The sequence below is a fragment of the Marinobacter sp. L-46 genome, assembly GCF_056859535.1.
Genome location: NZ_JBSXOP010000046.1, coordinates 1 through 56,514 on the forward strand (window position 1 = coordinate 1; position 56,514 = coordinate 56,514).

At 58.4% G+C, this 56,514-nt stretch carries 48 protein-coding genes and 2 pseudogenes (1 of these 50 only partly in view); 31 read left to right on the forward strand and 19 right to left on the reverse strand.

Annotation, left to right across the window (positions count from 1 at the left end; all coding sequences use genetic code 11):
• Positions 1–130: 130 nt before the first annotated feature.
• From AC13DJ_RS05310 to AC13DJ_RS05345, 8 genes and pseudogenes are all read left to right on the forward strand, one after another.
• Positions 131–265: pseudogene (locus AC13DJ_RS05310) on the forward strand (efflux RND transporter permease subunit); the annotation flags it as partial.
• 17 nt (positions 266–282) lie between these two features.
• Positions 283–639: a P-II family nitrogen regulator gene (locus AC13DJ_RS05315; RefSeq protein WP_035561679.1), complete on the forward strand. Its 357-nt coding sequence runs from the start codon at positions 283–285 to the stop codon at positions 637–639.
• Positions 640–843: 204 nt separating this feature from the next.
• Positions 844–2,064, forward strand: a complete 1,221-nt coding sequence (locus tag AC13DJ_RS05320; RefSeq protein ID WP_482933298.1) for a TolC family protein — start codon at positions 844–846, stop codon at positions 2,062–2,064.
• Between the two features lie 21 nt (positions 2,065–2,085).
• Positions 2,086–3,351 (forward strand): efflux RND transporter periplasmic adaptor subunit, encoded by a 1,266-nt coding sequence (locus tag AC13DJ_RS05325; RefSeq protein ID WP_482933297.1) that lies wholly within the window; start codon positions 2,086–2,088, stop codon positions 3,349–3,351.
• A 14-nt stretch (positions 3,352–3,365) separates the two neighbouring features.
• Positions 3,366–6,563, forward strand: coding sequence for an efflux RND transporter permease subunit (locus AC13DJ_RS05330; RefSeq protein WP_482936974.1), 3,198 nt, complete (start codon positions 3,366–3,368; stop codon positions 6,561–6,563).
• Positions 6,564–6,781: 218 nt separating this feature from the next.
• Positions 6,782–7,171, forward strand: coding sequence for a GtrA family protein (locus AC13DJ_RS05335; protein ID WP_039881780.1), 390 nt, complete (start codon positions 6,782–6,784; stop codon positions 7,169–7,171).
• On the forward strand, positions 7,155–8,183 hold the full coding sequence (locus AC13DJ_RS05340; protein WP_288356445.1) for a glycosyltransferase family 2 protein: 1,029 nt from the start codon (positions 7,155–7,157) through the stop codon (positions 8,181–8,183). The genes AC13DJ_RS05335 and AC13DJ_RS05340 overlap by 17 nt, the downstream gene beginning before the upstream one ends.
• Complete coding sequence (locus AC13DJ_RS05345; RefSeq protein ID WP_482933362.1) at positions 8,167–9,663, forward strand: ArnT family glycosyltransferase; 1,497 nt, start codon at positions 8,167–8,169, stop codon at positions 9,661–9,663. The genes AC13DJ_RS05340 and AC13DJ_RS05345 overlap by 17 nt, the downstream gene beginning before the upstream one ends.
• Positions 9,664–9,738: 75 nt before the next feature.
• Here the strand turns inward: AC13DJ_RS05345 and AC13DJ_RS05350 are convergent, their stop codons facing one another.
• From AC13DJ_RS05350 to AC13DJ_RS05360, 3 genes and pseudogenes are all read right to left on the reverse strand, one after another.
• On the reverse strand, positions 9,739–11,061 hold the full coding sequence (locus AC13DJ_RS05350; RefSeq protein WP_482933361.1) for an ATP-binding protein: 1,323 nt from the start codon (positions 11,059–11,061) through the stop codon (positions 9,739–9,741).
• 29 nt (positions 11,062–11,090) lie between these two features.
• Positions 11,091–11,762 (reverse strand): response regulator transcription factor, encoded by a 672-nt coding sequence (locus AC13DJ_RS05355; RefSeq protein ID WP_482933360.1) that lies wholly within the window; start codon positions 11,760–11,762, stop codon positions 11,091–11,093.
• A gap of 287 nt (positions 11,763–12,049) precedes the next feature.
• Positions 12,050–12,184, reverse strand: a pseudogene (locus AC13DJ_RS05360) (DUF2256 domain-containing protein); the annotation flags it as partial.
• Between the two features lie 73 nt (positions 12,185–12,257).
• Here AC13DJ_RS05360 and AC13DJ_RS05365 point away from each other — a divergent pair.
• Positions 12,258–13,946, forward strand: coding sequence for an HAD family hydrolase (locus tag AC13DJ_RS05365; protein WP_482933359.1), 1,689 nt, complete (start codon positions 12,258–12,260; stop codon positions 13,944–13,946).
• Here AC13DJ_RS05365 and AC13DJ_RS05370 read toward each other — a convergent pair.
• Both AC13DJ_RS05370 and AC13DJ_RS05375 read right to left on the reverse strand, forming a co-directional pair.
• Positions 13,943–15,187, reverse strand: coding sequence for a substrate-binding periplasmic protein (locus tag AC13DJ_RS05370; RefSeq protein WP_482933358.1), 1,245 nt, complete (start codon positions 15,185–15,187; stop codon positions 13,943–13,945). The genes AC13DJ_RS05365 and AC13DJ_RS05370 overlap by 4 nt on opposite strands.
• A gap of 189 nt (positions 15,188–15,376) precedes the next feature.
• Positions 15,377–15,577, reverse strand: coding sequence for a cryptochrome/photolyase family protein (locus AC13DJ_RS05375; protein WP_288372231.1), 201 nt, complete (start codon positions 15,575–15,577; stop codon positions 15,377–15,379).
• 177 nt (positions 15,578–15,754) lie between these two features.
• On the opposite strand from AC13DJ_RS05375, the gene hemN reads away from it, so the two are divergent.
• From hemN to AC13DJ_RS05400, 5 genes are all read left to right on the forward strand, one after another.
• Entirely contained in the window at positions 15,755–17,164 is a 1,410-nt protein-coding gene (gene hemN / locus AC13DJ_RS05380; RefSeq protein WP_058341702.1) for an oxygen-independent coproporphyrinogen III oxidase, read from the forward strand.
• 331 nt (positions 17,165–17,495) lie between these two features.
• Positions 17,496–19,175 carry a sodium:solute symporter family protein gene (locus AC13DJ_RS05385; protein ID WP_474540305.1) on the forward strand — a complete coding sequence of 560 codons (1,680 nt, stop codon included), beginning with the start codon at positions 17,496–17,498 and terminating at the stop codon, positions 19,173–19,175.
• Positions 19,172–19,306: a putative transporter small subunit gene (locus tag AC13DJ_RS05390; protein WP_213016947.1), complete on the forward strand. Its 135-nt coding sequence runs from the start codon at positions 19,172–19,174 to the stop codon at positions 19,304–19,306. Before AC13DJ_RS05385 ends, AC13DJ_RS05390 begins: the two co-directional genes overlap by 4 nt.
• Positions 19,307–19,382: 76 nt before the next feature.
• Complete coding sequence (ubiU, locus tag AC13DJ_RS05395; protein ID WP_058341700.1) at positions 19,383–20,378, forward strand: ubiquinone anaerobic biosynthesis protein UbiU; 996 nt, start codon at positions 19,383–19,385, stop codon at positions 20,376–20,378.
• A 13-nt stretch (positions 20,379–20,391) separates the two neighbouring features.
• Positions 20,392–21,285, forward strand: coding sequence for a U32 family peptidase (locus tag AC13DJ_RS05400; RefSeq protein WP_482933357.1), 894 nt, complete (start codon positions 20,392–20,394; stop codon positions 21,283–21,285).
• Between the two features lie 41 nt (positions 21,286–21,326).
• Here the strand turns inward: AC13DJ_RS05400 and AC13DJ_RS05405 are convergent, their stop codons facing one another.
• Genes AC13DJ_RS05405 through AC13DJ_RS05415 form a run of 3 tightly spaced genes read right to left on the reverse strand, consistent with a single transcriptional unit; the run spans position 21,327 to position 26,360 of the window.
• Entirely contained in the window at positions 21,327–24,419 is a 3,093-nt protein-coding gene (locus AC13DJ_RS05405) for an efflux RND transporter permease subunit (protein ID WP_482933356.1), read from the reverse strand.
• Positions 24,416–25,738 carry an efflux RND transporter periplasmic adaptor subunit gene (locus AC13DJ_RS05410; protein ID WP_482933355.1) on the reverse strand — a complete coding sequence of 441 codons (1,323 nt, stop codon included), beginning with the start codon at positions 25,736–25,738 and terminating at the stop codon, positions 24,416–24,418. Before AC13DJ_RS05410 ends, AC13DJ_RS05405 begins: the two co-directional genes overlap by 4 nt.
• Positions 25,722–26,360, reverse strand: a complete 639-nt coding sequence (locus AC13DJ_RS05415) for a TetR/AcrR family transcriptional regulator (RefSeq protein WP_474540300.1) — start codon at positions 26,358–26,360, stop codon at positions 25,722–25,724. Before AC13DJ_RS05415 ends, AC13DJ_RS05410 begins: the two co-directional genes overlap by 17 nt.
• 202 nt (positions 26,361–26,562) lie before the next feature.
• Between AC13DJ_RS05415 and AC13DJ_RS05420 the strand changes: the two genes are divergently transcribed.
• The 3 genes from AC13DJ_RS05420 (at position 26,563) to AC13DJ_RS05430 (ending at position 29,408) form a co-directional block, all read left to right on the forward strand.
• Entirely contained in the window at positions 26,563–27,894 is a 1,332-nt protein-coding gene (locus AC13DJ_RS05420; RefSeq protein WP_474540299.1) for a ferredoxin reductase family protein, read from the forward strand.
• Positions 27,895–27,944: 50 nt separating this feature from the next.
• A complete protein-coding gene (locus tag AC13DJ_RS05425) occupies positions 27,945–28,148 on the forward strand; it encodes a YgaP family membrane protein (RefSeq protein ID WP_474540298.1) in 204 nt (67 codons plus the stop codon).
• A gap of 81 nt (positions 28,149–28,229) precedes the next feature.
• The gene (locus AC13DJ_RS05430) at positions 28,230–29,408 is read left to right on the forward strand and encodes an alpha-hydroxy acid oxidase (RefSeq protein ID WP_474540297.1); all 1,179 of its coding nucleotides are present in this window, start codon (positions 28,230–28,232) and stop codon (positions 29,406–29,408) included.
• A 6-nt stretch (positions 29,409–29,414) separates the two neighbouring features.
• On the opposite strand, the gene ubiT is transcribed toward AC13DJ_RS05430, so the two are convergent.
• The 3 genes from ubiT to AC13DJ_RS05445 all read right to left on the reverse strand — a co-directional run bounded on the left by ubiT (position 29,415) and on the right by AC13DJ_RS05445 (position 32,526).
• Complete coding sequence (gene ubiT / locus AC13DJ_RS05435) at positions 29,415–29,912, reverse strand: ubiquinone anaerobic biosynthesis accessory factor UbiT (RefSeq protein WP_289101882.1); 498 nt, start codon at positions 29,910–29,912, stop codon at positions 29,415–29,417.
• A gap of 68 nt (positions 29,913–29,980) precedes the next feature.
• Positions 29,981–30,640 (reverse strand): two-component system response regulator NarL, encoded by a 660-nt coding sequence (gene narL / locus AC13DJ_RS05440; RefSeq protein WP_199456597.1) that lies wholly within the window; start codon positions 30,638–30,640, stop codon positions 29,981–29,983.
• A gap of 29 nt (positions 30,641–30,669) precedes the next feature.
• Entirely contained in the window at positions 30,670–32,526 is a 1,857-nt protein-coding gene (locus tag AC13DJ_RS05445; RefSeq protein WP_199456599.1) for a histidine kinase, read from the reverse strand.
• Between the two features lie 188 nt (positions 32,527–32,714).
• Here AC13DJ_RS05445 and AC13DJ_RS05450 point away from each other — a divergent pair, with 188 nt between their 5' ends.
• The 8 genes from AC13DJ_RS05450 to AC13DJ_RS05485 all read left to right on the forward strand — a co-directional run bounded on the left by AC13DJ_RS05450 (position 32,715) and on the right by AC13DJ_RS05485 (position 42,968).
• A complete protein-coding gene (locus tag AC13DJ_RS05450) occupies positions 32,715–33,968 on the forward strand; it encodes an MFS transporter (protein ID WP_199456600.1) in 1,254 nt (417 codons plus the stop codon).
• A 119-nt stretch (positions 33,969–34,087) separates the two neighbouring features.
• A complete protein-coding gene (locus AC13DJ_RS05455; RefSeq protein ID WP_199456601.1) occupies positions 34,088–34,837 on the forward strand; it encodes a Crp/Fnr family transcriptional regulator in 750 nt (249 codons plus the stop codon).
• 84 nt (positions 34,838–34,921) lie between these two features.
• Positions 34,922–37,087 carry a transcriptional regulator NosR gene (nosR, locus tag AC13DJ_RS05460; protein WP_414673925.1) on the forward strand — a complete coding sequence of 722 codons (2,166 nt, stop codon included), beginning with the start codon at positions 34,922–34,924 and terminating at the stop codon, positions 37,085–37,087.
• Between the two features lie 82 nt (positions 37,088–37,169).
• Positions 37,170–39,065 (forward strand): TAT-dependent nitrous-oxide reductase, encoded by a 1,896-nt coding sequence (gene nosZ / locus AC13DJ_RS05465; protein ID WP_288373573.1) that lies wholly within the window; start codon positions 37,170–37,172, stop codon positions 39,063–39,065.
• 222 nt (positions 39,066–39,287) lie between these two features.
• Entirely contained in the window at positions 39,288–40,556 is a 1,269-nt protein-coding gene (locus tag AC13DJ_RS05470; RefSeq protein ID WP_286815706.1) for a nitrous oxide reductase family maturation protein NosD, read from the forward strand.
• Positions 40,553–41,485 (forward strand): ABC transporter ATP-binding protein, encoded by a 933-nt coding sequence (locus tag AC13DJ_RS05475; protein ID WP_288370277.1) that lies wholly within the window; start codon positions 40,553–40,555, stop codon positions 41,483–41,485. The genes AC13DJ_RS05470 and AC13DJ_RS05475 overlap by 4 nt, the downstream gene beginning before the upstream one ends.
• Positions 41,482–42,312 (forward strand): ABC transporter permease, encoded by an 831-nt coding sequence (locus tag AC13DJ_RS05480; protein WP_474540294.1) that lies wholly within the window; start codon positions 41,482–41,484, stop codon positions 42,310–42,312. Before AC13DJ_RS05475 ends, AC13DJ_RS05480 begins: the two co-directional genes overlap by 4 nt.
• Positions 42,313–42,335: 23 nt before the next feature.
• Entirely contained in the window at positions 42,336–42,968 is a 633-nt protein-coding gene (locus tag AC13DJ_RS05485) for a nitrous oxide reductase accessory protein NosL (protein ID WP_474540293.1), read from the forward strand.
• A gap of 90 nt (positions 42,969–43,058) precedes the next feature.
• Here the strand turns inward: AC13DJ_RS05485 and moaA are convergent, their stop codons facing one another.
• A complete protein-coding gene (moaA, locus tag AC13DJ_RS05490) occupies positions 43,059–44,051 on the reverse strand; it encodes a GTP 3',8-cyclase MoaA (RefSeq protein WP_058341664.1) in 993 nt (330 codons plus the stop codon).
• A gap of 196 nt (positions 44,052–44,247) precedes the next feature.
• Between moaA and AC13DJ_RS05495 the strand changes: the two genes are divergently transcribed.
• Positions 44,248–44,640 (forward strand): YbaN family protein, encoded by a 393-nt coding sequence (locus AC13DJ_RS05495; RefSeq protein ID WP_094623724.1) that lies wholly within the window; start codon positions 44,248–44,250, stop codon positions 44,638–44,640.
• Between the two features lie 25 nt (positions 44,641–44,665).
• The gene (locus AC13DJ_RS05500; RefSeq protein ID WP_022987876.1) at positions 44,666–45,103 is read left to right on the forward strand and encodes an RrF2 family transcriptional regulator; all 438 of its coding nucleotides are present in this window, start codon (positions 44,666–44,668) and stop codon (positions 45,101–45,103) included.
• Here AC13DJ_RS05500 and AC13DJ_RS05505 read toward each other — a convergent pair.
• Both AC13DJ_RS05505 and AC13DJ_RS05510 read right to left on the reverse strand, forming a co-directional pair.
• Complete coding sequence (locus tag AC13DJ_RS05505) at positions 45,091–46,188, reverse strand: fatty acid desaturase family protein (RefSeq protein ID WP_482933354.1); 1,098 nt, start codon at positions 46,186–46,188, stop codon at positions 45,091–45,093. The two genes, AC13DJ_RS05500 and AC13DJ_RS05505, sit on opposite strands and share 13 nt — an antisense overlap.
• A gap of 47 nt (positions 46,189–46,235) precedes the next feature.
• Complete coding sequence (locus AC13DJ_RS05510) at positions 46,236–47,342, reverse strand: ferredoxin reductase (RefSeq protein WP_474540292.1); 1,107 nt, start codon at positions 47,340–47,342, stop codon at positions 46,236–46,238.
• Positions 47,343–47,540: 198 nt separating this feature from the next.
• Between AC13DJ_RS05510 and AC13DJ_RS05515 the strand changes: the two genes are divergently transcribed.
• Positions 47,541–48,179 carry a TetR family transcriptional regulator gene (locus tag AC13DJ_RS05515; RefSeq protein WP_058341661.1) on the forward strand — a complete coding sequence of 213 codons (639 nt, stop codon included), beginning with the start codon at positions 47,541–47,543 and terminating at the stop codon, positions 48,177–48,179.
• Between the two features lie 18 nt (positions 48,180–48,197).
• Here AC13DJ_RS05515 and AC13DJ_RS05520 read toward each other — a convergent pair whose 3' ends face one another.
• Both AC13DJ_RS05520 and AC13DJ_RS05525 read right to left on the reverse strand, forming a co-directional pair.
• Positions 48,198–49,643: a WS/DGAT/MGAT family O-acyltransferase gene (locus AC13DJ_RS05520; RefSeq protein WP_199456620.1), complete on the reverse strand. Its 1,446-nt coding sequence runs from the start codon at positions 49,641–49,643 to the stop codon at positions 48,198–48,200.
• Positions 49,644–49,807: 164 nt separating this feature from the next.
• Positions 49,808–50,272 carry a hypothetical protein gene (locus AC13DJ_RS05525; RefSeq protein ID WP_474544218.1) on the reverse strand — a complete coding sequence of 155 codons (465 nt, stop codon included), beginning with the start codon at positions 50,270–50,272 and terminating at the stop codon, positions 49,808–49,810.
• A 143-nt stretch (positions 50,273–50,415) separates the two neighbouring features.
• Between AC13DJ_RS05525 and AC13DJ_RS05530 the strand changes: the two genes are divergently transcribed.
• Genes AC13DJ_RS05530 through AC13DJ_RS05540 form a run of 3 tightly spaced genes read left to right on the forward strand, consistent with a single transcriptional unit; the run spans position 50,416 to position 52,810 of the window.
• Entirely contained in the window at positions 50,416–50,811 is a 396-nt protein-coding gene (locus AC13DJ_RS05530) for a PepSY domain-containing protein (protein ID WP_474544220.1), read from the forward strand.
• Entirely contained in the window at positions 50,808–51,479 is a 672-nt protein-coding gene (locus tag AC13DJ_RS05535; protein WP_286815712.1) for a winged helix-turn-helix domain-containing protein, read from the forward strand. The genes AC13DJ_RS05530 and AC13DJ_RS05535 overlap by 4 nt, the downstream gene beginning before the upstream one ends.
• Complete coding sequence (locus tag AC13DJ_RS05540; RefSeq protein WP_482933353.1) at positions 51,479–52,810, forward strand: sensor histidine kinase; 1,332 nt, start codon at positions 51,479–51,481, stop codon at positions 52,808–52,810. The genes AC13DJ_RS05535 and AC13DJ_RS05540 overlap by 1 nt, the downstream gene beginning before the upstream one ends.
• Here the strand turns inward: AC13DJ_RS05540 and AC13DJ_RS05545 are convergent.
• The 3 genes in view from AC13DJ_RS05545 to AC13DJ_RS05555 are tightly spaced (at most 26 nt apart) and all read right to left on the reverse strand, a layout consistent with a single transcriptional unit that may run on beyond the window.
• Positions 52,807–54,372 (reverse strand): SpoVR family protein, encoded by a 1,566-nt coding sequence (locus AC13DJ_RS05545; RefSeq protein WP_482933352.1) that lies wholly within the window; start codon positions 54,370–54,372, stop codon positions 52,807–52,809. The two genes, AC13DJ_RS05540 and AC13DJ_RS05545, sit on opposite strands and share 4 nt — an antisense overlap.
• Complete coding sequence (locus AC13DJ_RS05550; protein ID WP_482933364.1) at positions 54,369–55,658, reverse strand: YeaH/YhbH family protein; 1,290 nt, start codon at positions 55,656–55,658, stop codon at positions 54,369–54,371. Before AC13DJ_RS05550 ends, AC13DJ_RS05545 begins: the two co-directional genes overlap by 4 nt.
• 26 nt (positions 55,659–55,684) lie before the next feature.
• Positions 55,685–56,514: the end of a PrkA family serine protein kinase gene (locus AC13DJ_RS05555; RefSeq protein WP_482933351.1), read on the reverse strand. 1,093 nt of this gene lie beyond the right edge of the window; only the last 830 of its 1,923 coding nucleotides appear in the window; its start codon lies beyond the right edge, outside the window — the gene reads right to left on this strand; its stop codon occupies positions 55,685–55,687.

The following is a 56,514-nucleotide window of genomic DNA, read 5'->3' on the forward strand; positions in this document are numbered from 1 at the left end:
TCCCGCTACCGCGTATCCTCCACCCCTGGCCCAGCGAGCGGTTTCGCCGTCGTCACCCGAGGCAGGAGCCGTATGCGGTAATACCGCACGTACGGATCTGTGCGGGGGGTGCCTCGTGAGAGGCATTCCTACCGCAACTAATGTCCAACGGCCACTGGCAACGGTTGTGGTTGGCGGTCTGATCACTTCAACGCTGCTGACGCTGGTGGTGTTGCCCAGTGTGTACCAGTGGTTTGCATCTGAACGTCGTGACGTTTCAGTCTGATAGTCAGGAGACGGTTTATGTATGAAATAAAAGCGTATGTCAGAGAAGTGATGGCAGAGCATGTGGTTGATGCTCTGGCCAAAGTTAAGGGGGTGGCAAGTATTGCTGTCGTGTCTCTCGGCGAATTTGGTCATCTGGTCGGCGATGAGTCGCCTCTGGAGAAAGTGAAGATGGTCAAGCTGGAAATAGACGTAGCGACCGATGATGTCGCTGGTGAAGTTGTGGAACTCATTGTCAGAACGGGCAGAACCCAGGAAGGGCACCCGGGTGACGGCAAGGTGCTTGTATCCCGCCTGGTTCGGGCTGTTCGTATCGACGATGGTGCGACCGACGAGAGCGCACTTCAACCGGCATCAAACCAGCGCTTTTCCTAGATTGGATGGCGGCATCGTGGCCATGAGTCGCGATGCCGCTTCTCCCCGCCCTTATTGAGGAGCACTTTCAAGTTCCCTGAGCTAATGCCTTCCAAATTCAAGTTCATTTCAACCTTTTCAGTTACTATCTCCACCTCTATCTACCTTGTCATGGGCGTCTCGCCCCCATGAATTGTGGCTAACAACCCCTTCGGGAGAAAGTCGATGAAGGCAAGCAAGCACTCGCCCAGGGCGTTGCTGTGTTCAGTACTATTGTCTATTCCTCTGTTCGGTCAAGCGGAGACTGTGAATTGGACAAATTGGCTCACTGGCCAGATAAGCAAGCATCCGGATGTCATGGCGGCGACAGAGCAGGCGGCAGCCCGGGATGCGGATGCTGAGGCAAGCGAACAACCGCTGTATAACCCGGAGCTGTCTGTTGGAGCAGACAGAAATGGCAGTGACAACAACTTTGTGGCAGGGCTATCACAAACGATCGATTGGTCTGATCAACAGGGTGCGCTAAAGGACAAGGCAAAGCTGATCAGGCTTTCCGCTGAAGCTGATTTGAACGAGGCGGTTTTGGCACAAACGTCCGAGTCGCTGTTTGCGCTTGTCGAGTGGCGCGCGGCGACGCGTGCCGAAGAAATTGCGGAATCCCAGCAACACCGTCTGGATGCCTTGCTGGAGCAGGTTGAGCAACGCCAGCAGGCGGGCGACCTGGGGAGTACCGATGCAGAGTTGCTTTTTTTAAGCCTTTCTCAGCAGCTCAGTGAACTCGCCCAGGCAAAGGCTGCGGTTGATCAGGCGCAAGCCCGGGTCAGAGAGCTTCTGCCGGATTGGCGGCCTCAGGATGGGGGGATCCCCGGGCACATTTGGCCGGCTCTTGCTTCCAGGGTCGATAACGACAATTTGCTGGATCATCCGTCAATTGCTGCTGCCCGCGCGAGGTGGCAGGTGCTGCGGAGCGAAGCCGAGGTGGTCAGTCGCAGAGCGGCGGCATCTCCCACGGTCGGGCTGAGCGGAGGGCGTGAAGAGGGTGAGAACCTGGCTGGCCTGACGTTCTCGATCCCTCTGAATGTCCGTAATAACTACCGTGCCGAAATCCAGGCTGCCAACCGACGATCATTAGAGGCCGAGGCTCGGTTTCAGGCACTTTATCGGAAGCAGCAGTATGATCTGGCGGGCGCCCGAGCTGCCTGGAAGCGATACGACACCCAACTTCGTCGATGGACAGAACTCTCCCAGGGGCGTGTACAGCGAAGTGCTGATTTGCTTGAGAAGCAGTGGCAGGTCGGCGACCTCTCCACCTCTGAGTATCTCCAGGCGCTGGGCCAGCGCGCGGAGAGCCTGAAAACCGGTATTGAACTGGAAAAGCAGGCGCAGTTGGGTCTGATTGAGCTCTTGAGCCAGTCTGGCGAACTGATCACCCTCTTCCAATACTAGTCTGGAAACTGGATATTCATTATGAAAAAAACTCTGATTTCTGTATTCGCATTGACGTTGCTTACAGCCCCACTTTCTTTTGTACAGGCAGAGGAAGATGCTCATCAGGAAGCCGGTCATGATCATGCTGCCAGTGGCGACGATCATCAGGAAGTCACCGGTGAGGAGGGCGAGTATAAGGAAGATCATGGTGAAGAAGGTGAGCATGAGGAGGAAGGTGATCATGAAGAGGAAGGGGGGCACGGCCACGAAGACGAGAACGGTGGCCATGAAGAAGCGGCCACCGCAAGCATCAATGCCAAACAGAAAGATCTGGCCGGCATTGAAGTAGCAACCCTCGAAAGCAAGCGCGTTGACTATGAAATCTACGCTCCCGGTGAGCTGCTGACCAACGGCTATACCAGCTATCACGTGTCCCCCCGGGTTGCCTCAGTGGTGCTGCGGCGTCACGTGGAACTGGGTGAGCACGTAACCAAGGGCCAGCCGCTGGTAACCCTGTTCAGTGAGACGGTGGCACAGGCGCAGGCGGATTACAGGAAAGCTTTTCCTGAATGGAAGCGAATCAGCGGGCTGGGTCGTTCCGTGGTTGGCGATCAGCGGTTCAATACAGCGAAAGCCAACATTGAAGCAGCAAGGGCGACTCTGCTTGCTTACGGGCTGAACGATGATGACATTGGTGCGTTGAAGGCCAGCGGGGTGGATAGTCTCGGTGAATACATGCTCAGGGCTCGCGTGGATGGTGCAGTACTGACCGATGAGTTTGAGCAAGGACAAAGAGTTGAGGCTGGCCAGCCGCTGGTGACTCTTGCTGATGAGAGTGAGCTTTGGGTAGAAGCCCATCTGCCAGCAAGCTCCGACATTGTTCTAGAGAAGGGCGCGGAAGCCGAAGTCAGGGCAGCGGGTCGTGTGGGCGTGGCAACGGTGTCCCAGGAAGCCCACACCATTGATCCTGTGACCCGCACGCGGATTGTCAGGCTTGAGCTGGACAATCCTGAAGATCGTTTTCATCCAGGAATGTTCGCAGATGTGTATTTTCGTTTTAAGACCAGCGAGCCGGTGCTTGCCGTGCCGGAGACTGCATTGATGCGTGGCGCGGACGGCGACTGGACGGTCTATGTGGAAGAGGCCGAAGGCGAGTATGAACCCGTGGAAGTGGAACTGGGCCGCTCAATTGGCGGGCTCCGTGAGGTTTCCGGCCTGGCTGCGGGCCAACGAGTCGTTTTGCGGGGCGCATTTTTTGTGGCCTCTGAGATTGCCAAAGGCGGCTTTGATCCGCACAACCACTGATTCCGGGAGTCATTATGTTCAACCGAGTAGTCGACTTGGCGGTTCAGAACCGCCTGTTGGTTCTTATTGCGCTTGCAGTGCTTATCGCCACGGCCGCGTTTCAGATACCAAAACTGAATCTTGATGCTTTCCCCGACGTTACAAACGTCCAGGTCGCTGTTAATACAGAGGCGCCCGGACTTGCGGCTGAGGAAGTCGAGCAGCTGATCACCTATCCCATTGAAGCGGTGATGTATGCGTTGCCGGATGTTGAGGAGGTTCGGTCCATCTCCAAAACCGGGTTGTCTGGTGTCACCGTGGTCTTTAAAGAGGGCACGGATATCTATTTCGCGCGCCAACTGGTTTTCGAGCGGTTGCAGGCCGCGCGGGAGCTGATTCCGGACGGGGTCGGGGTGCCTGAAATGGGGCCGAATACGTCCGGTCTTGGCCAGGTCTACCAGTACTTGCTGATAGCGGACCCGGATTCGGGGTACGACGCAATGGAATTGCGCAGCTTGAACGACTGGCTGGTCAAACTGTTGCTGATACCGGCTGAAGGGGTTACGGAAATCCTGTCGTTTGGCGGAGAGGTCCGCCAGTACCAGGTTAACCTGAACCCGGCGCGAATGCTGTCCTATGACTTATCACAGAACGATGTCATGGAAGCCCTGGAGAACAACAACTCCAATGTTGGGGGCTGGTATATGGGCCGCGGGCAGGAGCAGTTGGTTATTCGCGGTATTGGCTGGCTGGGTAATGGCGAGCAGGGGCTCGAGCAGATCCGTCAGGTGCCCGTTAAAACCAGTGATGGCATTACAGTGACAGTGAACGATGTCGCCGAGGTAGCGCTGGGCACTGAAATTCGCCAGGGTGCGGTAACCATGGCCCGGAAGGATGAAGCCGGTCAGGTTGAACAACTGGGTGAAGTGGTTTCTGGCATTGTACTCAAACGAATAGGGGCCAACACAAAAGCCACCATCGACGGCATCGAGGCCCGCATTGATCGCATAAATCAGGCGCTTCCGAGTGGGGTTCGTTTTGAGCCCTATTACAACCAGGCGGATCTGGTGACCAAGGCCGTAGAGACGGTGACCAATGCGCTTTTGTTGGCTTTTGTGTTTATTGCGATTGTGCTTGCCCTGTTCCTGATGAATCTGCGGGCAACAACGCTCGTGCTGCTTTCTATACCGATTTCTATCGGTATTGCGCTGATGATCATGGCCTGGTTCGGTCTCTCGGCCAACCTGATGTCTCTGGGCGGTATTGCTGTGGCAATCGGCATGCTGGTGGATGGCTCTGTTGTTATGGTTGAGAACATGTTCAAGCATCTGACCCATCCTGATGCTAAGCATGACGACCATCGGGATGAGTTGGCTGGAGATGACCCCGATCCATTGGATGCGTCACACGATGATCATGGCATTGCCCTTCGTCTCCAGGAAGCCGGCCGGGAAGTGGCACGGCCGATCTTTTTCGCGACGGCGATTATCCTGGTCGTTTTCATGCCTCTGTTCAGCTTTGAAGGTGTGGAAGCCAAGCTTTTCCAGCCAATGGCGATCAGCATCATGCTGGCCATTGTGTCCGCTGTGATCGTCGCTCTGGTGGTTGTACCCGCGCTGGCGTCATACATGTTCCGTAAGGGTATCCGGGAGCGGGAAAGCTTCATTCTAAAACCCCTGGAAAAGCTCTATCGCATGGGGCTTGCCTGGTCACTGAAGCATAGCCGCGTGGTTGTTGGCGCGTCGGCTGTTCTTGTTGTGCTGGCGGCGCTGATTGTGCCACGACTCGGTACTGAGTTCGTGCCTGAACTGGAAGAGGGAACGATCAACCTCCGGGTGACTCTGGCTCCCTCATCAAGCCTCGATACGGCGCTTGAAGTGGCGCCAAAACTGCAGGCCATGCTGATGGAGTTTCCAGAGGTGACTTACGCTCTGTCCAGGGCTGGCCGAGCAGAAATAGGCGGCGATCCGGAGCCCGTTAACAATATAGAGATCTATATTGGCTTAAAACCAACTTCGGAGTGGACCAGCGCCAGTAATCGCTATGAATTGCAGGCTCTGTTTCAGGAGAAGCTCGAACAGCACCCGGGACTACTGTTTAACTTTTCTCAGCCTATCGGGACTCGGGTTGATGAATTGTTGTCAGGTGTTCGTGCGCAGTTGGCCATCAAACTCTTTGGCCCGGATCTCGACGTACTGGCGGAGAAAGGCCAGCAGATCGAAGCGGCGGTCCGAACCGTTCAGGGAACACGGGATGTGGCCATGGAGCAGATCGCCGGTGAAGCGCAGTTGGTGGTTCAGCCAGACCGTCAGGCACTTTCCCGGTACGGACTCGCCGTGTCTGATGTGATGAGTGTCGTCCGGGACGGACTGGGTGGTGCCGCCGCGGGCCAGATCATCAACGGAAATGAGCGGTACGATATCTATGTGCGCCTGGCCAAACGTTTCCGGGAAGACCGGGATGCCATTGCTGATCTCAGGTTGCAGGCGCCTTCCGGAGCCTGGGTGAGACTCGGTGATGTGGCCGATGTGTCTATTGAGTCTGGCCCGCCCCAGGTGCGCCGCGACGACGTTCAGCGCCGTGTGGTTATTCAGTCCAATGTGCAGGGTCGTGATATGGGCAGTGTGGTTGCCGATATTCAGGATGTTATCGCGTCAGACGTGAACCTTCCCCCCGGCTATTCGGTGGATATTGGTGGTCAGTTCGAAAACCAGCAGCGAGCTCAGAAACGATTGACCATTGTGGTACCTGTATCTCTGGGGCTGATTGCGCTGTTGCTCTACTTCGCTTTCAGTTCGGTTGGTCAAGCGCTGTTGATTCTGGTCAACGTGCCGCTTGCCGTAATTGGTGGTGTCTTTTCGCTCTGGGTCTCCGGCCAGTATCTTTCAGTGCCCAGTTCCGTTGGATTTATCACACTGTTTGGTGTGGCGGTGCTTAACGGGGTCGTTATGGTCGAAAGCATCAATCAGCGAATACAGGATGGGTTGAACGTGGATACCGCGGTGTTTGAAGGTGCCGTCTCCCGTTTACGTCCTGTCTTGATGACAGCAATAACCTCGGCGCTCGGCTTGATACCGATGCTGTTGTCGACGGGCGTGGGAGCGGAAATCCAGAAGCCACTGGCCAGCGTGATTGTTGGTGGTCTCGTGACTGCAACTTTCCTGACACTCTTTGTTTTGCCGGTTCTGTTCGGTCGCTTTTCAAGAGCCAAGGTGGGTGATATTCAGCGGTAGATGTGAGGCGGAAATGCATAGTTGCGGTTACATGCATGGAAGTGTAATTCCGCCCGTTTTAACGGAGACGAGGGTCTTGCTGTTGAACTTTGCTCCTAGAAAGAAGGCTGTGACTGTGATTCTGGTGCCCGATGTTTCTGAAGAGTCAATGTTCACCATTTCCGGAATTGTTGTTGAAACATCGGGCACGATGGTTAGCCACGGGTGTGTCGGCCAGGATGAAGAAGGTTCCCTTTAAAAGAATAAGTGGATTTATTGCCGCCGGAGGAATGGCAACCCTTTTCCATTGGGCGGCCATGTCCGGCCTGGTTCTGCTTGGCATGGCCCCCGTAGCAGCCACCTTTTCTGGAAGCGTTGTAGGAGCGGTTACCAACTACTGGTTGCAGCGAACTTTGGCCTTTCCAAACGCACGCCCACACATCCAGGCCATCTGGCGATATGCCTTTTCCTGTTCACTCGCAGCTCTCCTGAACGTTCTGATCTTTTTAGTCCTGCATCAACTGTTTGAAATCTCTGTTGTGCCTGCTCAGCTTCTAACCACTGCGGCTGTCGCTGTATTTAACTATGTTGTCTACCAAAGGCTGGTGTTTCATGAACAAACCTCTTGAGACTTCCCGTGCGCCGAATGAATCAGAGCTGCTTTCCCTGGTGGTTCCGGTGTTCAATGAGCGTTCGATGCTTCCCCTATTCTTTGAGCATGTATTGCCGATCCTTGCGAGCCTCGATATTCGCTCGGAGATCGTGGTTGTGGACGATGGTAGCGAGGATGGCAGTGCCGAATTTGTTAGGACTTTCATTAAAAGGAAATCGAGCATCCGTCTCGTCAAGCTAAGCCGCAACTTTGGCAAAGAGGCAGCGGTAACAGCAGGGCTGGAGCATGCCAAGGGGGATGCGGTGATCGTTCTGGATGCGGACCTTCAGGATCCACCTGAATACATTCCCGAGATGGTCAGGAGTTGGAAGTCCGGCTTTGATGTCGTTCTGATGCAACGTCGATCACGTGTAGGCGAGAGTTTTCTCAAGCGCTGGAGTGCGCACCTTTTCTATCGCTTGCTGAATAAGACCAGTCGCACTGAAATCCCGGTCGACACGGGTGATTTCCGATTGATGAGCAGGCGGGCAGTTGATGCCCTTCTCCGGTTAGGAGAGCGCAACCGCTACATGAAGGGACTCTTTGCCTGGGTTGGTATGCCAACGACGATCATCGAATACGACCGGGCATTGAGAGTGGCTGGCGAGAGTAAGTGGGACTACCCGGGCCTGGTCGGCCTGGCCCTTGAAGGCCTGACTTCCTTCTCAGTGTCACCTCTCAGATGGGCAACGCTTGTCGGCTTGCTGGCCGCCTCCGTTGGTGGATTGTTCGGTGTCTGGATTGTAGCGAAGGCAATAATGCTCGGCGATCCGACTGACGGCTACCCATCGTTAATCGCCCTCATCAGTTTTCTGGGCGGCATACAACTGGTGAGCGTTGGTATCGTTGGTGAGTATGTGGGCAAAACCTACATCGAATCGAAACAGCGACCACTGTATCTGACCGAAGAAGTGGTCGAGAACAAAGAGGTATCAAGCCGAGACCAAATCAGCAACTTCAGAGGCGTCAAGAATGATAAAGCGATTTGAGCCCTGGTTCTGGGTACTGGCTGCCGTATTGTTCAGTCGCTTTATCGGAATGACGCTGTTTCCCTTCGTGGATACAACGGAGCCCCGATACGCTGAAATCGCTCGGTTAATGGCTGAATCCGGGGACTGGATAACGCCCTGGTTTGAACCCGGCGTTCCGTTCTGGGGGAAGCCTCCCCTGTCATTCTGGGCTCAAGCGGCCTCTCTAAAGATATTTGGACTGTCTGAATTCTCATTGCGGCTACCGGCATGGTTCGCCACGATTGGAATCGTATGGCTGACGTGGTGCCTTGCAAATCATGCGCGAGGTGCTGCGGTCGCTCGGTGGTCTACTCTTGTGCTTTCCACGATGGCACTCACTTATATCAGTGCCGGCGCAGTCATGACGGATACGTTCCTGGTATTTGGAACGACCCTCTCCTTGGTGAGCGTGTGGTTTGTGCTTTCAGGGCGCTCTGACTATTGGCGCTGGTGGTTTTTCATGGGCCTGGCCATCGGTTTGTTGTCAAAGGGACCGTTGGCTGTTGTACTGACCGTTATCCCCCTGGTGCTATGGGCTGCTATTTTCAGGCAGCGGTTACAGCCGTTGAAAAAATTACCCTGGCTTCTTGGCTCACTTCTGACACTGGCGATTGCCGTGCCATGGTACGTGCTCGCTGAATTGAAAACGCCAGGGTTCCTCAACTATTTCATCATTGGCGAACACTTTAGCCGGTTTCTGGACCCCGGGTGGGCCGGCGATTTGTACGGTAGTGCCCATGACCGGCCCAAGGGCATGATCTGGATATTCTGGCTTTGGGCTTCATTCCCCTGGGGTATCATTGGCTTGGTTGGCTTTGGCCTTGCGGCGGCGCGAGGCAAAACAAAGGATATATTCACTGGTGCTGTTCAAGACGCCTCAACGCTGTATCTGTTGTTTTGTGCGATAACGCCAATGCTGTTCTTTACCCTGGCAGGCAACACGCTCTGGACTTACATACTTCCTTCTCTGCCGTTCTCGGCCATTCTGATTGCCGGATGGGTGTCGCAGCTCAATTTACGTCCCTGGTCCAGAATCAGGTCGGGTGCTGTATTACTTGCACCCGTTCTCATTACCCTTTTTGTGTTCATAGGTGTGAGCGGAGTAAAACCACTAAAAACCGAGAAGCAATTGATAGGCCGGTATGAGAGCATTCAGCAAGCGGGAGACGGTCCAATCTTTTACATTGGCGAGATGCCATTTTCCGCACGTTTTTATTCGTTGGGCGACGCTGTCGAAATCACCTCCACAGAATTCGACAGTCTGCTGGACGCTGACGGGTACGCCAGGGTCTTTGCCGCAATTCCAAACGATGCGGTAGATAAGGTTCTTGGTCCGCGGGCCACTGACGCTCAGAAGTTGGGGGAGAACGAACGGTACCAGCTATTCTCGATCGATCTTCCGCCAACAGACAGCCAGAATGACCCCGTTGATTCTGAATTAAACTCGAAGAATGATTAATGACGCAGCTGATTACTGCTAAAACTGAGTCTTTGAAGGCCGGATTTTCAAGATGGCTGGCCTTTTGGCAGTGATCTAGTCCGGAAATGGCAGTAAAATCAGAATCCTGGCTCCTCCGTTTTTCGAGGATCCGATTTCCAGGTGTCCGAGGTTGTCTTCGACAATCTCGGACACGATGGACAATCCGAGCCCAAAACCCGCGACCGTTTCATCCAGCCTGGCACCCCTGTTCATGACAGTGGCTGCCGCCTCGGGAGAAATTCCGGGGCCATCGTCCGCTACTTCTATGGAGAGCCCTGATGACGTGCGGACGATTGTAACGTCGACGGTTGTCTGGCACCACTTCCCGCCATTTTCGAGTAAATTGCCAAGCAGCTCTGAAAGATCCTGCCGTTCCATTGGCCAGTTGAAGTTTTCAGGTAAGGTGGTGTGGATGCGAAAAACCTTATCGGGAAATATTCTTTCCATAACGGTGATGACACTTGCCGTGATTTTAACCGGCATGCACGTCCGTCCCATCTGTCTGCCTGATATGTCTGCTTTGCTCATCCGGTAGTTCAGGGATTTGTTAAGCTCCCGCAAGTTAGATGCCATGAATACAATATCCCCCCGGGACGGAGGCAAGGCATCGATATCCGACAGAATGGCAAGATTGGCAGAAATGGAGGTTTTGACCAGGTGAGAGAGGTCGGAGTTCAGGCGGCGGTGGCGGTCCAGCCGCCGGTTTGACAGCTCGAGCAAATCATTGAGCTGCCGGATCAGCGGACGAAACTCTTCCGGCACGTGAGGGTTCAGGCGACTTTGTTTCCCGGATTGGAGCCGTCTCAGATCCTCTTTTATCTTACTGATGGGCTTTAACGTCAGATGTGTAGTGGTTCCAATCAGGGCCAGCAGTATCGCGAGAAGAACGGCCGAGGCGCCGAGCAATGTCAGGTGAGCCTTCAGCGGTCGTTCAGAGAGCGCCCCCTCGGTTTCAAGAACGCTGATTGAGGCCAGTTTTTCACTGGCGGAGAAAATGCGTTTGAGCCCGAAAAGCGTGTTCGCACCCTGCGCTATGTGGATGAAACCCTCGGGCTTCTCTGCAGCGCCCTGCAGTTGGCTCTGGTCAAAGTTCGGGCTCGCCAGGACGCTTCCGCTAGCCGTTTCGATGACGATGGCATGCCCCAGAAGCATTTCAAACTGATTGATCATGTTGCTGAGGTCGTCGGTTGTGGGGGATTCAGCCTCAATGATTGCCTGAAAGTTTCCCAGCTCTTTGTTCAGGTGTTGCTTCCTGGACTCGTCCGATAGTTGCTTTATCACGTAGGTGTGTGAAAAGAATATCAGAGTAAAATATACGAGGCTGAAAACAGCACCATACTGAATGGCTGTTCTGCGGATACTTTTCGGAGCAGACATATTTTAACCTGGTTGGTTCACTCGGGCGTTCAGCGGTTAGGGTCTTTTTCGAAGTAGTAGCCCTGGCCACGCAATGTTTTTATTTTATTGACCCCTATTATTTTTCTAAGCCGGGTTATGTAAACCTGAACGACATTTCTGGTGGGGCATCTTTCTATGTTGTAGAGGGATTCAACCAGTTCGTCCTGGGAAAACACTCGGTCCGGTGAACGGAGGAAACACTGTAAAAGGCGGAATTCCGTAGCTGTCAGTCTGAACTCTTTCTGGTCGGGCGTGGTAAGCGTTCGGTAGGTGGCGTTGAGATGAAATCCGTCGACGCTGATCTGGTCTGTCGTTCTGCCGTCCTTTCTGCGGATAATCGCACTGAGCCGGGCTTTCAGTTCATCAAACTCAAACGGTTTGGGAAGGTAATCGTCGGCACCCGCGTTCAACCCTTCTACTCTCTCAGTCCAGTTGGAGCGTGCGGTCAGAATAAGGATGGCCTCTTTTTTCCCGTTTTTTCTCCATCTATGCATTAAAGACAGTCCATTTTCATCGGGCAGTCCGATATCGAGAATAACGGCCTGGTAGGAGCTTGTTTCAATCAACGAGTCCGCTTCTTTGCCGGTTTTGGCGATATCTACTGTGTAGTGCGCCTGCGCAAGCCAGTCCGATATTTTTTTGGCAAGTACAGCATTGTCTTCAACAATCAGAATTTTCATTTGTAAGCGCCGTTTTTCGTGGTGGGAAAGTTTCGCCAGTCTGCCATGGATTGTACCAGTAACGGCAACTCCCCAGAAAAACAGCAACCCGTTAAAAATGGGGGGTTACCGGTCGACTTTTCAGTTTGATTTCAGTTGCACCGGGTAGCGTCAACAATCGAGCCACGAACGCGAGAAGCTGTATATACATGGTTCTAGGTATGGTTGATCATCGGAAACGCTATTAACGCTGCGCTGTCTGAGTTAATTAAATAAAGAAAGCTGGTTGTCTGGCGTCTGCTTGGCTGCGTGCTCCGGGCGCGGCGGCAGCGTTCGCTGCAATAGCGAACATTGTCCCAGTCTTTTGCCCACTTCTTGCGCCAGGTGAAGGGGCGCTGGCACACCGGGCAGGTTTTTTCGGGCAAGTGTGGTTTTTTGTGCATCCGCGGTTTTTGGTTTTTACTGAGGGTATGGGTTTTGATGGATATACGTGACTGAAACGGCAAAGGTTTTCTTATGACCAAACTGAACGAAGGACTGCAGCCCCCATCTGTCCTTATCTTCGACTGGCACGGCACGCTGGTGGACACCCACGATGCCATGTTCAGTGCCATGGAGGAGATGCTGCCCCAGCTTGAAGAGCTGGGCTTGGTAGAGCAGCTCTTACCGGAAGACCAGTGCCGCACCGAAGACGACGCCCGGCTGGTACGCTACATCCGCATCTTTCGCCGCTTGCACCCGCGCATTCTGGCGGAACGCCGGGTGTCCCGCACGGATATCTTCAACGCCATCTTCGGCGACAACAAGGCAGCCAAGCTGCAGGCGCACAAGGCCTACAACAACGCCTATCGAAAGTATTTTGGCCAGGTTAAGCCGTTCCAGCCCGGTGCCTACGAGTACTTGTCAGCCCTCAAGGCCATGGGTATCAAGCTGGCGGTGTCCACCAACCGTAACCGGGAGTTCCTGGACAAAGAGCTGGATATGGTGGACGAAGGCCGTTGGCGCAACCTGTTTGATGCCACCGTGTGTGCCGACGATGTCACCGAATACAAGCCAGACCCGCAAGTGATCCTGAAGGTGCTGGAGCAACTGGAACTGCCGGCAGACCAGAAGGCCTGGTATATCGGCGACAGCTACGTGGATATGCTCACCGCCCACCATGCGGGGGTGTCTGGCGTGTTCTACAACGGCGCTTGCTGGGAGCCGGAACGTATCGGCAGCTGGTTCACCAGGCGGGATACACCGGCCGCCGTTCTGGACAGCTTTGAAGACCTGATGGACTTGATGGCGCTGCTGGAGCGGGAGCAACCGGATGCGTTCAGCGCCAGCCCGGCAGAAGTGCGCCCGAAGCCTTTCCCGGCACCGGAGCGGCCGGAGCCCCGGATCGAGCCGGACTGGCACCCGGCGGTGGTGAAGCTGATTCGCCCGGCGGTGATCCTGTTCGACTGGCATGCCACGCTGGTGGATACCCTCGATGCCATGTACCACGCCGTGGACGACATGTTGCCGGACTTCCACAAGCTGGGACTGATGGACCGGATGGTGGCACCGGAAGACAGCAAGACCCCGGAAGATGCGAGGCTGGTGGCTTACGTGCGCGAATTTGCCAAGCTACACCCGAAAGTGAAGGCAGACCGGAAAATCTCCCGCACGGATATTTTTGAAGTGCTGTTCGGCGATGATCAGGACGCCAAACAGCTTGCCCACAAGGCCTTCAACCATCATTACCGCAACCACTACGGCACGGTGAAAGCGTTCGAGCCCCGGGTGCGGGATGTGCTGGAGGGCCTGCACCGGCTGGGGATACAGGTGGGGGTGATTACCAACCGGGACCGGGAGTTCTTCGAACACGAACTGGCAGCGGTGGAAGACACCGGCTGGACCCATCTGTCTGAGGTGGATGTGTGCGGAGACGACACCCCATTGCGAAAGCCGCACCCGGACCAGCTGTTACTGGCGGTACAGAAGCTGGATTACCCGCCGGACCCCAGCGTCTGGTACGTGGGAGACTCCACCACGGATGTGATTGCAGCCAAGCGGGCAGGGATGACGGCGGTATTCTTTAACGGTGCCCAGTGGGACTTGCCCTGGCTGAACCGGATTTTTCCGGGCACCCACAAACACCCGGACAAACCGGATGTGGTGGTCAACGACTTCTCGGAGTTCTGGGCACTGGTGCTGGCCTGTGAGGTAGGTCCGCCCTAATCGCTGGCGCCTTTCAGGGCTTCTTCGATGGCAAGCCCGATGGACAATACGCCTTCTACGCCGTTGTTTGGCTCGTCCAGCGGCAGGGGAAAGCTGACGATCACCTGGAACCGGCTGGTGGATGCATCGTAGCGAATCGGGGACACCCAGAAGTCTCGCTTGCGGGTTAAGCCCTGACTGGTTTCTTCAACCAGGTCCTGGAACTTTGCTTCATCCCCCTGCCAGTAATCGGAGGACAGTTGGCTCATGGCTGACAGGGCACCCTGGCTGTCGATCAACAGAATCTCGGTAACCAGAGGGGTTTGCTTCGACTGCCAGTGTGCCAGGGCCCGGGAGGCTGGCAGTTCCAGGATCTGGCGGGCCAGGGGTGTCATGCTGGCCGGGGCCAGTGCCTGCCAGACGGTGTCCTGGGTGAGGATGTCAGTAAAGGTGTTGTAGTGGCTGCCCTGGTGCAGGGCTCTTTGCAGGTCTACCTCGCCTGCCAGGCTGCGGGCGAGTTCTCCGGCTATCCGGGTTACCTGCTGGTGTTCCTCGCCGGATAACTGTGTCTGGGTGCCCATGCAGGCGGGCAGGCTCAGATTGAACCGATTCATGAAATCCGGATGCCGGGTGACAAATTGCGGGTTCAGGTACAGGTGTAACGGGGCGTAGCGCAGAAAGGTGTGCTGAATACCCTGATGCAGCTCCGGCTGCTTTTCCCGCAGCCCGGACATCACTCGCTCGTCCAGCAGGGCCAGGTCGATGCGTTTTCGTTTCAGCAATGCCGGCAACTGGCTGGCGCTGCCCACAGCAACAAAGGCTTCGAGCCCTTGCTGCCTCAGCCAGAGTTCTTCATTGCTGCCACCCACCACGCCAATGCGGGCGTTTTCAGGTATTGGTTGCTCGCCGGTGTAGAACCAGTGCCATTTCTCCAGGGCAACCGGGTGGCTTGCCCAGGCGCTCTGGTCCAGCTCCGGTGAGCGGTCGACTGCAAAGTAGCCGTCCACCAGGTTGCGCTTCAGCGAATACAGGGCGCGGTTCTGGGGCACGAGTCTGATCTGGGTATGGGCGCCGGCCTGCTCCATGGCGCAGCGTATGGTGTCTGCGGTTTCCCCGGCAACCTCCGGGCCATTGGGTGTCTCATTGGCGTATTGGTAGGGCGGGGAATGAAAGGTATAGAGGGTGTAAACCCGATGGTCCGCTGCCGCCTGGGCGGCAGCCACAGCCAGAAACAATCCGATTGTCAGAGACCGAATCTGCATAGTTTGGCGAGCATCCCTGTGACCAGTTCGTTAAAAGTGCCAGAAGCATAGCAGTGATAGCGCAATATTTCTGCTGGCAGCCGGGCCCGGTTCACAGGTTTTCGATGTCCTTTAACAGCTCGTCGGCCCGGGCCAGAATCGCTTGCCGGCGTTCCGGGGCTTGTTTGTCCCAGTTCCGGTACATCATGGTCATGCGTGGATTGTTGGCAAAATCCTCCCGGTGACGGCGTAGTGGAAATCGTCTGTGGTGCCGAAATGTTCCGAAAAGTGCTCGTTCACCAGTTCGATCACTTCGGTGGTGATGGTATCCGGGCGGATTTCGACATTCAGGCCCAGCGCTTTATGCCACTGGCTGACCTGATCGCCCAGAATCAGGATGAGATTGGCCATGTCGGGCTCCGGCTGAGTTTATCCTTTAGAGGTAGGCAGAATACGCCATGGGCGCAAGGGTGGTTCATTGGTTAAGCTGGTACACTCAGCTGATTCGCATCAAACAGTGACTGTCGCCGGTCAGGCATAATCCGCGCTTTCCGGCTTGCCAATCCTATTCGACGTTAGAGTTTTACTATGGCTTCTGATACTGCTGCAGCAAACAACCTGCCCGCTTTCATCTGGGACGAGGCGCTCATCCGCCGCTATGACCTGAGCGGCCCCCGCTACACGTCTTACCCCACGGCGGTGGAGTTCACCCCGAACTATTCCATTGAAGACATGGTTAAAGCGGCAGGCCGCAGCAAGGCCTCCGGCGGGCCAATCTCGCTCTACACCCACCTGCCGTTCTGTGCGCACCTGTGCTACTACTGTGCCTGCAACAAGGTAATCACCAAGAAGCGCGACAAGGCCATGCCTTACGTGGAGCGGGTGCTGAAAGAGGCGGCCATTCAGTCGAAACTGTTCGGTGCCGACCGGCCCGTCCAGCAGCTGCACTGGGGCGGTGGCACACCCACCTTCCTGCCCCGGGATGTGATGCAGCACCTGATGGCTGGTTACGGTGAGTTGTTTAACCTGCAGTCTGGCGATGAACGGGACTACAGCGTGGAAATCGACCCCCGTGAAGTGGACGAAGATACCCTGTCGACCCTGTGGGAGCTGGGCTTCAACCGCATCAGCCTGGGCGTGCAGGATGTGAACCCGGAAGTGCAGAAAGCGGTGAACCGCATCCAGCCCCGGGAGATGACCGAAGCAGTGCTGAACGAAGCCCGCCGTATCGGCTTCCGCTCCATCAACCTGGACCTGATCTACGGCCTGCCGCACCAGACTCCGGAAAGCTTTGCCGAAACACTGGAGTCGGTGATCGAGATGTCTCCGGACCGCCTCTCGGTGTTCAGCTACGCGCACCTGCCGGACCGGTTCTACCCGCAGACCCGTATCCAGGCTGACACCCTGCCGAGCCCGCAGCAGAAGCTGACCATTCTGCACAACACCATCAATCGCCTGCTGGAAGCCGGCTACGAATACATCGGTATGGACCACTTCGCCAAGCCGGACGACAGCCTGGCAGTGGCCCAGCGCGAAGGCCGCCTGCACCGGAACTTCCAGGGTTACACCACCCACTCTGATTGCGACCTGGTGTCTCTGGGTGTGTCTGCTATCGGCCAGACCGACGATGCCTACTTCCAGAACAACCACGACCTGCCGTCGTGGGAAGCGTCCATCGATGCCGGCCAGCTGGCCATTATTCGTGGCGTAGGCCTGACCCGCGACGACCGTATTCGCCGCTGGGTGATCGGTCAGCTGATCTGCCAGTTCCGGCTCGATCGCAAGCAGTTCGCCGATAAGTGGAACGAAGATTTCGACCGCTACTTCGCGGATGAAATGAGTCGCCTGAAGCCGATGATCCAGGACGAGCTGATTGCGGATTCCGGTTCCGTGCTGCAGGTTCAGCCGGCCGGGCGGCTGCTGATCCGGGCCATTTGCCAGATTTTCGATCTGTACCGTAAAGAGGGCGCCAGCCAGCGGTTCTCACGGATTATCTGATCGTACACTAATATTCTGTCCTCTAAAGACTGGACTAGGGGGTGCCAAATGCGTATGGTTTGGCGCTCCCTCCTCCGGGCTGTTTCTATTTGTGGTGAAGAGGACAGAAAATACCATGACATCTAAAGACTTTCGTGGCCTGCTGGCCCATCTGAGCTTCCCTTAGCAAGTCTGACCTCCGGGCGCCCCTGCCCACCTTTCGTTACCCCGTTGCCCCGCTGCAACACCTCCGCGTGTGCGGACTTTCCAGACGAATGGCTCCACCCTGGCGAGCAACCTGTGCGTTGCAGACTGCCGGTGGGTTTCTGTCGTTTCGAACAGAGGTTGAGATTTGAACGAGAACGGATTTACCCAATTTTCGACAATCACCGTATTGTTACTGCTTGCCGCCTTCTACGGCGGTACCTACCTGCTGACCTTGCTGATTCGCAAGGAAAAAGAAGATACCTCCGGCTTTATGGTAGCCGGCCACCATGTCGGTTTCGGTATGGGCGCGGCCAGTATGACCGCCACCTGGATCTGGGCTGCGTCTTTCTACGCGGCAGCCACCTCCGGGTACACCTACGGGGTGTCCGGGCCGATCCATTATGGCCTCTGGGGCGCGCTGATGATCCTGTTCATCTACCCCTTCGGCCGCCGGTTCCGCAAGCTGGCCCCCAACGGCCATACCCTGGGTGAGCTTATCCACGCCCGTCATGGTTCTTCCAGCCAGCTGATCCTGGCCGGGTCCAACGTGCTGGGCAGCATTATCAGCCTGATGGTCAACTTCACGGCCGCCGGTGCGCTGGTGTCGGTGCTGTCGCCGTTGTCGTTCGAAACCGGTGTGATTGTGGCCGGTGTGGGCGTGTTGGCCTACACGCTGACGTCCGGTTTCCGGGCCTCGGTGTTTACCGACTTTGCCCAGCTGGTGGCGCTGATGGCGATTGCCATCATTATTATCCCTGCGGTTCTCTACTCTGCCGGCGGCCCCAGCGTTATGGTGGAAGGCCTGAGCAAGATGACCGACGAGCAGGCCAACCTGTTCTCGGTGGAAGCCATCATGAACCAGGGCGCACCTTTCTTTGTGGCGGTCCTGGCCTATGCCATCGGCAACCAGACCATTTCCCAGCGTTTGTTTGCGGTGCGCGAAAAGAACATCAAGTCTACCTTCGTGACCGCCACCATCGGTTACGGTGCCATTGTGATCGGCCTGGGCATGATTGGCCTGATGGCGCTGTCGGTTGGTGTAGAGCCCATCGACGGCAAGATGAACAACCTGATTCCGCAGATGGTGTCTACCTACCTGTCGCCGTTCTTCGTGGCCCTGTTCTTTATCCTGGTGATCGGCTCGCTGTCGTCCACCGCGGATTCTGACCTGTCCGCGCTGTCTACCATCATGATGGCGGATGTCTACGGCAAGAACATCGCCAAGGACAACCCAAACCCGAAAGTGATGATGCTGGTTGGCCGAATCACCATGATTGTGGCTACCGTGGCGGGGCTGATCTTTGCCAGCTTCTCGCTGGATATCCTGGTGATGCTGGTGTTCGTCGGCGCACTCTGGGGTGCCATCGTGTTCCCGGTGATCGTCAGTTGCTACTGGGACAGGGTCACCAATTCCGCCTTCACCTGGTCGGTGGTGGTGGCCATGGCGCTGTTCTGTATTGCCCGCTTTGAGCTGCTGGAAATGACCGGTATGACCGTACTGGCCTTCGAGATCCTGGCGTCTGTCGGCGGAGCCGTGGTGATCGGCATGATGGTGTTCGGTTTCTTTGGCCGCGCGGCAGGACTGGTTGCCGGTGCCATAACACTGGTGGCCATGCTGATGTTCGCCACCGGGTTCCTGAGGGACTACATGGTGTTGGTAGCCTCACTGACGGCCTACGGTGCCAGTGCCGTGGTGTGTACCGCCATGACCCTGCTCAGCAAGGAAGAACGCTTTGACTTCGACCTGATCAAGAAACGGGTTGGTGACTATGACGACGCCGACAGTGAAGACACTGCCGGCCTGATTCCGGAGGGTGCGAAATGACAAACGAACTGGTATACGGTGCTTATATCCTGGTGTGGCCGGCCATCACCCTGGTGGTGCTGGGCGTGATCTGCGGCGCGGTAGCCCGGGATGTCCGCCAGGCCCGCAACAACGATGATGACCTGATCTGACCCCGGTCTGACAATGGTCAATGCGCCGGCAGGCCCGGGGCAGTAGGTTAGCTCCTTCACCACGTGGAGGAGTGTAATGGAACTTGTCTGCCCTGCCGGTAGCCTGCCGGCCCTGAAAACCGCTGTGGACAATGGTGCCGATGCGGTTTACTTCGGTTTCCGAGACAGCACCAACGCCCGCCAGTTTGCCGGCCTGAATTTCAACGAGAAACGCGCCGGGGAGGGCATTGAATACGCCCATTCCAAAGGCAGCCGGGTGTTCTGCGCCATCAATACCTATCCGCAGCCAGACGGCTGGGAGCACTGGAAAGGCGCGGTAGACCGGGCTGCATCCATTGGTGTGGATGCCATCATCCTGGCCGATATGGGCCTGCTGGACTACGCCGCCAACAAATACCCGCACATCCCCCGCCACCTGTCGGTACAGGGGTCGGCCACCAGCCACGAGGCCCTCTCGTTCTACAAAGACAACTTCGATATCCGCCGCGCCGTATTACCCCGCGTATTGTCGCTGGACCAGGTACGGGGTGTCGCTAAACACAGCCCTGTTGAACTGGAAGTGTTTGCCTTTGGCAGTCTGTGCATCATGGCGGAAGGCCGTTGTTATCTGTCGTCCTATCTCACCGATGAATCCCCGAACACCCGTGGTGCCTGCTCTCCGGCCAAGGCCGTGCGCTGGCAGGAAACCCCGCAGGGGCTGGAGTCGCGCCTGAACGATGTGCTGATCGACCGCTACGGCCCCGGTGAAAACGCAGGTTATCCCACGCTGTGCAAAGGCCGCTTTGAAGTGGAAGGCAGTGTGTACCACGCCATTGAAGAACCGGTCAGCCTGAACACCATGGATATCCTGCCGGAGCTGCAGGAACTGGGCATCAGCGCGGTGAAAATCGAAGGCCGGCAGCGCAGCCCCGCCTACATTGCAGACGTGGCACGCACCTGGCGCCAGGCGCTGGACGGGCTGGCGGCGCACCCGGGCATGTTCACGGTAGAGGATGCCTGGCGTAACACCCTGTCTGGCCTTTCCGAAGGTGGCCTGACCACCATCGGCGCCTACCATCGCAAGTGGAAATAAGGTTGTATCCATCATGATGAAGCTATCCCTGGGCCCGATCCTCTGGTTCTGGTCCAAGCAAAGCGTGTTTGATTTCTATGCCAAGGCCGCGGAATGGCCGGTCGATACCATCTATCTTGGCGAGGTGGTGTGCTCCCGCCGCCGGGAACTGAAACCTGATGACTGGCTGGACCTGGCCCGGGATTTGAAAGCCTGTGGCAAGAATGTGGTGCTCTCCACCCTCACGCTGATTGAATCCGAAGCGGACCTGCGCCGTCTGCGCCGGTTCTGTGAACAGGACGAATTCCTGGTGGAAGCGAACGACCAGAGCGCCCTGCAGGTGGCTGTCCGCAACAAGATTCCGTTTATCACCGGCCCGTCCATGAACATCTACAACGTGGCCACCCTGAAAATCCTGGCCAGGCAGGGCTTGCAGGGCTGGAACCTGCCGGTGGAATTGGGCAAGGAAACCCTGGAGCAGTTAATCAGCGAGCTGAAGGCTGAAGGCCTGGACCTGCCTGCCGAAGTGTTCTCCTGGGGCTTCCTGCCGCTGGCCTGGTCGTCCCGCTGCTTTACCGCCCGCCATTACAACCTGCCCAAGGACAATTGCGAATTCCGTTGCCTGGAGCATCCGGATGGCATGGAACTGCGCTCCCGGGAGAGCCAGGAACTGTTCCGCATTAACGGCATCTCCACACTCTCCGGTTCCCGCTATGACCTGATGCGGGAGCTAGCGGATATGGAACGCATGGGGGTCAGCACTGTGCGCCTGAGCCCGGAACATCAGGGCATGGACGAGGTGGTCAAACGCTTTGACCAGGTGCGCCGGGGAAAAGTGCCGGCCGCGGACCCGCTGCAGCTGGTGGAGGCGCCACCCTGCAACGGGTACTGGTATGGCAAGCCGGGGATGGACCTGGTGGGTGCCTGAGCACTAGCAAAAGGCCGGGGCATTGAACCCGGCCTTTTGCGTCAGGACCCGTTATTCCGGGCCCAGCCCAGATCCTCAAGAATGGCATAGAGAGCTGGCAAGGCCACCAGGATCAGCACGGTGGACACCAGCAAGCCGAACACCACCGAGATCACGAGTGGAATCACCGCCATGGCTTGGGTGCTGGTTTCCGCCAGCAGCGGCAGCATGCCGGCCACCGTCGTGCTGGTGGTAATCAGGATGGCGCGGAAACGGGCCCGGCTGGCGGCCCCAGCGGCTTCCTGTGCGCTCATGCCCTGTTCCCGGTAGCTCTTGATGAACTGCACCAGCAGGATGGCGTTGTTCACCACAATCCCGGCCAGTGACGCGGCACCGATCAGTGAGGGCATGGACAGGTTGTAGCCCATCAACAGGTGGCCCCAGACGGCACCCATAAATGCGACCGGAATGGCCAGCATCACGATGACCGGCTCCAGGTAACTACGGAACTGGAACGACAGAATCAGGAAGATCCCCAGCAGGCCGATCAGCAAGCCCCGGGCGATGGACTGGCCGGTTTCCCGGGAGCGGGCGGTCTGGCCTTCGACCTGTAGGGTGATTTCCGGCCATTGCTCCTGAAGTTTCGGGAATACCTGGCTCTGCAAATCCGCCACGATGGCATCGGCGTTGGTCGTCCGGCCGTTCGCATCGGCAGACACGGTGACCGTGCGCAGGCCGTCAATTCGGGTCACCTGCGCCCACTGGCGTTCCTCGGTTATATCGGCCACCTCCCGCAGGGGCACCATCTGGCCCTTGCCGGTGGTGATCACGGTGTCTTCCAGGAACTGGCGGGTATTGCGCTCGGCGCTGGTCTGGCGCACCAGGATTTCGATGTGCTGATCACCAATCTGCACCGTATCCACAATATCCCCGAGCAGCCCGGTTCGGATCTGGCTGGCCACGTCGGATGCCGTCAATCCGAGCGACAGGGCGCGGTCGTTCAGCGACAGGGTGCGCTGGGGCTTGCCGGGGCGAAGATCATCTAGCACGTTGAAGGTACCGTTATAAAGGGCAACTTCGTCGCTCAGATACCGGGCCGCGGCCTTCAGCTCATTCAGGTCAGTACCCTGCAGGCGCACTTCAATGGGGATGCCCGCGGGGCCGAAACCGGGTTCCTGGATATTGAGGGCGATCAGGCCGGGGATATCTCCGATCTCTTCATACCAGCGGTCGGTGAGGGTAGCCAGATCCACGGTGCGCAGCTCCGCGGTCAGCAAATCCGCCATCACCGTGGCCACGTGGGCACCTTTCTCACCGGCGCCGGCGTGCTGGTTGAAGCGGGTCTGGATGTTTTGCACCAGCGCTTGTTGGTCGGGCTGGTCTGGCGTGTATTCCTCGTTGAGCCGGAGCATGGCCGAAGTGATGCGTTCGGTAATGGCCCGGGTCTGGTGCAGGGGGGTGCCCTGGGGCATCAGTACCCGGGCTTCGAGTACATCGCCGTCGATTTCCGGCATGGCTTCCATGCGCACATGGCCGCCGGCCATCAGCCCCACCGAACCCAGCAGTGTCAGCAGCATGGCGGCCAGTACGCCGTAGCGGAACCGGATGGCGCGGTCGGCCAGTTGCCCCACTTTCTCCCGGACGTTTTCAAAACCGTTGTCGAAGGCGGAACGAAAGCGGGAAGGGGCCTTCTCGCGCCTTTTGCCCAGGCCGCTTTTCAGGTGGTGGGGCAGTATCCAGAAAGCTTCGATCAGCGAGGCGGCCAGGGCGGCAATCAGCACCACTGGCAGTACCTCCAGCACCGCTCCCAGCTCTCCGGCCAGAAACGCCAGCGGGATGAACACGGACACCGTGGTCAGGAAGGAGGACAGCACCCCGGGCAGGATCTCCTGGGTTCCTTTGGCGGCCGCCTCCAGCGGGCTGTTGCCGTCGGCGTGCCACTGGGCAATGTTGTCGGTGATGACCACCGAATCGTCCATCACAATACCGATGGCCATGAGCAGGGCCACCAGGGTAATCATGTTCAGGGACAGTCCGGTGAGGGCCATCACCACAAAGGCACCGGCAAAGGCGGCTGGCAGGCCGAACAGCGCCCAGAAGGCGAGACGGGGTCGGAAGAACAGGGCCATCACCAGGCCCACCAGCACCAGCCCCGTGATGCCGTTGCCCACCAGCATTTGCAGGCGGTCCTTCACAATCGAGGTCATGTTCTGGGTGATTTCCAGCTCGACATTGCCACCACGGCGGGCTTTTTCCTCGTCGATAAAGGCTTCCAGGGAATCCATCACCCGCAGGGCATCGTCATGGCGGTTTTTGTGGATCTCCAGAACGATGGCGCGCTGGCCGTTGAAATCCACCCGTTCCTCTTCCCGCTCGTGGGCCTCGGTGATGGTGGCAATGTCGCCCAGCGTCAGCACAGCGCCGGCTGCTCCGCCGATCACTGGCAGCTCGGCCAGGGCCTGCAGGGAGCGGCGTTCATCCACAAACCGCAGCTGGATGTCCTGGCTGTCGGTCTCGATTGTGCCCAGGGGCATGTCCAGGTTCTGGCTGTTGATGGCCCGGGCAATATCCCGCACGCCCAGGCCGTACTGGCGCAGCAGGTCCCGGGACACTTCGATGTGCCACTGGCGCTGGGACAGGCCCACGGGAATCACATCGGCCACCCCTTCCATGGCGAACAGGCGGTCTTCCAGCTGGCTGGTGTAGGCTTCCAGGTGAGAGAAACTCATGGGCCCGTACACGGCGATGGCCGCCACCAGGCTGGTGCGATAAAGCTCCCGGATGACCGGGTCTTCGGCTTCTTCGGGCAGGTCCGTCAGGGCTTCGATTTCTGTGCGGATATCATCCAGGAACCGGCCCATGTCGCCCCGGGGTTCCATGCTGGCTATGGTCTGGGCCTGGTTGTCCCGGGCGGTACAGGAAACCTCCTTCATGTAATCCACCCGCTGCAGTGCTTCACCCAGCCGCTGGCAGATGGCTTCCTCCACATCCGCAGCGGTGGCACCCCGGTATTCCATGGTGATGCTGACTTCCGGCGGCAGGTAGTCGGGGAAGGTTTCCCGGGTCAGGTTGGGCGCGGCGAACAGACCCACGGCCAGAATCAGGATCAGCAGCAGGTTACCGGCGGTCGGGTGCCCCGCGAACCAGCGGATCATGGCTGATCTCCCGGGGCCAGCAGGGTGCCGTCGATGGCAGGAATCAGGTCATCCAGAACCAGCCGGCCTCCCGGTGCCAGTCCGTCATCGATAATGACATCTTCACCTTGTTGCCAGGCGACAGACACTGGCTGGCGTTGCAGGCGGTTGCCCTCATCGGCAAGGTAGACCACGCCCTGATGCACCGCGCTGGCCGGGATGACGATGACCGGCTCCGGAGTCTGCGCGGTAATGCTGGCCTGCACAAACATGTTGCGGACCAGGGGCGGGCGTGCTGGCGGATTGGCGTTGCGGTAGGGTTCGTCTACAGAAATAACGGCCTGGACGGTGCGGGTGGCCTGGTCCAGGCTGCTGGTGACCCGGGTGAGTTTGCCCGGCCAGTGGGCATCCGGCACGTTGGTGGGGGTTACCCGGATGTCGAGTTCGCTCAGGGGCAATTGATCATGAAAGTCGGTGAAGTGGTTGGTGGAGCCCGTTTCCGGCAGGCTGCCCCCGGATAACTGCGACAGCACCCGGCGCAGTTCCGCCACTTCCAGCTGCACGGTGGCTTCGGCGCGCGTGATATCGTCGGCAATAAACAGTGTCTGCCCGGGGCTGACATGCTGGCCAGTGTCGATGTCGGCCTGGTGGACACGCAGATCCCAGGGCGCTTCAAAACGGGTGTCGTCCAGGTCTTCTCGGGCACTGGCCAGGGCAGACTCGGTTCTGGCCATACGGGCTTGCAGGGTCTCCCGCCTGGCAGGAATCAGGTTCTGCTGGTTGCGCAGGGTCTGGACTGCCTGCTCCTGTTGCAGGGTGGCCCGTTGTTGTTCGTCGTAGCGGGTTTGCGACAGGGCACCCCGCGCCACCAGGGTTTCAGCCCGGTCCAGCTCCCGCCGTGCCAGTGTTAACCGGTGTTCTTCCAGCTTGAGTAACTCGCCGGTATTGCGTTCTTCCTGGTCCAGTTGTCGCAGCTCCGCTTCAATGCCAGCCAGGTCGGCCCTGGCGGAGGCTTCGGCCAGTTCATAGCGGGTCGGGTCGATCTCAAGCAGCCGTGTGCCCCCTGGGATCAGATTGCCACTTTCCAACTCTGGGTGTTTCCAGATAACCCGGCCACCCACATTGGCCACCGCATTCCAGCTTCGGGCCGGCAGCACCTGACCATAGCCGCGGGCTTCGGTACGGAACTTACGGGGAGTGATTTCCATAATCCGCACCGGCGTCGCAGTTGCTTGAGCCTCGACCCTTTCCGGGGGTTGTTTCAGCTTTACCATGATGACCACAAAGGCAATGCCGGCAATCAGGGCCAGCGCCAGCGTCAGTTTATTTTTCCGGGTCATTGCTCATCTCCTGAAAACTGGCGCTGTAAAGTTTGAAAATTCGGGGGGCAGTCTGCTCAAGCGTCGCAATCTCTCCGCTGACCATTGCCTGAACCACCAGCCCCTGAATGGCGCCGAGGTACAACACCGCAGCCGCTTCGGTATCGATACCGGCGGCTATGCGCCCCTGTGCGATGCCTAGCTTCAGTAAACCGACCACCTTTTTGCGGTAGCGGGCAAGGGCCTGGCGGACGATGGTTTTGGCGGGGCCGTTGCCGGGTTTTTGCAGCTCACCCAGCATCAGGCGGGGAATGCCCGGGTGTCGGGCGATAAAGCCCACATGGGCGCGAAACATGGCTTCCAGGGCCTGATCAGCGTGTTCGTGCCGGTCCGCCTCCCGGAACACCTGGCTGGTCAGTTGCTCCGAGACCCAGCCTGCCACGGATTCCCACAACCGGTTCTTGTTCGGGAAATGCTTGAACAGCGCCCCCTGCGACAGCCCCACTTCATCGGCAATCCGGGCGGTGGTCAGGGTAGCCGGGTCCTGCTCGGCACACAGCTGAATAACCGCTTCGATAGTGGCGGACTGGCGCAGCTCGGTGCTTTGGTAGGTTCGTTTTTCGGGCGCTTTTGTGGTTGCCATTGGAGCTTCCCTGAAAGAAAGTAATCAATTGCTTTATTCTGGTAGGTGGTTGCCGATTACGCAAGAAACAAGGTGGGCAAGTCATGGTTCAGGGTGTAGGTAAAAGCCGTGTAAAGGCCATCCGGTTTGATTTACCTCAAGCATTACGAGCGGTGGTAAGCGTAGTTTGCTATTAGTTGATGGCGACGCAGAGGAAATTGCCATGTCGCGTATTCCGTTGTTTTTCTGGGGGCTGGTTGCAGTCGTCAGTGCTGTCTGGTTCGCAGCCGATAGCCTTTGGGTGAGCCCGTTTGCTTACTTCCCGTTCCGGTCGGTGTTTGTGCAGTATTCTGGCATCCTGGCGGTGGTCATGATGGCGGGGGCCCTGGTGCTGGCGTTGCGGCTGCGGGTTCTGGAACGTTGGGTTGGTGGCCTGGACAAGGTGTACCGGCTGCACAAATGGCTGGGCATTGGCTCGCTGGTGCTGGCCACGCTGCATTGGTGGTGGGCGCAGGGCACCAAGTGGATGGTGGGCTGGGGCTGGCTGGATAAGCCGGCCGGCAAAGGTGCCGGGCAGCAACTCACCGGCCTTGAAGCCTGGTTCCGCGGCCAGCGGGGGCTGGCAGAAACTTTGGGAGAATGGGCCTTCTATGCGGCTGCGGTGCTGATTGTGCTGGCGCTGGTGAAGGCTTTTCCCTATCACCTGTTCCGTAAAACCCACAAATTGCTGGCGGTGGTGTTCCTGCCCCTGGCCTGGCACAGCTTTATCCTGATGGAGTTTGATTACTGGGCAGCACCCATTGGCTGGCTGACTCAGGCCGCTGTTGTGGCTGGCAGTGTTGCAGCCGTTTTGCTGCTGGTGGGCTGGCCGGGCAAGGTTCGGAAGGTACCGGGGGAGGTGGTTTCGGTCACCCGCTATCCGGACCTGAAAGTTTTCGAGTTTCTGGTGAAGGTAACGCAGGGTTGGTCTGGCCATAGTCCCGGGCAGTTTGCCTTTATCACCTCGGATGCTGCGGAAGGCCCGCACCCTTACACCATTGCATCAGACTGGAATCCGGAAACCCGGTGCCTGAAATTTGTGGTCAAGGAACTGGGAGATCACACCCGCCGGGCAAGCCGCCGGATCTGCGAGGGTATGCCGGTTACGTTGGAGGGGCCCTATGGCGGCTTTGATTTTGAAGATGATTGCCGCACCCAGATCTGGGTAGGGGCGGGCATCGGTATTACTCCCTTTATTGCCCGGATGGGTCGCCTGGCGGGCCGTCCTGACAGCCGCACTGTCTATCTGTTCCATCCTACTGCGGATGTCAGCGAGGAGGCCCTCGCAAAGTTGCGGGCAGATGCGGAAGCCGCGGGCGTTAACCTGGTCATTCGATGCAGCCGCACCGAAGGCCGGCTGACGCCGGAGGAAATCCGGGATGCGGTACCCGACTGGCAGAATGCCAGCCTGTGGTACTGCGGCCCGGTGGGGCTGGCCAATACGCTGTTCAACCAGTTCCGGAAATGGGGTATGCCGGCCCGGCGGATGCACCGGGAGTTTTTTGATATGCGCTGACCGGCACCCGGGTGTATAACTGTAATTCCAGTTTCTTCAGGAGGTTTGCTATGACAATCAACGAAGGACTCCGCCTGATGGCAGGCGTGTTCATCCTGATTTCCATTCTGCTCGCCCACTATGTGAGCCCTTACTGGCTGCTGTTCACCGGCTTTATTGCCTTGAACCTGATTCAGTCATCGTTCACCAAGTGGTGCCCGGCGATGATGATCCTCAAGAAAATGGGGTTGAAGGAGGAAAGGCTGGTTAACTGATTGGTTGTTTCGGCAGGCTTGCGCTCGCGAACGCGGTTATAGAGAATTCCGTAGCAAACACAATAAAAACAGGAGTTTTCCATGCTGGCTCCGGCCTCCGTTGATGATTACCGGCTGCTTGCAAGGCGCCGCTTACCCCGCATGCTGTTTGATTACCTGGATGGCGGCGCCTTTACTGAATCTACCCAGCGCGCAAACCGTGAGGCCTTTGGCCAATGGCATTTCCGGCAGCGGGTCATGCAGGATGTCTCGGCAGTGGATACCTCCTCCACATTACTGGGACAGCCGGTGTCATTGCCGCTGGGCCTGGCGCCCATGGGCCTGGCAGGCATGCTGGCAACCCGGGGCGAGACCCAGGCAGCCCGGGCTGCGGGCCAGTCAGGAATACCTTTCTGCCTGAGCACGGTCTCTATCTGTTCTGTTGAGGAAGTGGCCGAGGCTGCGCCGGAGACAGACCGCTGGTTCCAGCTTTATGTCCTGAAAGACCGAAACTTCTCTGCAGACCTGCTGCGCCGGGCCTGGGATGCCGGCTATCGGGTGCTGGTGTTTACCGTCGACCTGGCCCGCTTGGGGCTGAGATACCGGGATGTCCGTAACGGTATGAACGGAGGCCTGTCTGCCGTTGGCAAGCTGCGCAAGGCAGCGGACCTGTTGGGCCATCCGCGCTGGCTGTCCCGTGTTGCTCTTGGCGGCAAGCCGCTGACCTTCGGAAACCTGGCCAGTGTGGTGCCCTCCGGGCGTAAACCTGAGGACTTCAAGGCCTGGGTCGAAAGTCAGTTTGATCCATCGGTTACCTGGAAAGACCTGGATTGGGTGCGGGAAAACTGGCCGGGCAAGCTGGTGATCAAGGGCGTGATGGAGCCGGAGGACGCCCGCTCGGCGGTGGCGGTCGGGGCCGACGCCATTGTGGTATCAAATCATGGTGGTCGTCAGCTGGACGGCGCGCCGGCTTCACTGAGCGCCTTGCCCGCCATGGTGGATGCAGTGGCCGGGGAATGCCAGGTGCTTGTGGATGGTGGCGTTCAGACCGGCCAGGACGTTGTCCGGGCCTTGTGCCTGGGGGCTAATGGTTGCCTGGTCGGGCGGCCCTGGGGCTATGCCCTGGCGGCCGGTGGTCAGGCGGCTGTTGAAAACCTGCTAACCAATATCCGTTATGAAACCGAGCTGACGCTTTCGCTGATGGGCAAAACGGCGCTTGATCAGTTGTCCCGGTCAGACCTTTTGTCGCTGGACGAGCTTCAGGCGCTTAGCCGCGCCTGAGCTTGTTCAGGACTTGATGAAGAGCAGTTTCCGTGGGCTGAAATCCCATTCCAGGCTGTCCAGCAGGTTTTTCAGGGCCAGCCCCAGTTCGGTGTCGCCTTCAATCACCAGGCGGCGCTGGAAAAACAGCTGGTCCGGGTCCTGCTTGCGCTCGGCGAGGGTTTTGAACGCGGCCAGGGAGCCACGGATGGTGGCTTCGCCCGGGCCGTCGACAATGCGTAAACGCCCGGCCCAGAAACCGAAGGTTATCCCGGGGTGGCCGCCGTTTACTTCCAGCCGGATTCGCCGGCCCTCGAAGTCATCAAATTCCCCCTCGGCCATGGCCTCGGCAAACAGCCGGTTAAGCGGAGCTTCCGCGACCAGCTGTTTGAAAGGCATGGGGATTGACCGTTCAATGGTGCCCAGAGCCGGTGCCGGCGAGGGCAGGAACTCTTTCAGCACTGCCAGGGATTGATCCATCAAGGGGCTGTGCAGGGCAGCAATGGGGGGTAGCGAAAAGGCCATGGTTTACTCCGGGCGGTCAGAAACCCGCCCAGAGTAAAGCAAAAAACCCGGGGGTGATTTGATATAACTCAGCCCTTGTGCAGGCCTTCTTCCACAGCCCACACGGCAACCTCTACCCGGGAGCGCAGGCTCAGTTTTTTGAGCAGGTGTTTTACGTGGACTTTCACTGTGCCATCGCTGATGTCGAGTTTGCGGCCGATCATCTTGTTGGACAGGCCTTCGGCGATCAGTTTCAGGATGTCCTTTTCGCGTGGGGTCAGGCTGTCGAAATCCGGGCGCGAGGCCTGTTGCGGCTTGTTGGAGCGCAGGGCTTCGGCCAGCAGGGTGGTCAGCCGGTCGCTGATCACCATTTTGCCAACGGCTGCCTGGTGCAGCTGGGCGATCATGTCTTCCGGTTCCATGTCCTTGAGCAGATAGCCATCAGCGCCGGCGCGCAGGGCGGCAACCACGTCGTCTTCCTGGTCTGAAACGGTGAACATGATAATGCGGGAGCTGATGTTCTGGGCCCTGAGCCTTTTCAGGGCTTCAATGCCGTCCATCTCCGGCATGTTCAGGTCCATCAGGATCAGGTCGGGCTCTATCTCGGTTGCCATCCGGATGCCGTCGGCGGCGTTGCTGGCTTCGCCGACAACTTCCATATCCTGTTCCATGCTGATCAATTGCTTGATGCCCTGGCGCAGCAAGGGATGATCGTCTATCAGCAGGATACTTGCGGGTGTTTCAGACATATTCTTTCTCGTTTAAGGCATTTGTCGGTTCAGGCGGTTGATGACTGCACGGCAATCAGGTTCCGGCTTTTGGGAACGAATGTTAACTCAACTTCCACGCCGCCTTCCTCCCGGTTTTTCACTTCTACGGTTCCGCCCAGAGTCCTGGCCCGGTCCTGCATGATCACCATGCCGTAGTGGTTCACGGGTTGTCCGCCTCCGGGCAGGCCTTTGCCGTTATCCCTGATACGGGCACAGACTCTGGGAGATTCAAATACGACCTCTACAGCAATGTCGGTGGCATCGGCATGCTTGACGGCATTGGCCAGGCCTTCCCGGATAATCTGCAGGGTGTGGATCTCTTCGTTGGGCGACAGGGTCTGGGGCGGCAGGTTGTACTCCAGTGCCACCGGCCGGCCCAGCCGTTCAGAGAACTCATCGATGGTTTTGCTCAGGGCACTGGCCAGGTCCGGTGTATCCAGTTTCAGGCGGAAGGTGGCCAGCAGTTCCCGCAACTGGCGGTAGGCACTGTTCAGGCCGGTGCTGAGTTCGTCCAGGATCTCGCTGTGCAGTTTTTCCTGGTCACCGCTGATATTGAGCCGGCGCAGCCGTGTTACCTGCATTTTCAGGTAAGACAGGGACTGGGCCAGGGAGTCGTGCAGTTCCCGGGCGATGACGGTGCGCTCCTCAGCCAGGGTTTGTTGCTGCTCTTCGGTAATCTGGCGCTCCAGGAATATGGCCGTGGCCAGCTGGTCGGTCATGGTTTCCAGCAGTCGGCGGGACATGTCCGGCAGGCCCTTGTCTGCGGGGTACCAGACTTCCAGTGTACCCAGCAATTGGCCCGGAGTGCGGATAGGCAGCAACAGGCGACGGCCGTCGTTGCCTTCCAGTGGCAGGTCGTCGTACACCTCGGGTGTGACCAGGCACGCGTTGCAGTGGTGGTCCCGGCAGTAGAACGGGCGCTTGCTGGTGGCGGTGGTTACCGCCTCGATGGGTTCTGGTGAGCCTTTTTCATGCAGGTACAGGCGGATAGGGCCGATGCCCAGAAGCCGCTCCAGCTCCTGCAGGATTGGAATGGCACCGCTGCACAGGTCGTGGTTGGCGAACAGGCCGCGGCTGGCAACGTGCATGGCCTGCAGGGCGGAGTGGCTGATTTCCAGTTCTTCGGTTTTCCGTTGTACCCGGTTTTCCAGCTCGTAGTAGGTCAGAGCCAGTTCGCTGGTCATCTGGTCAAAGGCCTGGCCCAACCGGGCCAGTTCGTCGTTGCCTTTCAGGTTGGCCTTGTGGGAAAAGTCCTGCTCACCCACGGCAGTGGCAATGTGGATCAGTTTGCGCAGCGGGCGGAGTACCCGGTTTTTCAGGTCCAGGAACAGTGCCATCACAATCAGGATGGAAAAAATCATGCTGATGATCTGGATCAGCAGCAGCAGGTCGATACGGGCTTCCGTGCGTTGCTCCAGCATGGAAACCAGCAGGTCGACTTCGCTGGTGTACTGTTCGATGGACGCCACGATAGCGGGGGTCAGCGGTGTGCCGGCCTCATGCTGCTCGATTTCCGGCTTCAGCCGGGTCAGCCACAACTGCTTGACCTTCTGGTACTGCAGAGCCAGCGGGTGGTCGGTGCTGCGTGGTATGGAGCGCACAATGGCGGAGGTTTCCAGCCGGTTCTGGTAACTGGCTGTCTGGGCTTCGATACTGGCATCGCCGTTGGTCAGGTCTGTAGTGGCGGAGCGGGCTGCAAGCTGGAATGCTGCCATACGCAGGGCGCCGGCCTGGTTGATGGCGGTCGCATTGCCCTCGATGCTGCTGGAAATGCCGAGGGTAGTGGCCATGCTGACAATAGCGGTCAGAACAATAGCGCCGATCGCAACGGCCAGTCGGTTTACCAGCGGGCTTCTGGAAGTCATTCGTAGCAGGTGTTCCGGATAATGGTCATATAAAAGGCAGCTCCGGGCGGATTATGGCTGAAAGCCGCTACTCGGGATACCTCTTTGAGGATAGTCAATTACCCCGATAGTTGGTATCCCATCATAGCTTTTGACCTTGCGCTACGTAAAAGCCGAGACTGAGGATTGGTCTTTTGCAGGGTGAATAAATGCACGCACTTCCGGAACAGGACGACGAAGAACTGGCCTCGCTAGCGGTGGTATTGCCGTTGGCACTGGCAGGCTTTGTGGTGGCTGCCGGTTGCTGGACGCTGTTTGCGGTGGCGGGCGTGCATGTGAAGGCGCAGCTGGCGCTGTCCAGTGTCCAGTTCGGAGTGCTGCTGGCGGCGCCGATGGCGGTCAGCGCCCTGCTGGCCATTCCGGCGGGCCTGTGTGCCCGGCGTTTCGGTGCCCGGGCAGTCATGTTGTTTTGCCTTACCGGCCTGGCCTTGTGTATGGCGCTTCTGCTGGTGGCCAACAGTTACCCTGCACACCTGATTGTGGCCGCGGGCCTTGGGTTGGCGGGCGGTTTTTACAGTGCCGGCCTGCATTATGTGACCAGCCATTGCCGGCAAAGGCTGGGGCTGGTTCTCGGAATTTTTGGCGCCGGGGTTACCGGTGCGGCCTTCAACTATTACCTGGTTCCGCTGTTCCACGAAGCATACTCCTGGCAGGGGGTGCCCCTTGCCTACCTGACCGTGCTGCTGCTGGTGATTGCGTTGGTGCTACTACTCACGGACGCACGCCAGTACGGCGCCGGGGAGGGTGCTCGTTCCACGGGCCGGCCAGTATCCGAGCTGTTGCGTAACGGGCGCTCGCTCCCGCTGTGCCTGTATTTCGGCGTGGTGGCCGGCAGCTTTTTTGCCCTTGCCCTCTGGTTGCCGGACTTTCTCTCTGCCCAGTTCGGCTTGCAGCTGGGGGCAGGTGCCCGCATGGCCCAGTGGTTTGTTATCCCCGGCGCGCTGGCCCAGATTGCCGGCGGTGCGCTGTCAGACCGGCTGGGCAGCACCCCGGTGACCGCCCTGGCACTGATTGCCAGCCTGGTTGCCCTGTTTGTGTTGTCCTACCCGCCCATGACCCTGCACATCCGCGGGGTGGAAGGGGATATCGTGGTCAACTTCGCGTTGCCGGTTATCCTGGAACGGGGGTTGGTAATCCTGCTGGGGGTGGCCCTGGGCTGCGCCATGGGCAGTTTGCAGCGGGAGGTCATACTGGCCAACCGGGCCGAGGCCTCGCTGTTTGCCGGCCTGCTGCTGGTGAGCGCTTGCTCCGTGGCCTTCCTGCTGCCCGTGGCCTTTGGTGCCATTAACCAGTGGCTGGGCATCCGCACGGCGGTTTTCATGCTGTTGTTCGGTCTTTTAGGGCTTTGCCTGCTGATGTTTGCGGTAGGCACCCGCCATCGCGTTTATCAATATTTGAGTTAGATCAAATGTCAGGCGGTAATTGCCCGGATACCCCCATCGGGGGAGGGAATTCGGCGTGTCTACCCTCTAGTATTAAAACAATGATTTTGTATGCATGAAAATGCACAGGGGATACACCGATGGCCATGATGCAAGTTGCAGACAACCGATACTCCAAGCCCGTACTGGTAGCCGTAAACCAGACCCTGAGCGAACAGGACGGCGTTGATGCGCTCCGTAACCACACCTTGTTCCGCACTCTGCGAGACGAAGATCTCGACGGGCTGATCCAGCAGTCCCGCCGGCTTCGCCTGGGCCATCACCAGCTGCTGTATCGCCAGGATATGCCGGCTCACCATTTTTTCTTTGTCATCTCCGGCCGGCTGCGGCTGTACCGCCTGGACTCCTCCGGCATCGATCGCACCCTGGACAGCCTTGCGCCCGGTGACTGCTTTGCCGAGGTGATGATCTATGCAGACCCGCCCAAGTACGCCTGCTATGCCGAAGCGCTGAAATCCAGCGAAGTGCTGATGATCCCGGTGAAGGCCTACCAGAATTTGCTCACCCAGCACCCGGAATACGCACAGGCTGCGCTGCGCCACTATGCCCAGCGTGCGGTAACCCGGTTCCATGACCTGGAAATCATGACGGTACAGAGCGCCCGTGACCGCCTGGTGCGCTATCTCATCGATCTGCTGCCGGAGGGAACTCGCAACGGCGGCGAAGTGGAATTGCCGTTGCCCAAGTGCCTGGTAGCCTCCCGCCTTGCCATGCAGCCTGAAACCTTCTCACGGATTCTGGCCGACCTGAAATCCAGCGGGCTGGTGCGGGTTAATCGCAGCCGCCTGTTCATCGCCGACCCCCAGCGGTTGATGGATCTGAGTCTCTGATTCCGGTTGAGGCCCTCGGGCCTCTATACCCATAGAGGTATTTGATTTTTCAGGAATCTCGTCCAACCTTGTAGTCATTCAAACATGTTTGGGGAATTCTTTGTGATTGCTGTCACCCGGATTGCTTTGTCTTTTTTGCTGTTGTTTCTGGCCAGCGCCGTTTCCGCTCAACCCCTCTCTGAATACGACCCGCTGGCCGGGCGCCAGGTGATCGAGAGAGCCATTTCCGGGGTGACTGATTTCAGCCCGGTTGAGGGTAACCGGGCCGTCCAGGAACTTTATGCCGGGGAAGAGCTGGTGGGCTATGCTTACCAGACGATCGATTTTGTCCAGACTCCGGCCTACTCCGGCAAGCCCCTGAACGCCATGGTGGTGCTGGATACCGACGGGGTGATCAAAGGCTCCAAGGTTATCCACCACGACGAACCGATCCTGCTGATCGGTATTCCCGAGCAAAAAATGCATGACTTCACTGACCAGTACGCCGGGCTGAAAGCAGACCAGCGTGTAACGGTAGGTGGCAAGTCATCCGAGCGCCGTGTGGCGGTAGATGGCCTGTCCGGTGCCACGGTGACCGTGATGGTGATCAACGAAGTGATCATGCGCACCGCCCACCGCGTAGGTGGCGAGCTGGGCCTGATCGAAGTGAATGCAGGCAGCAAGCGCCCGCCGGTAGCGGAAGTAGACACCGAATCGTTCCAGGACAAGACCTGGGAAGAATTGACCGGAGATGGTTCCGTTCGCCGGCTGCTGCTGGCCCGCGGTACCGTAGACGACGCTTTCAAGGGCGGCCCCGCTGAAGGTGTGGAAGCTGCCGCACCGGATGAGCGGGATGACCCGCTGATCGACCTGTACGCCACCTATCTGAATGCCCCCACCATCGGCCGCAACCTGCTGGGCGAGAGCCAGTACCAGTGGCTGATGTCCGAGCTGAAAGACGGTGAGCATGCCATCGCGGTGATGGCCAATGGTGAGTACTCCTTCAAAGGTTCCGGCTACGTTCGTGGCGGTATCTTTGACCGGGTGCAGATTCGCCAGTTTGGTGACACCTTCAACTTCCGGGATCTCGACTTTTACCGCCTCAGCGATGTCTATGCCGAGGGCATGCCTGACTTTTCCGAGATGGCCATTTTTATTGCCCGGCAGCAGCATAAGTTTGACCCGGGTACTCCCTGGTCCCTGGAGCTGACGGTCAAGCGCCAGACCGGCCCGCTGGACAGCGAATTCGCGGTATTCCCGCTGGAATACCAGCTGCCGGACCAGTATTACACCCGCGCCGAGCCGGTTCTGACCGAAGAGGAATGGCTGGAAGAACAACCTCTGTGGGTGCAGGTGTGGTACCAGAAAGAGTTCCAGCTGATGGTGCTGGGTGCCGGTATTCTGGTGCTGCTGTTCATCCTGTTCTTCCAGGACTGGCTGGTGCAGAAGCCGAAGATGATGCGCTGGATTCGCCATGGCTTCCTGGTCTACACCCTGTTCTTCATTGGCTGGTATGCACTGGGGCAACTCTCCATTGTGAACGTGCTGACCTTTGTGAACAGCCTGATCAGCGGCTTTACCTGGGAAACCTTCCTGATCGACCCGATGCTGTTCATCCTCTGGTCTGTGGTTGCCGGCATCGTGCTGCTCTGGGGCCGTGCGGTTTACTGCGGCTGGCTGTGCCCGTTCGGTGCCCTGCAGGAGCTGATCAACGAAATTGCCCGCAAGCTGAAGGTGCCCCAGTACACCGTGCCGTTTGCCTGGCATGAGCGGCTGTGGGCGATCAAGTACATCATCCTGCTGGTGCTGTTCGGTGTGTCCCTGGAGTCCATGGCCACCGCTGAGCAGATGGCCGAGGTGGAGCCGTTCAAAACCGCTATCACCCTGCATTTCGACCGTAGCTGGCCGTTTGTGACCTACGCCGTGCTGCTGCTGGTGGTGAATATCTTCACCCGTAAGGTTTACTGCCGTTACCTGTGCCCCCTGGGTGCTGCCCTGGCACTGCCCACCAAGTTGCGGGTATTCGACTGGCTCAAGCGTCGCAAAGAGTGTGGCAACCCCTGTCGCCTCTGCGACAAAGAATGTGAAGTCCAGGCCATCCATCCGGACGGGCATATCAACTACATGGAATGTCACTACTGCCTGGATTGCCAGATGACGTATTTCGATGACCACAAGTGCCCGCCGCTGATTGTGAAGCGCCGTGGCAAGCGCCGTGGTCACAACGCGCCCGGCCACCCGGAAGAAATCCCGGTGGTGCAGGTGAACTGAGTTGTCCCGAGGAGCCAATCATAAGGCCCCGGAAAACCATGAGAAGCAATAACCGCCATAACCAATAACGGAGTTGGATGCTATGAAAAAAAGAGATGATCTGATCAAGGACAAGCAGGAGGCACCGGAAGGCGGCCTGAGCCGTCGTCGCTTTATGGGCGCGGCGGCGCTCGCAGGCGTAGCCGGTGCAACCGGTCTTGGCTCAACCATCATGACCCGTGAATCGTTTGCCGCTGCCGCCAAGGAAGCCAAGAACAAGATTTACATCGAGCCCGGCGAACTGGACGAATACTACGGTTTCTGGAGTGGTGGTCACCAGGGTGAAGTACGTGTTCTGGGCGTGCCGTCCATGCGTGAACTGATGCGGATTCCGGTATTCAACGTGGACCCGGCTACAGGTTGGGGTATCACCAACGAGAGTAAGGAAATTCTTGGCGGCGACCAGCAGTACCTGAACGGCGACTGCCACCACCCGCATATCTCCATGGAAGACGGTCGTTACGATGGTAAGTACCTGTTCATCAACGACAAGGCCAACACCCGGGTAGCCCGTATCCGTCTGGATATCATGAAGACGGACAAGGTCACCTTCATTCCGAACGTGCAGGCGATCCATGGCCTGCGTCTGCAGAAGGTGCCGCGCACCAACTACGTATTCTGCAACGCCGAGTTTGTAATTCCGCAGCCGAACGACGGCACGGATTTCAGCCTGGAAAACAGCTACACCATGTTCACCGCGCTTGATGCAGAAACCATGGAAGTGGCCTGGCAGGTGATTGTGGACGGCAATCTGGATAACACCGATGCTGACTACACCGGCAAGTACGCGGCCTCTACCTGCTACAACTCCGAGCGGGCGCTGGACCTGGCCGGCACCATGCGTAACGACCGCGACTGGGTCGTCGTGTTCAACATTGAACGCATTGCAGCGGCAGTCAAGGCTGGCAACTACAAGACGATCGGCGACTCCAAGGTTCCGGTTGTGGACGGCCGTGGCAAGTCCGAATTCACCCGTTACATTCCGGTACCGAAGAACCCGCATGGTCTGAACACGTCTCCGGACGGCAAGTACTTTATTGCAAACGGCAAGCTTTCTCCAACTGTGTCGATCATTGCGATAGACAAGCTGGATGATCTGTTCGAAGACAAGATTGAACTGCGTGACACCATCGTGGCTGAGCCGGAACTGGGCCTTGGGCCCCTGCATACCACGTTTGATGGCCGTGGCAATGCTTACACCACGCTGTTTATCGACAGCCAGGTGTGCAAGTGGAACATTGCCGATGCCATCAAGCACTATAATGGCGACAAGGTGAACTACATCCGCCAGAAGCTGGACGTGCAGTATCAGCCGGGCCATAACCACGCTTCGCTGACCGAGTCTCGTGATGCCGATGGCAAATGGCTGGTGGTTCTGTCCAAGTTCTCCAAGGACCGTTTCCTGCCGGTTGGCCCGCTCCATCCGGAGAACGACCAGCTGATCGATATTTCCGGCGAGGAAATGAAACTGGTTCACGATGGCCCGACTTATGCCGAGCCGCACGACTGTATCCTGGTACGTCGTGACCAGATCAAGACCAAGAAGATCTACGAGCGCAACGACCCCTACTTCGCCAGCTGTCGTGCCCAGGCTGAGAAGGACGGTGTGACTCTGGAATCCGACAACAAGGTGATCCGCGACGGCAACAAGGTTCGTGTTTACATGACCTCTGTAGCGCCGCAGTTCGGTATGACCGAGTTCAAGGTGAAAGAAGGTGACGAAGTGACGGTTACCGTAACCAACCTGGATACCATCGAAGACGTAACCCACGGCTTCTGTATGGTAAACCACGGTGTTAGCATGGAAATCAGCCCGCAGCAGACAGCGTCTGTTACCTTTACGGCCGGCAAGCCCGGTGTGTACTGGTACTACTGCAACTGGTTCTGCCATGCACTGCACATGGAAATGGGCGGTCGTATGCTGGTCGAAAAGGCCTGATAGGCTTTCCTGGTCGGGGTCCCTGTTTGGGGCCCCGCTTTTTAGTTTGGGGGTAGCAACCCAAGTGGAGAGCCCTTTCCAAAACACGCTCCTGCGGCACATCCCTGTGGCGCTTGAGCTCCGCCATCCATGGCTCCGCACAGTTTTGGAAAGGGCTCTCCACTTGGCTTGCCGCACATTGGGTGCGGGGCCCGGAATCGCTCACTTTTCAGAGAAACATTGATGTACCAACTTTTGCGTTATGGAGTGGCCCTGTCAGTCGCTCTTTTATCGCTTGCCGCCCATGCGGACCTGCAACAACAGCTTGATAGCCTGGAACCGGGTTCTTCCTTCGAGCTGCCCCCCGAAACATTGTCGCCGCTGGCTATCAGGGTGCCGGGGGTGACTGTGTCCTGCGCGCAGGAAACCGTCATTGATGGTCGGGGGCAGGGGAATACCGTGGATATTCTGGCCGAGGGGGTAACGTTTTCCGGGTGTACGGTGCGTAACTGGGGCAAGGATCTCAATGAGCTTGATGCCGGTATTTTTGTTGCCCGTGAGGCCAGCGGTTCGGTGGTAGAGGACAATCGTCTGCAAGGGCCGGCGTTCGGGGTTTGGCTGGATGCGACGCCAGATGTGACTGTGCGGAATAATCATATCCGTGGCGAGACGAGTTTGCGGTCCCAGGACCGGGGCAACGGCATTCATCTGTTTAATACCACCGGTGCGTTGATTGAAGGCAATGACATCAGTCAGACCCGGGATGCGATCTACATAGAGACGGCGAATAACAACAAGATTCTGAACAACCTGATGACGGATCTTCGTTACGGCATTCATTACATGTATTCGATGCGCAATCTGCTGGAGGGCAATGTGACTCGGGGCACGCGCACCGGGTATGCGTTGATGCAGAGTAAGTACCTGACAGTGCTGAATAACCGTTCTGAAAACGATGAAAACTACGGTATTTTGATGAACTTCATCACTAATTCGACTCTTCGGGGTAATGTGGTGACCGGGGTGTCGGAAGGGCAAACTGGCCGTGTGATGATCTCCGGTGGTGAAGGTAAGGCGGTTTTTATCTATAACTCGCTGTATAACACCTTTGAGGGCAACCTGTTTGCCGACAGCAACATCGGCATTCACCTGACCGCCGGCTCGGAAGACAACGAAGTTTTTGACAACGCCTTCGTGAACAACGAGCGCCAGGTCAAGTATGTGGCCACCCGCACCCAGTCCTGGGCCAAAGAGGGCAAAGGCAATTTCTGGAGTGACTACCTGGGCTGGGACCGCAACCAGGACGGCCTGGGCGATGTACCCTATGAGCCCAACGACAACGTGGACCGGCTGCTGTGGAAATACCCGGAAGCCAAGGTGCTGATGTTCAGCCCTGCGGTCGACACCCTGCGCTGGGTGCAGGATGCCTTCCCGGTAGTGAAATCTGCCGGTGTGAGTGACCCCCATCCGCTGATGCGAATTCCCGAGTACCTGGAATCGGAGATCCGATGAACTGTTTTCGACTTGAGAACGTCAGCCACCGTTACGACAAGGCGACGGTGCTGCACGGTGTTGACCTGCGGCTGGAACCGGGAGAAATTCTCGGCCTGTTCGGCCACAACGGGGCTGGCAAGACCACCTCGATCAAACTGATACTGGGGCTGATGAAGCCTACCGAAGGTAAAGTGTCAGTCCTCGATGGCGAGGCCGGCGACCCGGGCGTGACCCAGCATATTGGCTACTTGCCGGAGAACGTGATGTTCTACCCGCAGCTGACCGGCCGGGAAATTCTCAGCCATTTCGCCCGTCTGAAAGGCGCACCCCTGCGCCAGGTGCCGGAACTGCTGAAACAGGTGGGCCTTGGTGACGCCATGGACGCCCGCACCAAAACCTATTCCAAAGGCATGCGCCAGCGCCTGGGCCTGGCCCAGGCCCTGCTTGGCAAACCCAAACTGCTGATGCTGGACGAACCCACCGTCGGCCTGGACCCGGTGGCTACCGCAGACCTGTACCGGTTGTTGCGTGACCTGCGCGACGAAGGCACCGGCATCGTACTGTGCTCCCACGTACTGCCGGGTGTTGAACCCTACATCGACCGCGCCGCCATTCTGACCGAAGGCGCCCTGAAAGCCGCCGGTGACCTGCCATCCCTGAGGCAGCAGGCCAACATGCCGGTTACCCTGAGCCTGTTGCCCAGCAACAGCCTGGCGGCGCTCGAAAAAGTGATCGAACAGGCAGGGGAGAGCACCGGCCTGATGATGAAAACCGATAACGGACGACTGCAGGTAGACGTGAGACCCCTGGAAAAAATGCCCCTGATCCAGACCCTGATGAACTCCGGCGAAGTAGCCGACCTGGGCATTCACCAGCCCAGCCTTGAAGACATCTACGTGCACTTCATCGGCTCCGGCGGCCTGGCACATCGTGGAGGCAGCCAATGAACGCAATCTGGACCATCGCCCGCAAAGAACTGAGCGACAGCCTGCGTAACCGCTGGCTGGTAGCAATCTCTGTGGTCTTCGCCACCCTGGCACTGGGTATTGCCTGGTTCGGCGCGGCCGCTTCCGGGCAGGTAGGCTACGCCTCCACCCCCGCCACCATCGCCAGCCTGGCCAGCCTGGGTATCTTCCTGATCCCCCTGATCGCCCTGCTGCTGGCCTACGATGCCATCGTCGGTGAGGAAGAAGGCGGCACCCTGTTGCTGCTGATGACTTACCCGTTGAGCAAAAGCCAGCTGCTGCTGGGCAAATTCATGGGCCATGGCCTGACCCTTGCCCTGGCCACCCTGATTGGCTTTGGCGTGGCCGGTATCGCCATTGCCGCCCTGGTGGAAGACGTTGCTATCGGCGCACTGGCCGCTGCCATGGGCCGTTTCATCGGCTCCACCATCCTGCTGGGCTGGGGCTTTATCGCCCTGGCGTACCTGGTCAGCGTGCGGGTCAGCGAGAAGCCCGTTGCCGCCGGCATGGCCCTGGCGATCTGGTTCTTCTTTGTCCTGATCTTTGACCTGATGCTGCTGGGCGTCCTGGTGGCCAGCGAAGGCAAACTCAACCCCGAATTACTGCCCTGGCTGCTGATGCTCAACCCCACCGACATCTACCGGTTGCTCAACATCGTCGCCTTCGGCGACAGCAGCCAGCTGAGCGGCGTCCTAAGCCTGGGCTCCGACCTGCCCATCGGCGCCGGCGGCCTGTGGCTCGGCCTGCTGGTATGGTGTGCCGTTCCCCTGGGCGGCGCCCTGTTACTGTTCAAAAACCGAAGAATCTGACCCTCACCGGAGAGCACTGACCCATGACAACCCACTTCAGCAAATGGCTCCTCGCCGCCCTGGCTGTCGTCATCCTCGCCGGCTGCTCCGGCGGTGAACAGGAAGTCGTCGCCAAGCCCGACCCCGTCCACTTCGAATCCGGCGACGAATGCCATGTATGCGGCATGGTCATCACCAACTTCCCGGGCCCGAAAGGCCAGGCCTTCACGGAGCGTGAACAGGATATCCGCAAGTTCTGCTCCACCAAGGACATGTTCGCCTGGTTCCTGCAGCCGGAAAACGAAAACCGGGACCACACCCTGTACGTTCACAACATGGCCCAGACCGACTGGGAGCACCCGGACGACACCCACCTGATCGATGCCCGTGAAGCCTTCTATGTGGTTGGCTCAGAACGCACCGGTTCCATGGGCCCGACCCTGGCCTCCTTTGCCACCGAAACCGAAGCCACTGACTTTGCCTCAGAGCACGGCGGAGAAGTCTTTGCCTTCGCAGATATCACCATGGAGCACCTCAACGCCGGCATGACCATGCACGACATGGGTGGCATGGAAGGTATGCATGATGGACACGATATGGACATGGCTGAAGAAGCCGGAATGGCTGGCGACGACAACACGGAAGAAGACCACAGCGGTCACAATATGGACCACTGAAGCAGAAACAGGGAAAAACAGTTCAGGATAGAGCAGGGAGACAGGATTAGTCTGTTCTGTGGACTATGCCACCTGCGCCCACTCCAAGGTTTAGCCGCCGGTCATATTCATAAACCGAAGAATCTGCACCTCCCCCTCCGAAGAAAAGTGATGCCGCTCCGGCTTCAAATCCATCGCCGAAATAATCGCCTGCCGAAGCTTCTCATCATCCCCGGGGAACTCCCGCAGAACCTCCCGCAAATCCATCGAATGCTCATTCCCCAGGCACAGCAAAAGCCGCCCCTCCACCGTAACCCGAACCCGGTTACAGGTGTCGCAGAAATTATGGGAATGCGGAGAAATAAAACCCACCCGAACCGGACTGTCCGGCATCCGGTAATAGCGCGCAGGCCCGCCGGAATCCTCGGTAGCGGGAATCAGCTCATGGCGCTGGCGGATAATATCCCGCACCTCGGCACTGGTACACAGGGCCAGGCCACGGTCGTGCTCGGAAATCTCCCCCAGCGGCATCTCCTCGATAAAGGTAATATCCAGCTGCTTCTTCCGGGCGAACTCGATCAGTTCCGGCACTTCCACGTCGTTCCGGCCCTTCATCACCACCGTATTCAGCTTGATACCCCGAAAGCCCGCCTCCCGGGCGGCTTCAATGCCATCAAGCACCTGGCTCAATTTGCCGGTGCGGGTTATACGGTGAAACTTGTCAGCATCCAGTGAATCCAGGCTGATATTAAGGCGGTGCAGCCCACCCCGGCGCAGCTCATCCGCCATCTCCGGTAACTGGCTGCCGTTGGTGGTCATCGCGAAGTCCCGCAGGCCATAACTGCCGATTTCCCTGACCAGGTCCAGGACACCCTTACGAACCAGGGGCTCACCCCCGGTCAGGCGGATCTTCTCGGTGCCAAGATCCACAAAGTTACGGGCCACCCGGGCAATCTCTTCCAGCGAGAGAATCTGGCTGCGGGGCAGAAACACCATCTCTTCAGCCATACAGTAAACACAACGGAAGTCACAGCGATCCGTCACCGACAGGCGAACATAGTTCACCGTGCGGCCGAAGCGGTCTGTCAGTTGGTTTGCGGGCATCTGGGCGATTCCTGTTGCAACACATGGTTATGAGTATAGATGCAGTATGGCAAAGCCTGAGACAGATTCCGAGACCTGAGTAAGGATAAACACGGCTACCACCGTACAACCATTAATGGGTATTTTTTATGCAGGTTATAGGCGCTAAACTGAAAGCAAGACCCTATTCCTTAATCACGGTAGAATGGATACAGGTATGAACGGTCACGAGGCCCGCATGATGGCCGCACAGCCAAACAAAACCGGTTTCCGGATTCTTGCGTATATCTCGGCATTGCTCGGGTTAGCTGGCGTAGTGTTGCCTCTGCTTCCGACCACGCCCTTTGTGTTGTTGGCCGCCTTTTTTGCCAGCAAAGGGTCGCCGGCGTTTGCCCTGTGGCTGGAGCAGCACCCGGCGTTTGGCCCTGCCATTGAACAGTGGCGGGAACGGCGAGCCATCCCCCTGAAAGCGAAACTGCTGGCCCTGGGAATGATGGTTCTGAGCTGGACTATGCTGCTGGCGCTCGGCTCGCCCCTGCTGGTACTGACAATTTCCGGCCTGTGTCTTTCGGCAATCGCCGCTTACTTGATAAGCCGGCCGTCCTGCTGAACCGCACGGCCCCTTGGAGCATTAAATGCATATCACCCGTTACACAGACTATTCACTCCGGGTTCTGATCTATCTGGCCGAACAGGGTGACCGGCTGGCAACTATCCAGGAAATCGCCGACAGCTACGAAATTTCCAAGAACCACCTGATGAAGGTGGTGCACCAGCTGAACAAGAAAGGCTACATAGAGACTGTACGCGGCAAGAAAGGCGGCATGCGCCTGCACATGTCCCCGGACGAAATCAATGTGGGAATCCTGGTGCGGGAAACCGAGCAGGATCTGAGTATTGTGGAATGCCTGTCCTCCAACAATGCCTGCAAGATTACCCCGGTGTGCGGCCTCAAGCACATGTTCAGTGAGGCCTTGAATGCGTTCCTGGATGTGCTCGATAAATACACCCTGGCCGATGTGATCCGCGATCAGCACCGGCCACAGTTGGTTCGCCTGCTTCAGATTGCCTGAAGCTGGCCACTTCCCCACTGTTCCAGGCGGGTTCTGACCGCATCCGGCAGGGAGAATCGGGCTATCCGGCTCAGCACGGTGCCGTACTGTTTGGCAAAGCTGCCGGTGTTATAGGGAATGTCATACTTCTTGCACACTTCCTGTACCTTCGCGGAAATCTCCGGGTAACGGTGGGCCGGCAGGTCCGGGAATACGTGGTGTTCCACCTGGTAACTCAGATGACCGCTCAGCACATGCAGCCACTTGCCGCCGGTAAAGTTGGATGAGCCACTCAGCTGACGCAGGTACCAGTGGCCCTTGCTCTCGCCTTCGCACTCTTCCTCGGTAAAGGTTTCCGCATCCTGGGTGAAGTGCCCGCAGAAGATAACCGTGGATGCCCAGATGTTCCGGATCAGGTTGGCGCCCACGTTACCGGCCAGCACAATCGGGGCCACGGGCAGGGTCAGCAGCGGGAAGAAGACATAATCCTTGAAGGCCTGGCGGCCACCCTTGCGGGCGAGGTCCTTCAGGAACGGCAGCTTGTCGCGCCAGCGCAACTCACCCCGGCGAATTTTCTCGCTCTCCAGTTCATGCACGCCCACACCCCACTGGAACAGTACCGTCAGCAGGATGTAGTTCACGAACTGCAGCAGGTGCCCCGGGTGCCACTTCACATCATCGCCCAAGCGCAGCACGGCATAGCCGTAATCCCGGTCCTTGCCGATGATGTTGGTGTAGGTGTGGTGCTCGTAGTTGTGGGTCTGGCGCCAGGATTCGCTGGTGCACACGGTGTCCCATTCGTAGGTCTGGGAATTCAGGGCCGGGTCGTTCATCCAGTCGTACTGGCCGTGCATCACGTTATGGCCGATTTCCATGTTTTCCAGGATCTTGGCGATACCCAGGCTGGCGGTGGCCGCTACAAAGACCGGCGGTATGAAGCCAAAAGGCATCATCACCCGGCCACCCACTTCCAGAGTGCGGTGCAGGCGGATAATCTTGCGGATGTAGGTGGCATCCCGCTCGCCCAGATCAGCCAGCACTTCATCGCGGATGGCATCCAGGTCTTGCTGGAGGCCGTTCAGTTGTTCTTCGCTAAGCTTTTTCATAATGCTTTCTCCATGCGGCGCTCCGGCCGCAACGCAAAAATTTTGGGTTATACGTCTATCTGAACCGGCCCGCGGGGCACGGAAACACAAAGCTGGACGCTTTCTTCGCCGGGGCCGGATACCTTGCCGGTCAAACGGTTAACCACGGTGCCGCTGGTCTTGCGGCAGCTGCACTGGTGGCAGATGCCCATGCGGCAGCCGTAACGGGGCTTGAGGCCTGCAGCTTCGGCAATTTCCAGCAGGTTGGCATCGCCTTCGGAGCCCACATTCACGCTGCTGCGGGTAAAGCTGACCTCACCACCCCGCTGGTCGTTATCCAGGGCGGCCGGGGCAGGGGGTGCAAAAAACGTGCTGTGCATCTGCGATTCGGCCAGGCCACGCTGCTGCAGCAATTCCGTCGCAAGGTCCATCAGACCTTTCGGGCCGCACAGGTAGGCTTCGCGTTCCTTCAGCCCGTCAATCGCTTCCAGGTCTGCATCGCAGAGGAAGCGGGGTTCCTTGCCTTCATGGGTGGCAATGATGTTCAGGGTCAGCCCGGGATAACGGGCGGCGATGACCTCCAGTTTTTCCCGGCCAATAATGTCGTTACCGGTGCGCACGAAATACAGCAGGGTAACCGGCGCCGGGTAGTGGCTGGCGGCCATGGTTTCCAGCTGGCTGAGAACCGGGGTAATGCCGCTGCCGCCGGCGATAAACAGCACGGGTTTGGCGGGCGGCGGAACCAGGAACTCCCCGAAGGCATCGGCCAGGCCGAGGATATCGCCTTCGCTCAGGGAGTCGTGCAGCCAGTTGGTAACCAGGCCGCCCGGCAGGCGTTTAATGGTCAGGGTAATCAGGCCCTGTTTGTGCCACAGCTCCGGTGAGCTGGACAGGCTGAAGGTGCGGGTGCGCCGAATACCGTCGATCTCGGTACAGATGTTCACATGCTGCCCGGCCTCGAAGCCGGTCCACCGGCTGGCGGGCTTGAGTACGAAGGTTTTGGTGTCGGCGGTTTCGGCCATAATGCGTTCTACCCGGGCTGGTGTGTACTCCTGTACCCACATCGGGTTGATGGCACCCGCGAGGGGGTCCAGCCACGCCGCGGGGTCGTCCCGGTTCAGTAATTGCCGGCCAAGCCAGTGCAATGCCTTGGTTTGTGTCAGTCGTGCCAGCATGTTCGTTCTCCGTGTTTGTCGGGTGCCTTGTACGGGTCTATGTGTACAAGTGTTCACTAATGTGTACGACTGTACACACAAGTTTGACTTTCAACAATTACCTGCCCGGAGTGTTGGCTCGAAATGACAAGTTGGAAGGGTTTTTCTACGGTCTAATGTGTACACTTGTGAACCTGATAAACGCGGTATGAGTAAAAGATGGCGGACAAACAACGGCGCAGGCCGGGAGAAACCCGGGAAAAACTGATGAGTGCAGCCCTGGAGCTGGTGGGTAAGGGGCGGCATTTTGCCAGCCTGGGTATCCGGGAGGTGACTCGTCAGGCGGGGGTGGTGCCTACATCATTTTATCGCCACTTCCGGAGCATGGACGACCTGGGCCTGCAGCTGGTGGACGAGCTGGGGCTGGTGTTACGCCGGATGATGCGTGAGGCCAGGGGGAATGTATTGCAGGCAGACAAGCTGATCGAGGAGTCCGTGGGTATATTTGTAGCCCATGCCCAGGCCAATCGCAGTTTTTTCATGTTTATGGCCCAGGGGCTGGCGGGGGAGAGCCGGGCCGTTCAGGAGGGGATTCGCAGTGAAATGCGGTTCTTCGCCAGCGAGCTGGCAAACGACCTGCGGCGGTTGCGGTTGATGCAGCACCTGAGTGATGCCGACCTGGATATGACCTGTGACCTGGTGGTTCGTACCGTTGCCTTCAGCCTGACGGACCTGCTCAGTATCGCTGCGGATGATGATTACCAGGTTGGCCAGGTACGCAAGCGCACTTCCCGCTTTCTGCAGATGATCTTCGTGGGTGCCGGACACTGGCAGAGTGAATCCGGCACCGCACTGTAAGCGGGCCTCATGTTTTAATCAGGCCTCAGGCTTTTTCTTCTTTGCCGTTGACCGCGGCTTCTTCGGCCTGGGCGGCAGCACCAGGCTTTCCAGTTCATCCAGTGCCTCTCCGGTGTACACCGCCAGCTTCTGCATGCTCGGCAGGGTGTCCCGGCAACCGGTGTACCCGAAGTTCAGCGAGCCGGCATAGCTCAGGCAGGTGATGTTGAGGGCGCCGCCGTGGGCAATCAGCGAGACCGGGAACATGGCTTCGAGCTTTGCGCCCTCGTAGTACAGGGTGTTTTCCGGCCCCGGCACGTTCGAGATGGTCACGTTGAACACCGGCCGCATGCGGCCGCCCAGCCCCGACATAAGCTGCAGAATATAGGGTGACATCAGCAGCATGGTGTACTGGGTCAATGCGCTCTTGGGCAGCTTTTGCAGGTGTTCCTTGGCCCGGCGGGTAGAAGCCTTGATCTGCTGCAAGCGGTTCAGCGGGTCTGCCTCGTTGGTAGCCAGGGAGGCAATCATGAAGCTGATCTGGGTACCGGTACCTTCGTCATCCGCCGGGCGGATATTGACGGGAATGCCCGCGGTCAGGGGGATGGCGGGCACACTGTCCTGCTCCAGCAGGAACCGTCGCAGTGCGGTGCCGCACAGGTACAGCACAATATCGTTCAGGGAGCCGCCGGACGCCTGGGCCAGGGCTTTCAGGCGGTCCAGCTGGTAATGCTGGGTGGCAAAGCGACGCTGGCCGGTAACCCGGTGGTTCAGGATAGAGACCGGGCCGGTAAACGGTGCGGTCAGGCCATCTTCCGGGTGGCGAACCGAATGCACCAGGCGGTTGCCGGCCTGCCACAGGCGTGGCGCCATGTCGGCCTGCAGTTTCAGGGCATCCATGGCCTGGGAAACAGCAGCAGGCACGCTCGCCTCCGGGTCGGTTTTACTGCCACGGCGCCGCTCCGGGCGCACGGTCCAGGGCGGCGGCATATTGACCCGGTCCGGATCGGTGGTCAGCACCCGTTGCATCAGGCGCACGCCGCTGATGCCATCAATCATGGAATGGTGCATCTTGGTGTACAGGGCAAAGCGGTTGTTCTCCAGCCCTTCAATTACGTGGCATTCCCACAGGGGGCGGGAGAAATCCAGCGGATTGGAATGCAGGCGCGACACCAGGATACCCAGCTCCCGTTCGCCGCCCGGGCGGGGCAGGGCAGAGTGGCGTACGTGGTAGTCGAGGTCGATATCCTTGTCGACCTTCCAGGCCGGGGCAAGCAGTCGTCCGAGAAAACCAGACCAGGCCAGCTTGTAACCCCAGGGTGGTGCTACATCACCGGCGTCTTTCATGCGGGCAACCATGTCCCGCAGGAAGGTTTCCGGTGCGCCTTCCGGCAATGAAAAAATCTGCAGGGTGCCCACATGCATCGGGGTGTCTTCAGATTCCACAGCCAGCCAGGAGGCGTCCAGTGTTGCGAGCCGTTTCATTCCGTTGTGTTCTCCGCCAGTCGTCCAATTTATGGTTGTTGCCTGCAAGTATACTGGCTAAGCGGCCCGCAAACGATCAAAAACCGAGGTGGTAAGACGATTGTCCAGTCACCCTGCTATCTGGCCGGTGAGCAGGGTGGCTAGAGGCGCTTTCAAGGTTCGGTTTAGTCGTCCCGCTCGACTTTCACCGGTTCCAGGCTGCCGGTACGGAAGTCCACTTCCAGCTCCCGGCCGCTGTCATCGTTGCCTTCTACCTCGATGTCGCCGTTACGCTTGATTTTCAGCTCTTCGATGGTTTCCATGCCCTGCCCGCGGGCGGCATCCAGAAAGACCTGGACTTCCTGCGCGGTCAGGCCATACGAATTGCCTTTGGGCTTGCGGCGCTGTTCCCGCTCGATGTCGCCGTTGCCGTTCAGGTCCAGTTCCACAAACCAGTCCTGGCCCATCCAGCCCTCGATCTCGATGTCATCGGCCCGGTCATCGTCAAACTCGATGCTCTGGAAGTGGGTGATGCCGTAGTCACTGCCAACCTGCATCATGCGTTCGGCGTCTTCAAAGCTGCCCCTGGCAAAGGCTGCGGGGGCTGCGACAAGGCCGCTGATCAATACGATGGTAAGGGTCTTTTTCATGGTGTGCTCCTTGTTTCTCTGTGTTTTGAAACCTGCCGGTTCTGCCCTGTTGGCTACCAGCCTGGGGCCAGATTAACGGGGCAGGGCTTTCAGCATCGTGATAGGCTCATTCATGATTCGTTCATCTGACTTTTGTCACCATAATGAGCATGGACAAAGACCGTTTTTCTCCACCCTTATTGCCCGCAGACCGGTTTTCCCGCCGGGTGGTTCGGGCGTTCCTGCTGGCGCTGCTTGTCGCGGGTACCGTGCCCTTTGCGCAGGTCGCCTGCGCCGACGATGACGATGACTGGCGTCGCCTGCACCATGAGGTGGAAGCCGGCCGCATCAAACCCCTGAGCGAGATTCTCGACAGCCTGGCCCGGGACTGGGTCGGGGATGTGATTGATGTGGATATCGAGAAAGACGACGGTGAGATTATTTATGAGATCGAACTGCTGGGCCCCCAGGGTCAGGTGGTGGAGTTTGAGGTGAACGCCCGGACTGGCGAGGTTCTGGAGATTGAGGGCCGGAATATCCGGGGCATGGAGCGACGATGAAGATTCTCCTTGTTGAAGACGACACCGCACTGGCACAAGGCCTGGCCGGCGCCCTGCGGGAGGCCGGGTTGCTGGTGGAAGTGGCCGGAGACGGCCGCAGCGCAGATTTCCTGGTGAGTACCGAGCGCTACGATGCGGTGGTGCTCGATCTCGGCTTGCCCGATGGTAACGGTAGCCAGTGGTTGGCCGGCTGGCGGGCACGGGGCATTGATTTGCCGGTGTTGATTCTGACTGCCCGGGAACGGTGGTCTGACAAAGCGGCCGGTTTTTCCGCCGGTGCCGATGACTATGTCACCAAACCCTTTGAAACTGCCGAAATCCTGTTCCGCCTGCGGGCCCTTGTGCGCCGGGCCCATGGCCATGCGCACCCGGTGATTACCGTGGGTGACATAGCGCTTGATACCCACGCAGGGCAGGTTACCCGTTCCGGCATGCCGGTGTCTTTGACGGCCCAGGAGTTCCGGCTGTTATCACACCTGATCCATGCGGCGCCCAGAATTGTTTCCCGAACCGAGTTGTCCGAGCATGTCTATGACGGCGACCAGGAGCCGGATTCCAATGTGATCGATGTGCAGGTGAGCCGGTTACGGCGCAAACTCGGTGCCGATGCCATCGAAACCGTACGCGGGCAGGGTTACCGGATGCGTGGTGGCGGGGAACCTGCCTGATGCTTGCACGTCTGCGCCGCTGGCCGGTGGCGGTTCGAATGCTGGTGTCCGCGCTGGTTCTGGTGCTGGTTATCTTGCCCCTGGCGGGTGCCCTGCTGGCCTGGAATTTCCGGCAGACCGTGAGCCAGTCCTTCGACGAGCGCCTGCTGTCCTTCCTGAACGTGGTGATTGCCGGCATCGAATTCGACCCGCAAACCGGTGAACTGACCCCGGGCTCGCAGCTGGGTGATCCCCGCTTTGAGCGGGCGTACTCCGGATGGTACTGGCAGGTAAACGATAACAGCGGCCAGGTTATTACCTCCCGTTCGTTGTGGGATCAGCGCTTGCCCCAGGTCAGTGGCCGCGGGCCGGACTGGGTAGACGTTCCTGGGCCGCGGGAGCAGAGGCTCCGCCTGGTAGAGTGGGATGTTCAGTTACCGGCCTTTGATGGCTGGTTGTCGGTGTCTGTGGCGGCCGACCTGTCGGAAGTGGATACCCAGGTGGCGCGGTTTAACCGGTTGCTGGGGATATCGCTGACTACCCTGGGGGTCTTGCTGTTACTGATGATTGGCCTTCAGATTCGCTGGGGGTTGGCTCCTTTGCGGCGGCTTGAGCAGGATCTGCGCGCCATGGAAGCGGGCCGGGCCCGTTCCCTGACCACAGACCTGCCGGATGAACTGGCAAAGCTGGCGGATGCCATGAACCAGGTGCTTCAGCGCGACCAGGTGCTGATTGACCGGGGTCGCACCGCCGCCGGTAACCTGGCCCATGCGCTGAAAACGCCGGTCTCGGTGCTGACCACCCTGAGTGACAAATTGCCGGATGAGCAAAGAACCGCGTTCCGTACCGAGCTGGCCCGGATTGACGATGCCGTGCGCCATCACCTGGCACGGGCTTCCGCCGCCGGGCCGGCGGCATTGGGCGGTGTAGACCTGGCTGGCGCGCTGGAGCCGGTACTGTCTGCCCTGGGTACACTCGCCGGGCGTCGGGGGCTGGTTCTTGATCCGCATATCAACGGTTCCGGCATGGTCCGCTTTGAACAGCAGGATCTTCAGGAAATTGCCGGTAACCTTCTGGAAAATGCCATCAACTGGGCGGAAAACCGGGTAAGTTTCTCTGCCCGGCTTGGTGTGGACGGATTGGAACTGGTGATCGAGGACGATGGTCCGGGCTTGTCGGCCGACGACATTGAACAGGCCCTCACCCGGGGCGCCCGGCTGGATGAAAGCCGCTCCGGCTCTGGCCTTGGCCTGGCGATTGTGAAAGAGCTGGTGGAGCTCTACGGCGGCAACCTGGACCTTGGCCCCTCGCCGCTGGGCGGGTTGCGGGCCAAGGCCATTTTCCCGGTTTAGTCGTCGGCGGCATCGTCGTTACGGGGCGGGCAGTGGTGCGCCGCTACGATTCGGCCCTCATCCACGCTTTCCAGGTGTACATCAAACCCCCACAACCGGTGCACGTGCCGGAGTACTTCGTCGGTTTCCTGTCCCAGCGGCACCCGGTCCACCGAGATGTGATGCAGGGTCAGTGAGCGGTCGCCGCGCACATCCACATTCCACACCTGTATGTTCGGCTCCCGGTAACTGAGGTTGTACTGGCGGGCCAGCTTTTCCCGGAGAACCCGGTAGCCCGGGTCGTCGTGAATGGCGGTGACGGTGTAGTGGTCTTCCTGGTCGTCGTTTTCGATCGCGAAGAGTTTGAGATCGCGCATCACCTTGGGCGACAGGAACTGCTGGATAAAACTCTCGTCCTTGAAGTTACGCATGGCGAAATGCACGGTTTCCAGCCAGTCTTTGCCGGCGATGTCCGGAAACCATTCGCGGTCTTCATTAGTGGGGTTCTCGCAGATCCGCCGCAGGTCGGTGAAAATGGAAAAGCCCAGGGTGTAGGGGTTGATGCCGGAATACCAGGGGCTGTTGAACGGGGGCTGGTATACCACCGCGGAATGGCTTTGCAGGAACTCCAGCATGAAGCCGTCATTCACCAGGCCCTTGTCGTACATCCGGTGCAACAGGGTGTAGTGCCAGAATGTGGCCCAGCCTTCGTTCATCACCTGGGTCTGGCGCTGTGGGTAGAAGTACTGAGCAAGTTTGCGCACTATGCGAACCAGCTCCCGCTGCCAGGTTTCCAGCAGTGGTGCGTTCTTCTCGATGAAGTACAGCAGGTTTTCCTGGGGCTCTGCCGGGTAACGGGGCCGGCGGTGAACGGTGTCTTCATCCTCGTAGGCTTTCGGTATGGTTCGCCACAGATCGTTGATGCGCCGCTGCTCGTATTCTTCCCGCTCCTTCTGCCGGCGGGCTTCCTCTGCGGCTGAAATCGGGGCAGGGCGCTTGTAGCGGTCAACGCCGTAGTTCATCAGGGCATGGCAGGAGTCGAGAATTTCTTCCACGGCATCCACGCCGTAGCGCTCCTCACACTCCGACACATAGTGGCGGGCGAACACCAGGTAATCGATGATGGCGCTGGCGTCTGTCCAGGTGCGGAACAGGTAGTTGCCCTTGAAGAAGGAGTTGTGTCCGTAGCTGGCGTGGGCGATCACCAGCGCCTGCATGGGCAGGGTATTCTCCTCCATCAGGTAGGCAATACAGGGATTGGAGTTGATCACAATCTCATAGGCCAGGCCCATCTGGCCCCGCTGATAACCCTTGGAGGTTTGCAGGAACTGCTTGCCGAACGACCAGTGGTGATAACCCACTGGCATGCCCACAGAGCTGTAGGCATCCATCATCTGCTCGGCGGTAATCACTTCAATCTGGTTCGGGTAGGTGTCCAGCCCGAATTCGGCGGCGCATTTGGCAATTTCTTCGTCGTACTTCTGGATCAGCTCAAAGGTCCACTCCGAGCCGGTGGAAATAGGTGTTCCTGCCTCGGGTTGTTCGCTCTCCGGTGCGTTCGGGCGATCAATCAGGCTGCTCATGCCGCTTTCCTCTCGAACAACTGTCGGAATACCGGATAAATGTCAGCAGGGTCTGCAATCTGCTGCATGGCAAAGCTTTGCGGGAACTGCGCCAGGATTTTCTCGTACTCATACCAGAGCATCTGGTGGTCCTGGGGGGTGATCTCGATGTAGGAGTAGTACTGCACCAGCGGCAGAATACGCTCCGAGAGCAGTTTGCTGCACACCGGGGAGTCGTCGTTCCAGTTGTCGCCGTCTGAGGCCTGGGCGGCGTAGATGTTCCATTCCGCCGGCGAATAGCGGGCTTCGATGATGCGGTGCATCAGTTTCAGTGCGCTGGAAACAATGGTGCCGCCGGTTTCCCGGCTGTAGAAGAACTCTTCTTCATCGACCTCTTTGGCGCTGGTGTGGTGCCGGATAAACACCACATCGATTTTCTTGTAGTTCTTCTTCAGGAACAGATACAGCAGGATAAAGAAGCGCTTGGCGATGTCCTTGTGCATCTGGGTCATCGAGCCGGACACGTCCATCAGGCAGAACATCACCGCACTGGTGGCCGGTTTGGGCTGCTTCACGTGCTGCCGGTAGCGCAGGTCGATTTCATCAATAAACGGAATGCGCCGCACGTTGGCTTTCAGGCGGGCGATCTCCTCCTCAAGTACGTTGATCTGGTCAGCGTGGCTGAAGGCCGGATCCAGGTCATCGGGAGCGCTTTTCAGGGCTTCCAGCTGCTTTTCCAGGTCCTTGATCTTCTTCTTGCGGGCGCCGCCCAGGCCCAGGCGTCGGGCATGGGCCCCCCTTAACGAACGCACCACATCCAGTTTGGCGGGGACGCCCTGGGTGGTGAAGCCGGAGCGCACGTAACTGAACGCTTCGGTGTCCTTGAGCTTTTTGCGGACCAGGTTGGGCAGCTCCAGATCGTCAAACAGGAAGTCGAGAAACTCTTCCTGGGTGATCTGAAAAGCGAACTCGTCCATGCCTTCGCCATCGGGGCTGGCTTTGCCCTGGCCCTGGCCTTGCCCGCCTCCGCCGTCGGGTTTGGGGATGGTGTCTCCAGCTACCCATTCCTGGTTTCCGGGGTGCACTACTTCCTGTCGGCCGCCCTGGCCATGGTGGAATATAGGTTCTTCAATGTCGCGGGTCGGAATGCTGACTTTCTCGCCCCGCTCGATATCGGTAATGGAGCGCTTCTGAACGGCATCCGACACCGCTTTCTTGATGTGGTGCCGGTACCGGCGCAGGAACCGTTCCCGGTTCACTGCGCTCTTGTTTTTGCCGTTCAGGCGCCGGTCAACGATGTGGGTCATACCCATAGAACTGCTCCTGCTGGCCGTTAGTGGGACTTCCGGACGCGCAGATACCATTCGGCAAGCAAGCGCACCTGTTTCTCGGTGTACCCACGGTCAACCATGCGTTCCACAAATTGCTTGTGCTTCTTCTGGTCTTCCTGGCTGGCCTTCGGATTGAAGGAAATCACCGGCAACAGGTCTTCTGTGTTCGAGAACATCTTCTTCTCGATCACGCTGCGCAGCTTCTCGTAGCTGAGCCAGGACGGATTCTTGCCGCCGTTGTTGGCCCGGGCCCGCAGCACAAAGTTGACCACTTCGTTGCGGAAGTCCTTCGGGTTGGATATGCCCGCCGGTTTTTCGATTTTCTCCAGCTCATCGTTGATGGAGGAACGGTCCAGAATCTCGCCGGTTTCCGGGTCCCGGAACTCCTGATCCTGAATCCAGAAATCGGCATAGGTGACATAGCGGTCGAACAGGTTCTGGCCGTACTCGCTGTAGCTTTCCAGATAAGCCGTCTGGATTTCCTTGCCGATAAACTGGACATAGTGGGGCGCCAGGTATTCCTTGATGAAGCGCAGGTATTTTTCCTGCAACTCCGGCTGGAACTGTTCCTGTTCGATCTGCTTTTCCAGCACATAGAGCAGGTGAACAGGGTTGGCGGCAATCTCGGTGGTGTCGAAATTAAATACCTTTGACAGGATCTTGAAGGCAAAGCGGGTAGACAGACCGTCCATGCCTTCCATCACCCCGGCCGCATCCCGGTACTCCTGGATGGACTTGGCCTTGGGGTCGGTGTCCTTGATGCTCTGGCCGTCGTATACCTTCATTTTGGAGAAGATGCTGGAGTTTTCCGGCTCCTTGATCCGCGACAACA

What these genes read in the sequence shown, in the direction of transcription:
- AC13DJ_RS05405 (WP_482933356.1), bottom strand. Translation starts at nt 24,419, where the DNA reads ATGATCCGCTGGTTCGCGGGGCACCCGACCGCCGGTAACCTGCTGCTG.
- AC13DJ_RS05365 (WP_482933359.1), top strand. Translation starts at nt 12,258, where the DNA reads ATGACCAAACTGAACGAAGGACTGCAGCCCCCATCTGTCCTTATCTTC.
- AC13DJ_RS05320 (WP_482933298.1), top strand. Translation starts at nt 844, where the DNA reads ATGAAGGCAAGCAAGCACTCGCCCAGGGCGTTGCTGTGTTCAGTACTA.
- AC13DJ_RS05530 (WP_474544220.1), top strand. Translation starts at nt 50,416, where the DNA reads ATGAGCATGGACAAAGACCGTTTTTCTCCACCCTTATTGCCCGCAGAC.
- AC13DJ_RS05425 (WP_474540298.1), top strand. Translation starts at nt 27,945, where the DNA reads ATGACAATCAACGAAGGACTCCGCCTGATGGCAGGCGTGTTCATCCTG.
- AC13DJ_RS05455 (WP_199456601.1), top strand. Translation starts at nt 34,088, where the DNA reads ATGGCCATGATGCAAGTTGCAGACAACCGATACTCCAAGCCCGTACTG.
- AC13DJ_RS05550 (WP_482933364.1), bottom strand. Translation starts at nt 55,658, where the DNA reads ATGACCCACATCGTTGACCGGCGCCTGAACGGCAAAAACAAGAGCGCA.
- AC13DJ_RS05495 (WP_094623724.1), top strand. Translation starts at nt 44,248, where the DNA reads ATGAACGGTCACGAGGCCCGCATGATGGCCGCACAGCCAAACAAAACC.
- AC13DJ_RS05345 (WP_482933362.1), top strand. Translation starts at nt 8,167, where the DNA reads ATGATAAAGCGATTTGAGCCCTGGTTCTGGGTACTGGCTGCCGTATTG.
- AC13DJ_RS05485 (WP_474540293.1), top strand. Translation starts at nt 42,336, where the DNA reads ATGACAACCCACTTCAGCAAATGGCTCCTCGCCGCCCTGGCTGTCGTC.
- AC13DJ_RS05475 (WP_288370277.1), top strand. Translation starts at nt 40,553, where the DNA reads ATGAACTGTTTTCGACTTGAGAACGTCAGCCACCGTTACGACAAGGCG.
- AC13DJ_RS05480 (WP_474540294.1), top strand. Translation starts at nt 41,482, where the DNA reads ATGAACGCAATCTGGACCATCGCCCGCAAAGAACTGAGCGACAGCCTG.
- ubiT (WP_289101882.1), bottom strand. Translation starts at nt 29,912, where the DNA reads ATGGCCTTTTCGCTACCCCCCATTGCTGCCCTGCACAGCCCCTTGATG.
- AC13DJ_RS05375 (WP_288372231.1), bottom strand. Translation starts at nt 15,577, where the DNA reads ATGGCCAATCTCATCCTGATTCTGGGCGATCAGGTCAGCCAGTGGCAT.
- nosR (WP_414673925.1), top strand. Translation starts at nt 34,922, where the DNA reads ATGTTTGGGGAATTCTTTGTGATTGCTGTCACCCGGATTGCTTTGTCT.
- AC13DJ_RS05330 (WP_482936974.1), top strand. Translation starts at nt 3,366, where the DNA reads ATGTTCAACCGAGTAGTCGACTTGGCGGTTCAGAACCGCCTGTTGGTT.
- AC13DJ_RS05535 (WP_286815712.1), top strand. Translation starts at nt 50,808, where the DNA reads ATGAAGATTCTCCTTGTTGAAGACGACACCGCACTGGCACAAGGCCTG.
- narL (WP_199456597.1), bottom strand. Translation starts at nt 30,640, where the DNA reads ATGTCTGAAACACCCGCAAGTATCCTGCTGATAGACGATCATCCCTTG.
- AC13DJ_RS05335 (WP_039881780.1), top strand. Translation starts at nt 6,782, where the DNA reads ATGAAGAAGGTTCCCTTTAAAAGAATAAGTGGATTTATTGCCGCCGGA.
- nosZ (WP_288373573.1), top strand. Translation starts at nt 37,170, where the DNA reads ATGAAAAAAAGAGATGATCTGATCAAGGACAAGCAGGAGGCACCGGAA.
- ubiU (WP_058341700.1), top strand. Translation starts at nt 19,383, where the DNA reads ATGGAACTTGTCTGCCCTGCCGGTAGCCTGCCGGCCCTGAAAACCGCT.
- AC13DJ_RS05325 (WP_482933297.1), top strand. Translation starts at nt 2,086, where the DNA reads ATGAAAAAAACTCTGATTTCTGTATTCGCATTGACGTTGCTTACAGCC.
- AC13DJ_RS05400 (WP_482933357.1), top strand. Translation starts at nt 20,392, where the DNA reads ATGATGAAGCTATCCCTGGGCCCGATCCTCTGGTTCTGGTCCAAGCAA.
- AC13DJ_RS05540 (WP_482933353.1), top strand. Translation starts at nt 51,479, where the DNA reads ATGCTTGCACGTCTGCGCCGCTGGCCGGTGGCGGTTCGAATGCTGGTG.
- AC13DJ_RS05525 (WP_474544218.1), bottom strand. Translation starts at nt 50,272, where the DNA reads ATGAAAAAGACCCTTACCATCGTATTGATCAGCGGCCTTGTCGCAGCC.
- AC13DJ_RS05510 (WP_474540292.1), bottom strand. Translation starts at nt 47,342, where the DNA reads ATGCTGGCACGACTGACACAAACCAAGGCATTGCACTGGCTTGGCCGG.
- AC13DJ_RS05445 (WP_199456599.1), bottom strand. Translation starts at nt 32,526, where the DNA reads ATGACTTCCAGAAGCCCGCTGGTAAACCGACTGGCCGTTGCGATCGGC.
- AC13DJ_RS05410 (WP_482933355.1), bottom strand. Translation starts at nt 25,738, where the DNA reads ATGACCCGGAAAAATAAACTGACGCTGGCGCTGGCCCTGATTGCCGGC.
- AC13DJ_RS05500 (WP_022987876.1), top strand. Translation starts at nt 44,666, where the DNA reads ATGCATATCACCCGTTACACAGACTATTCACTCCGGGTTCTGATCTAT.
- AC13DJ_RS05390 (WP_213016947.1), top strand. Translation starts at nt 19,172, where the DNA reads ATGACAAACGAACTGGTATACGGTGCTTATATCCTGGTGTGGCCGGCC.
- AC13DJ_RS05515 (WP_058341661.1), top strand. Translation starts at nt 47,541, where the DNA reads ATGGCGGACAAACAACGGCGCAGGCCGGGAGAAACCCGGGAAAAACTG.
- AC13DJ_RS05355 (WP_482933360.1), bottom strand. Translation starts at nt 11,762, where the DNA reads ATGAAAATTCTGATTGTTGAAGACAATGCTGTACTTGCCAAAAAAATA.
- AC13DJ_RS05315 (WP_035561679.1), top strand. Translation starts at nt 283, where the DNA reads ATGTATGAAATAAAAGCGTATGTCAGAGAAGTGATGGCAGAGCATGTG.
- AC13DJ_RS05340 (WP_288356445.1), top strand. Translation starts at nt 7,155, where the DNA reads ATGAACAAACCTCTTGAGACTTCCCGTGCGCCGAATGAATCAGAGCTG.
- moaA (WP_058341664.1), bottom strand. Translation starts at nt 44,051, where the DNA reads ATGCCCGCAAACCAACTGACAGACCGCTTCGGCCGCACGGTGAACTAT.
- AC13DJ_RS05520 (WP_199456620.1), bottom strand. Translation starts at nt 49,643, where the DNA reads ATGAAACGGCTCGCAACACTGGACGCCTCCTGGCTGGCTGTGGAATCT.
- hemN (WP_058341702.1), top strand. Translation starts at nt 15,755, where the DNA reads ATGGCTTCTGATACTGCTGCAGCAAACAACCTGCCCGCTTTCATCTGG.
- AC13DJ_RS05420 (WP_474540299.1), top strand. Translation starts at nt 26,563, where the DNA reads ATGTCGCGTATTCCGTTGTTTTTCTGGGGGCTGGTTGCAGTCGTCAGT.
- AC13DJ_RS05470 (WP_286815706.1), top strand. Translation starts at nt 39,288, where the DNA reads ATGTACCAACTTTTGCGTTATGGAGTGGCCCTGTCAGTCGCTCTTTTA.
- AC13DJ_RS05545 (WP_482933352.1), bottom strand. Translation starts at nt 54,372, where the DNA reads ATGAGCAGCCTGATTGATCGCCCGAACGCACCGGAGAGCGAACAACCC.
- AC13DJ_RS05415 (WP_474540300.1), bottom strand. Translation starts at nt 26,360, where the DNA reads ATGGCAACCACAAAAGCGCCCGAAAAACGAACCTACCAAAGCACCGAG.
- AC13DJ_RS05350 (WP_482933361.1), bottom strand. Translation starts at nt 11,061, where the DNA reads ATGTCTGCTCCGAAAAGTATCCGCAGAACAGCCATTCAGTATGGTGCT.
- AC13DJ_RS05370 (WP_482933358.1), bottom strand. Translation starts at nt 15,187, where the DNA reads ATGCAGATTCGGTCTCTGACAATCGGATTGTTTCTGGCTGTGGCTGCC.
- AC13DJ_RS05450 (WP_199456600.1), top strand. Translation starts at nt 32,715, where the DNA reads ATGCACGCACTTCCGGAACAGGACGACGAAGAACTGGCCTCGCTAGCG.
- AC13DJ_RS05505 (WP_482933354.1), bottom strand. Translation starts at nt 46,188, where the DNA reads ATGAAAAAGCTTAGCGAAGAACAACTGAACGGCCTCCAGCAAGACCTG.
- AC13DJ_RS05430 (WP_474540297.1), top strand. Translation starts at nt 28,230, where the DNA reads ATGCTGGCTCCGGCCTCCGTTGATGATTACCGGCTGCTTGCAAGGCGC.